Source organism: Marinomonas fungiae (assembly GCF_001418205.1).
GTDB lineage: Bacteria > Pseudomonadota > Gammaproteobacteria > Pseudomonadales > Marinomonadaceae > Marinomonas > Marinomonas fungiae.
In genome coordinates, this window is record NZ_LIQF01000003.1 from 1 (window position 1) to 57671 (window position 57671).

Sequence of the window (57671 nt, forward strand, 5' to 3'; positions counted from 1 at the left end):
TGATAAGCCTGCAAACAGCCGCATTGAGGTTATCTCGTAGAGAGCATCTTCCATCGCAGGATCACTCATGTTGTACCAGTTCTGCATAAAGTGAATACGCAGCATGGTAGCGAGAGGATATGGACGTCGACCATTGCCAGCTTTGGGGTAGAAGGGTTCAATTTGAGCTTCAAGCTGCTGCCATGGAATCAGTCCATTCATTCGAGCAAGGAAAAGCTCTTTGCGGGTTTTGCGGCGTTTGCTGGTAAATTCGGTATCGGCGAAGGAGAGCTGGTTCATGCAGGGTAGGAGTCACAGTTAATTTAAGTCGGCAAGATTGTCTCATGTTGCCAACTTAATCGCATGTTCCTTAATCTTGGCGCAACATTATGGTGTTCCTACTAGATTACTTGATTGGACAACTAATCCACTGGTATCTCTTTATTTCGCATCCCTAAAAACAGATTCAAATCTAAGTTTTTTTTCAACAGATGATAAAGATGGCTATATTTTTATATTAAAAGATATTTCTGTATTTGATGATTTTGAAAAGCTAGATTTTTATGAAGGCGGTTATAATCGTGAGCACTTTGAGTCGGTTACTGATTTTTACACTAAGCCACTTAAAGAATTTAGGTTTTACGAAAATGCACTATTCATAAGACCTGAGTATGTGGATCAACGATATAGAAACCAATCTACTATTCTAATGTATGAAGTAAGGCCCGGTGACCGTTTTCTTCATCTACCTGATCAGGTTAGGGTGCTCAAAGTGCCTGCTATGATAAAACATCAGGTTAGGGTTTATCTAAGGCAATTAGGAATATCAAATGATTTCATCTATCCGAGCTTGGAAGGAGCTGCTCGCAAAGCAGTACTAGACGTTTTTGACTCACCAACTCCCACTTAGTGGAATGGATTAGTCTCTAATGACTTTCAGGTAGCGATAGTAGAGTTCTATCTCACCTGATTCCAAGTTTACTTCAAGGGTTCCTTGGTCTAAGCAGTCCCTTGCTTTATCAACTACGGTGAATGCTAGATCAATAATTTTTTCTGGGTTAACAATTGTTGTTTGCTGGTACGAAAATGTTTCGATATTTCCGTCCCAAGGATGTTGAGGGTACATAGCTATAGTCTCAATATCACGATCAAACTGGAAAAAATAATTGGGTTGGTTTTTAAATTGAGCTTTGGCCATCAGGCTTGCATTGTGAAGGAACGAGTTTCTAAGAGCATAAAGTGCTTTGATGTCTTCACTGTTTTCTGGGTAGGACGCAAAGTAATAAAGTGCTTTTTTAATACAGCTCGCATCTTTATTTTTAAAAGCTTCCATATCGCTTCGTTTATAAGCGAAGCCTATTTGCTCAATGATGCCGAATGCCCCTACTATAGGAACAAAATTTTTAGAATATTCTAAATGTCGGGAGTGGTTAACTTCTCTAAGAACGGTAGGTAGTACAGATCTGAGTAGTCCGTCCTTTAGTCTGTAAACTCCTTGATGCCCTAAGTGAGCGTATGCCAGCTCATGTAAGCTGAGTTCTTCAACAGTCTTGTTTTGCCAATGAGTTGTATCCATTATCATCCTGAAAGAGTTAGTGGTACTACATAAAAGATCTGGAGAGCTATTTTTTATTTCCATTATGATATATCAATTGTTCAAACACTGAACCCCATCTAACTTCCCCCAATTCCATACCGCCTTACTCTTGGTGGTATGGAAACGAAACGTACACATTCACCCCTTGCTGCTTTAAGCAGCGCTAAACCAACTTCCGAGATTGGCTTTGCGGCTTTGTCCCTAGAGTCTGCTACAGATGGTTGGTATCAGCTTTTGCCTGCGGGGCATTTCAAAGCTGTTGATGGCCGCCCATATGATGTGGTCGGTGGTCAATGGTTCTTGGATGAATCCACAGCACTGTCATTGATCGCGGATCTTAAATCACGCGTCAATCCCACCGTGATCGACTACGAGCATCAAACGCTTTTGGCCGATCAAAATGGCCAACCAGCACCTGCATCCGGTTGGATCAAGGACACCCAGTGGCGCGAATCCGGTTTATGGATCAAAGCCGATTGGACGTCCCGTGCCGCTGACTACATCAAGGGCGGTGAATACTGCTATCTGTCTGCTGTGTTCCCCTACGACAAACAGACAGGCAAGCCCCTGTCTTTGCACTCCGCTGCATTGGTCAACCGTCCAGGTCTCGACGGGCTGAATGCTGTCGCGCTTCGTTCCCTCCATATTTCCACTCCTGCCAGCCAACAAGAGGACACTCTGATGGATCGTGCCAAGCTCATTGCCGCCCTAGGTCTAACCGACGCGGCCACCGATGACGACATCCTTGCCAGCTTAAAGCAGCTACAAGATGACAAACAAACTGCTACCAGCGAGTTAGCCACTTTAAAAGCCAACCCGCCAACAGCTCAGGTCGATCCGGCCCAGTATGTACCCGTTCAGGTGGTCACCGATCTGCAAGTCGAGATCGCCGCCTTGTCCGCACAGCTGCAAACAGGTGGCCTAGACAAGCTAATCGACGACGCTAAAAACGATGGTCGTTTACTGCCTGCCATGGAGTCTTGGGCCCGTGAATTAGGTCAGTCGAACTTTGCCGCGTTGAAAACCTTCCTTGATCACGCTAAGCCAGTTGCCGCCTTAAAAGCCATGCAAGCAGGGCAGGAGGCACCGCCAGCACAGACGGATGCTCATGGTCTTAACGAAGACGAGCTGACGGCTGCCAAGCTCACAGGCAAAACGCCAGATGAGTTTGCCGCGCTGAAGGCTAAGTAAGCCTAGCCCTTTAACGATTCATTTAGATAGGAGCCGCAATATGGCCATCATTACTCCCGCTCTGATCACCGCGCTGTTTACCTCTTGGAAGGGGGACTTTAAAAACGGTGTGGAATCCGCCAAGCCACAATGGTCCAAGATCGCCACGGAAGTGCAGTCCAACAGCAAGTCGAACACTTACGGCTGGCTGGGCAAGTTCCCGAAAATGCGTGAATGGATTGGTGATCGTGTTATCAATTCCATGCAAGCCCATGGCTACACCATCACCAACAAAACCTTTGAAAGCACCGTAGGCGTGGACCGTGACGACATCGAAGATGACAACGTCGGCATCTACGCGCCTATCTTCTCGGAAATGGGCCGCACCTCCGAGATCCAGCCAGATGAGCTGATCTTTGGTCTGCTCAGTGCTGGTACTAGCACCTTGTGTTACGACGGTCAGAACTTCTTTGACACCGACCATCCCGTTTACCCGAATGCTGATGGCACAGGCACCGCCGTGTCCGTTGCCAACTGGGACGATAACGCTGGCTCAGGGACACCTTGGTACGTGCTAGACAACTCCCGTGCCATCAAACCACTGATCCTGCAAAACCGTCGTGCGCCAGCTTTCCTGTCTATGACCAAGCTCGATGACGAGCATGTCTTCACCGCTAATGAGTTCCGTTTTGGGGTGGACTGTCGTCGCAACGTGGGCTTCTCGTTCTGGCAGTTGGCGTATGGCTCACGCAAAGAGCTAAACGCCGACAATCTCTGGGCAGCGATCTCTGCCATGCGTGAGTTCACCGCCGATGGTGGTCAGAAGCTAGGCATCAAACCCACCACATTGGTGGTGCCACCTTCATTGGAAAAACAAGCTACACGCATGCTAGAGCGCGAGCTAGACAGCAACAGCTCCAACGAACTCAAAGGCAAGCTAGAGCTAGTGGTGGCGGACTACCTATAAGTCCGCTTTCGCCGAACATACGCAATCCTTAAAACGGAGAGGTCAATGACATGCCGATCACCATTAAGTCCCAAATCGAAGGCTATCGCCGTGCGGGTGTGGCGCACTCTAAAACGCCTGTTACACACCCTGATGGCACTTTTTCAGAAACGCAGCTGGCCCAGCTCGAAGCGGACCCGCGCATTACGCTCACGTTGGACGCCGCGACCGATTCGTCAGATTCAAATGCGACGAATTCTGGGGCCATGGACCCGCAGCGCCTGGCTGAGCTGGTAGCCCATATCAACCAGCTCGACAAAGACAACCCATCCCTATGGATGGACAGCGGTGCGCCAAAAGCCTCGTCCATGCCAAATGGCACCAGCGCTGCTGAGCGCGATGCTGCATGGGATGCGTTGGTCGCTCAACTGGACGCTGAGGGCTAACCATGTACTGCACCCGCGACGATCTGCTCGACAGTTTTGGCACAAACGTCATTGAGGACTTGGAATACGGGCGACCTAATGCCGTGACCGAAGCCATCGAAGACGCTAATGGTTTGATCGACGGCTATCTCGCCGCTCGTTATCCATTGCCCTTGGTAACCGTGCCTGCTGTGTTGAAGCGGATCGCCCGCGATCTGGTGCGCTACGGCTTAGATATCGCCCCATCAGATGTGGTTAGCAAGCGCCGTGATGAGGCGGTGAAGTTCCTGATGTCGCTCTCTAAAGGGGAAGTGACATTAGGCATGCCCGCCGCCTCCGAACCAGAGAGCCTAGACACCGCAGAGATCCAATCGGATGGCCATGTGTTTCGCCGCACGGATAACTCATTCCTATGATCGAGTCTATCGAAAGCCGCCTAAACGGTGCCGTGGAATACGTTGCCAGTGTGGTAGATCTATCCCTCGCCATGGAGCGACATTCTAACCACCGAGTAGCGGCCTACGTGGTGCCCATCGCCGAGCGTCCACAGCCTGTGCCACCCAGCGCGAGCCGCAAAGCCGCTCAGCAAGTGGACATGATGTTTGGCGTGGTGATTCGCGTGTCCGTGCTCAATGACAAAGACGGCCAGCGTAGCCGTTCGGTTTTACAAGAGGCCCGCGACGCTATCCGCGAACGCTTATTCGCCTGGATGCCAGAGGGCGCAACCGTAGGCTTTCAGCTGGGGGCGGGCGATTTAATGAAGATGGAAAAAGGCACCATTTGGTGGCTCGACCGTTACCTCACTCAATGCCAACGAACCGCCATTGCTCAATAGGAGACGATCATGAGTAACAGTTCCAAACGCCGATTAGTCCTGATCGGCCTAGAAGACAACACCGGAGCCGTATCTGGCCCCATGCAAGTCATTGAAACGCTCTCGGGTTTTGATATGAAGCCAGTCGGCGAGACCATCACTCGTGATGTGGTGCGCCCATCCATGTCTAAAACAGGCAGCATGGTCGGCGCTAAGAATTTCGACATCACACTGCCGATGGAACTAAAGGCCGGTGGCCTAGATGGCGGCACCGTCCAACAGCCAGAGCTGCACGCTGCACTGCTGGCTTGTGGTCTAGTGCTACAAGCTGCAAAAGTGATCCATGTAAGCGGACTAACCGCTGGTTACTCATTCCAGGACACCATCGACAATACGACTGCTTCTAATACGGCTGGTGAACTGATCCATGCCGTGATGGGCACAGAGTCGGAGCTGTATGTCATTGTCGAAAACGAGCCTGCTATCGGTGATGAACTGTCTATTGGTACGGCAACGGCGACGGTAACAAGTATCGAAGACGCCTTGGTATGTCGCCCAACGTCCAACCGAACAGATTTTAAAAAGGTCACAGTACACGGTCACTATGACGGCCAACGCCGCATTGCCACCCATGCGGTGGCGGATTTGTCCTTTGATTGGTCAGCGGGTCAGTCTGTTACCGCTAACTTCACGTTAAAAGGTAACTACGATTCCCCAGCAGACACGCCAATGCCAGATGCAGAATACAGTGATGCCTTTCCTGCGATTGTTGAGAGCGCAGGCATGACGCTGGACGACTACCCAACCGACCAAGGCACGATTGAAAAGCTCAGTTTTTCATTGAGCAATGAAATCACCGCTGTACCAGACGTAAACAGCCCAAGCGGTCGTGACAGTTACCGTATCTCAGACCGTGCTCCGACAGGCTCCATTGATCCAGAGTCTTTGGCTCTTAACGATTTCAACCCATTCGAGTATTGGGAAAACGGCAACAAGGCCGCGATCTTCGCAACCCTTGGCAAAGAGCTGGGCCAGCGTGTCTCCATCGTGCTGCCTGCCACTCAGTTCACATCGATCAGTGACAAAGAGCGTGCAGGCAGTGATGCCTATGATCTGCCCTTCGATGTGACGGGTAAATCCGACAACGAATTCTTTTTGTTCTTCCACTAATCCGGCGCTGACCACAGCCCACTATTAAAGGTACTAACCATGACATTACGCCTAAACACACACCGTACTTTTGCGAAGTCAGTAAACATCGAATATCTCGACGATAACGGCAAAACCCAAAAAGGCGCTTTTGGTGCGACCTTCAAGATCTTGCCTAACACCGAGTTAATGGACGACAGCAACTCAGGTAAGCGTGTCTTGGATATGGTGCTGGTCAGCATCAAAGAAGATGAGCTAGAGCTCATTGGTGCAGATGGCCAACCGCTAAAAGGTGCTGAACTTCTGGAAGCTGCCAAGGCGGATCCAACTATCGCTAATGCTCTGATGGATACCTACAACGAAGGTGTCGCAAAAAAGGCCCGCAACCGAATTTAGTTGAAGTTGCTAAGTATCTGGCTGGGTCATCTAAAAAAGGTGCCCCAGCAGATAACGATGAGCTAGATGCACTGCTTCCCGAAGAGGTTGCGGCATCCATCAAAGCCAAACGCACCCAAGAGTGTGAATCCGATGACTGTTGGGTGCTCCCTGAAAACTGGACTGCGACCATGCTGTTTCTACAGTGCAAATCCTGCTGGCAATACAGTGCCATGGGGCAGCTACTGGGTATGAATTACAGCGCGGTCGATGTGGTGATCAACCGAGCGTTTGAAGAGCCGGTTGAAAGTGAAGACTTTCGACGCTTTCAAGCACTGGAACACCATTTCATAAACGAGATTAACGAGTCGTAACCTATGTCTGATATGAAAGTTCGCCTAAGACTGCAAGCTAAGGACGATGGTCTCAAAGCCACCGTGAAGGATGCTGCGCAGTCTGTAGATGAGCTTTCTCAGTCATCGGAAAAACTCGATAAAGAAACCAAGCAAGCCACCGACTCACAGGATAAGTTTGGCGACAGTGCCAAAAAATCCGGTAAGAAAGTCAAAGATGCCAGCGATTCTAATGCTCAAGCGTCTAAATCTACTGCGGACTTCTCCAGTAAGCTAAAAGGTGGTGCTGTCACTGCTGGTGTTTGGGCTGCTGCCACAGTTGCTGCAGGTGTGGCCGCCGCTGGCATGGTGGCGATTGTTCGCACCGATGCCATCCGTGAGATCAATAACCTTTCTGATACTCTAAATGTTTCCACAGCCTCCCTAACCGAGTGGCAATACGCGGCTGGCCAAATGGGCTTAGAGAGCGACAAAGTCGGTGATATTTTCAAAGACGTCAGTGACAAAGTGGGTGATTTTGTCACGACCGGCGGTGGTGAAGCGGCTGACATTTTTGAAAATCTCAACGTCCAGGTCAAAGACCTCCAAAGCCTTTCCCCCGACGAACAATTTCTCAAGATCGCGGACGCCTTAGACGATGTAAACCGCAACCAGCAGATCTTCTTTTTAGAGTCCATCGCTGACGATGCCAGCCGTTTGTTGCCATTACTGGATAACGGTGCCCAGCGCTTGATTGCCATGCGCCGTGAGGCTCAAGTCTTAGGGGTGTCCATCTCGGATATTGACGCTGATATCGTTAGCCAAGCTGCTGGTGAAATGAGCCGATTAAAGGCGCTAGGCGAAGGCACTGCCAATTCTCTTGCTATCGAGTTTGCGCCAATCCTATCTGCTGTATCTGGTGGAATCGTTGATTGGGTGGTTCAGGCTGGGGGCTTTCGTAATGCCATTGGCTGGGCGGTTGATGGCTCGGTATCCGCTATTGGTTTCTTGCTCGACTACGGTCGTATGGTGGAAATCTGGCTAACCGGTATCACCAGCTACGCGCTCCAATTTGCTACCTATGCGACTGAAGGCATGGACGCTTATGCGGATGCGATCAGTAGTGTCATTAACACAGCGCTTTATCCCTTTCAGCAAGCGTACAGCTATGTCTTTGACGGTTTAGCAACGGCTATGCGTCGCGTGTCTGGTTTGGTTGGTCCTTTCTCGGATGAGTTTGAGGCCGCTGCCGATATGCTAGATGCCGCCAGTATTAAGGTGCGTGATTTTCGCGTCGAAGCGGAGGATGTTGCTCAGGTAAATGATGCGATCGCAGCATCATATCAAACCGTTAGCGATCGCCTTGCTGAGCTGCTGGAAAGTGAAGATCCGAGCGTTCTACTAAAAGAGAACTTGGCGGATCTCCGTGCTGAAATGGAAGAAACCGCCAAAGCTAACCAGGCATTACAGGCAAGCCAAACCTCCGATACGGCCAGCAAAGCTACGATCGATGCTAATCAAAAGATCATTGACAGTCTTCGCGAAGAATTACAGCTGCTTGGTATGACCGAGCGTGAACGTGCGATCGCTCGCCAAACGAACCAACTGGATATCAATGACAAAATTGCGCTGACGGAGACCGTTAAGGCTCAGATCGTTGAAGTTGAGGTATTGGCGGGCAAGATCTACGACCTGGGCGAAGCGCAAAAAGCCGCCGCCAAAGAACAGGAAGATTTCAAGAAACAGTTAGACGATGCCAATACGGCCGCACAGCGATTCCTGCAAGATGGCAACCTGGGGGAGATTGAAGGCCTCGAAAGTATCCAGGAGCAACTGCGGGATGCCATGAGCGTCAAAGGCATCACTTCCGATATGGAAGCAGATTTCTCTGAAGCGATCGATAAGATCCAAAGCCGTATTGGTGAGCTGAAGTTTAACAATATGGTTGATGGCCTAAGCTCTGGCATTTCGGCGCTGCAAGGGCTGACTGAACAAGGAACGGACAGCTACCAAAAAATGCAGATTGCTTTGACCGCGTTTAACGTGGTTCAAGGTGTGGCAGCCGTTCTGCATCAATTGAAAGATGGTGATCCATACACGGCATTTGCCCGTGCCGGTGCAACCTTAGCGGCTGTGGCTCAGTTAGGCGTGGCGATTAATGGTGGTGGCGGTTTGGATGTCAGTGCTCAACGCCAAGCTAGCCAAGGCACTGGCACCGTTTTAGGTGATGCGTCTGCTAAATCCGAATCCATTCTTAAGTCCAATGAGCTGATTGCCGAAGCAGTTGAAGAGATCGTGGGTATCAACCGCTCAATGTTGGATGCGCTATTAAATCTTGAGGTATCCATTAATGGTGCTGCACTACAGATTACCCGTCGCTGGGATGATACCGTTTTGGCTCCACAGGCCGTTGAGCTGGGCGGGATTTCGTCCGTCTCCGGCTTGTTTAGCTCGATCTCTGAATCGCTCAACATCCTAGACCTTGGTGGTTTGATTGCGGATATTGCGGGTGCCAGTGTGAAAGGCAAAGATTCTGGTCTAGTCCTAGAAGCACCGAATCTAACCAATATCTCAGCGCAGTCTTACGCAACCTGGGAAGAGCGTAAAAACTGGTTGGATGATTACGATACCAAGTGGCAGTTCACCGATCTTGATCCTCAAATCACTCAACAATTACGTCTAGTGATTGGTGGCATTTCCGACAGTGTGCGTGCAGGTGCTGAGCAGTTAAACATGTCTGGCGATGCTATCGACCAGGCTATCCAGTCGTTTGCGCTAGAACGCACCTTAATTAGCTTAAAGGGCCTTACTGCTGACGAACAGCAAGAGGAACTGCAGGCTGTCTTTAGTGCCATGTTTGACGATATGTCGATGCATGTCATGCCATGGTTGGTGGAATTTCAACAAGCGGGCGAAGGTCTTGGCGAGACACTATCCCGCTTAGCGACGGAGGCTTCGGCGGTAGATAATGTCGTTGGTATGCTGGGTCTGACTTTTGGCACAGTAGACGACCAACTACGTGCGAAAACTAATCTGGTTTCAGCGATGGGCGGATTGGAGGAATTCGTCAGTGCTTACAGTTCCTTCTCCGATAAGTTCCTAAGCGAAGAACAGCAGTTCGCCAATGCCCGTGATCAACTACAAAGCGCCTTTGCTCAATACGATGCCATCCTTCCTGCAAGCCGTGAAGACTACTTAGCGCTGGTCCAGGCTCAAGATGCGGCCACCGATGCGGGTGCAAAAAATATCGCTAAACTGTTCGAGTTAAGCACCGCCGCCGATGAATATTACTCAATGCTCGAAGATCGTGAAGATGAGCGACAGCAGGAAGAAGAGAGACGCTTGAGCGCTATCCAGCAGGCGGAAGAGCAACGTTTAAATGTCATAGAGCAAACCAATCAATCTGTAAATAATTTGGTCGAGAGATGGTCTAGCCAAGAAGATGTACTAGCAGATGCGAATCTGAGAATTGAAGAGTTTAATCGCTCATTGAGCCGTAGTGGTGATCAATTTATAGATGCTAAGCAAGAGCTACTAGATTATATCGATTCACAGGATAGTGCTTCAGAAAGTGGCCGGATTCTCATCGCAAACGCCTTAGGGCTTGCTGATGCAATTGAACAGTTGGATGCGTCAGCAATGCGTGCGACTCAGTCTTTGGACTCTGCTAGGGTTGCCCTTATTGGGGCATTAAACACCGAACTAAGTGATCTAGAGTCTGAACAGCAAGCTCTTGAAAACCAGTTATTAACTGCGAAACAAGACTACAGCCAAGTGTTACTGAAAGATATTTCCGATTTGCAGCGTATGTATGACGGATTATCAGAGACCTTAGAAACAGCTCGAAGCAATCTAATCAACAGTTACAGGCATGAACTGGATTTAGCGAATCAAGCGTACGATCAACTCGAACAGAACTTATTAAACGCCAAAGAAGCATTGCAACAAGCAAGAGAAGACCGTATTTCTGCACTAAATAATGAAATTCAACAGCAGAAAAACGTTCAAAATGAAGCCGAGAAAATGGCCAGCACTTGGCTAAGTTTGTCAGACCAATTAGCAAATACTAGACGAACGCTTCAGAAAGATGATGCTCTTCGGGTGGGCAATGTTCAAACTCAGTATTATAGCGGCGTTCTGTCTGATGCTTTAACCGGCAATCAGTCAGCTATCTCGGACCTACCTCGGGCAGCCACTGACTATGTGTATGAGTTAAAACAAGGGGCTGCTTCTGGCGCTGAATACCGTGAACAAATGGCTATCCTTGAGTCTCAAATTCTTTCAGTAGAAGCCCTGACATTAGATAGAAAGACGACTCAAGAAAAGATTGCGGATGCTGCTGAACTTCAAGCCAAGCAGCTGGCTTCTACTGTTTCCGCTCTTGAGGATCAGGTGGAGCTAACTAATGGAATTCAACGCACACTCTTAACCCTAAACGCAGCAAATGATGCCTATATTACTGCACAAACAGAGTTATCAGAGTTTCAACATCTAGACAGTATTGAATATTACCAAACTGAAATTGAGCGATTGGAGGCTGGAAACAAAAGCCTCATCAGCATAGATGAAGCTCAATTAGCCTATAATAAGGCATCGTTGGCATTGGTTGACTCACATCACAAAGAGCAAATTGAGGCGCTAGAAGACGAGAGAGATGCTCTAGAAGGGATCGATGACTCGGTTGTGTCATTAGATAATGCACGATCGCAATATGAGCGAGCCAATTTGAGTTTGGTGGCATCAAATCATGCAACGCAAATGGATATGCTACGCAATCAGTTGAACTACTTACAGCAAATTAATAGTGGACAAACCACATTGGCTGAGGCGCTTGCAGCGTATTCGTCTCTTGGGGGAGGTGCTCTACCAAAATTTGCCAATGGTGGCATTGCGTCTGGGCCAGTGAGTGGTTACCCAGTTGAATTGCACGGAGTAGAAGCAGTCGTACCTCTTCGAAATGGGGCCATCCCCGTCAATATCTCTAGCACTAAATCTAATGATGTATTGCTAACTCAAGTCTTAAATGAGTTAGCCAGTCTTCGCAAAGACCATAACAATGCAGGCCATGAGCAGAAGAAGGCTATCGATAAACTGAATGCGATGACCAGCAAATGGGATCAATTAGGGCTTAAGGTGAAAAGCGCATGAGAATTATAAAGCCGATAAAGCCCCAAAATATTGAAACGAATGTTGCGAGCGAATATGAACTTTGGGCACCAGAAGAAGCGATTCCAGCTGGTCAATATCGACGTGCTTTGGATAGGAATGGTATCGAGCGGGTTTATTACGCGAAAGCTAACAATACTAACAAGAATCCCGTGGACAACGTTGCCATTTGGTCAGAGGTAAAACCGACTGTCTCCTATGCTATGTTTGATGGCTATGTGGACACCTTAACTCAGAATGAAGAACTAATACACGTTAAGTTCTTAGTATCTAAAGCGTCGTATTTATGTCTATTCGGCTTAGAAGCCGAAGATGTTCAGATCATCACACGTAAAGATGGGGTCATTATTGGTAATGATGCCCTTAGCCTTTTAATCAAAGGTGAACGTGATAGCCCTTTGGCGTTTTGCTTTGGTGAAAATGAGTTTCGTCGCACCTTAATTCATCCTATCCCAGGCCTGTACAAAAGCGTTGAGTTAGAAATCTTTATTAAAACGTCACCAGGATACACAGCAAAATGTGGTTTTTGTACGCCAGGATGGGCAATTCCTATTGGAATAACTGAATGGGGGTTCAACGTTTCGATTGATGATTACTCCGGAAACTATGTGAATGACTTTGGCGAAAATGCGTTTGAGAGACGGCCTTGGTCTAAGCCTATGGATCTCGACATCATCATACCTACGTTGCCAGATGGCCGAGAAGCCGATCGAGTTTATCGACAGTTGACTGATTTGCGATCAACACCATTGGTCATTGATGCAAATAACGAGAGCACAGATCGAGAGTTGCTCATTACTCTTGGATATTACGCAAAGGTAGCCATGTCATCGGTTTACGTAGGTGAGACACGACTAAGCTTAGAGATTAAGGGGATCATTTAATGTCAGAAATTAATGACGAAAACTATCAGATCGAAACCCGTCTACAGGAAATGGGGCCATCGCCATCACCTAGCCGTCCTAGGCTATTTGAAGATGAGATGTATAACATGCTGGAGCAATTTGAGGCGCTTCCAGAAAATTATAATGCTCTCATATCTGAACTAAATAATGGTTTTTCTTGGGTGAGTAGCCAGCTTACGAAGGTCTCACAAGAGCGTGATACTGTTGAGAACATCAAGTCTCAAACAACTCAAGAGCGCGAAAGTGCGCAAAACGCCAGATCTGCAGCACAAGAGTATGCCAACAGTCCGACTGAAATAGAAAGTGGTGTCTGGTCGTCCATGATGTGGGCGATAGGCTCCATAGTGAACGGTTCATCTAAAGCGTGGGCAACACAGCTAGATACACCTGTTAAAGACGATTTATGGAGCTCTGCTGCATACGCACATGGAAGTATTCCAAATGGGTCCTCAAAATTCTGGCGAGATCAAACTGTTCTAGAGTTTGAAAAGACGAAAAGTGAACGAGAAGCCACCGAAGTCGTTGCTGCGGCGTACGGTGCTGCAGTCGGTTTACCATCGACTCTAAATAATGATGGCAAAGTTTTAGGTCTTAAAAATGGTTTGCCAGCTTGGGTTGATGGGGGCCTAAGAGTTATATTTTCGACACAAGTGAGACCATTCAAGCTGCAGAGAGTGCGCTTGAGTTGCCGATCACATTGATGAGCGCAGGTGCTGGCTTCTTTTATTCCTTTGACAGCGAGCACTGGGAATTTTCCACGGGGCATGCATTTAAGTTGAGTGGTAATTTATATCTAGGCGGAGCAATCGGTTTTGGTGCGATTAGAAAACTAGATGTACCGATTCCAGCAACCTCATCTAGTTTATTTGCTGGGTTACGCAGCAATGGCGATCTCTACTATTCGAGTGGGAATATTTTTTACAGAGATAGCCCTGATGGTCCGGTGTCTTCTGTTAGTTTTGGCTCATCAAAAGCAAAGCAAATGCACTCTGCATTTATTTTCAACGATGAACCATTCTCTATTCATAACGATGGTCGAGTAATGCGTTATCTGGAGGGAGATTTATCCAACCCTGAAGAGTCATTTCACCGTTACCCATTTGCTGGTATTGCTGGCGCAACTCGGATTGATGCAAGCATTTATAACATTATTCCAAGGGATGGAATTGGTAGCGGAAATGCGTGTTGCTATAAAGATAATGGCTTTACTCGTTATAGTGTTGGTGCAGAAGGACTATTGGAGAAAATGTCTCTTACACAGCCGTATCAGCCTGAAAGTGGTCTAGTCGTTGCTCGGATCTATCTTGAAACCGATGTCGGTACTAGCTTAGGTATTCTAAGGGGAATTGATGTATCGCTAGATGGTCTGCGTTTTTACATCTTAGATGGTGGTAATGATCGAGTTTACCGATATGAGACGACAACTTCAGGCGATATTTTTCAGCTTGCATACCACTCCCATGCAGTAACTAGTGGATCATTAACTCCCTATGGCCCCTTGCTGGTCGCTAATGATGAGTCGTCATATATCTTCAATGCTTATGATGATGGTGATGTTCGAAAGATCTTGCTGTCTGTTCCTGGGGATTTAAGTGCCTACCTTACGCAGCAGAATTTAGACATATCCGGTTACTTTGATTATTTACCCAGTGTTTGTGTTGCAGGAAATGGTCTTTATATCTTCGGGCGAAGTGATGTCAATCATTTATCAAGGTACACACTCGATGAACTGGGGGATGTCCGGTCGGCTAACCTTAATTCCAAGCAATCCATTGATTTATCATCTTATGCTGGGGTGTCACCCTCTAACCTGGTGAGCATTTCTGACGATGGCACAAGATTGTATTTTAACAATGGCTGGATTATGCAGCTTTCAGCTGCTTGGGACTTGGAGTCCACCATCACGGTATACAATTCAGCAGATGGCACTAAGCCCTACGTGCTGACAAAATGGAATGCCAGTACTGGTGAAGTGCAAAATACTTATCCGATAGATGAGAATATTCGCTACTTAAATAGGATTGATGACACAACAGTGTTTGGGGTAATTGGCAAAGATTTTGTTTCTTATGACTATGTGAATAATCAAAGGCTATCGACATATGAAGCTAATGCCTACAGCCCCAGCAGTACGCCCACTGTTAAAGGTATTTTTCTTAATGACGAGAGCCAGATAGTGTCAGCGATTTCAGGTATAGAAGGTGCTCAAAATACTCTCTATGCATTTGATGGGGCGTTTAGCGTGACTATGTTTGGAGGTAACGTATGACGACGTTAGTGCAAATTCACTACACAGAACAGCCCGCCTCAGAAGGTATTAGGCGAGAATATGAACATCCACTTGGCAACTACATCGCTTTACATCAGGGTGTTGGTTTCGTAGTGGCTGAATATGAGCGTCAGCCATCAAACGCGGCTAAAATAGTGGACAATTTAGATGTTCTTCTTCCTTTAAGTGAACGCAAAAAGAGATTGTTACAAAGAGTTTCAGAACGCTATGCTGAGCTAATTTCGGAAGCGAATTGTGATACAGGGTTAGGTTTTCGAGTTAATAGCGGATACACAAACCTGACTGACTTTAGGGAATGTGCGTTGCTGTATGATGACTTTTCGTCTGATCCAGATACGTTTAGACAGAGCAAGAGAAAGGAGCTGGTTGATCAGGCAGAGTCGTACTTCGTGATCACAAACAGCGACATCTTTATCAAACTGCGAGACTTCAATAATAACTTCCTACAGCTCACGCGCTCTGAGTTATCGCATGTAATTGACTCAATTGTGGCTTGGGGCTTCGCAATGAAAGCCCATAAGTGGATGCTAGAAGCCGCCATAACATCAGCCGATATTGTTACGATTGATAATATTCAAGTTTCACATGGATGGCCTCAGTAATGCTGAATCTATATGTATTGGAGCAAGACTTTGAACTGGAGCACCCTAAACTTGAAGGGATTAGTTTTCATAACGAATGGTGCAGTCTTTCAAATGGTAAGTTGACCATCAAGAAAGGCTATTCCCACGATGGTTGCAGTCCGAAGTTTAGTGTATTGGGATTGATCGTAATCGGAGTGCCGGATGGGCATCTAATAAATAACAAGCCAATTACATACAACGCAAGCTTAGTTCATGACTGCTTCTGTCAATTTCGTGATGTGATACCAATAACCAAATCGATAGTAGTCGAAATTTTCAGCGACATGCTTAAGGAGGCTAAATTTGCTTTGAGAAAGATATATGTTAAAGCCGTCGACTTGTATGGCCCGCAGGAGTTCTATGGGGATCGGATTGCTCATGGCTGAATGACTTGGGTAAAATGAAATTCCGTTTCAAGTTGTCTAAGATAAAACGGCATAAAACAAAGGATTGTATATGTACAAGACATTTAACGACCGACCACAGAAAGGCAACCCACATCAGCTTAAGACCAATCAACATGTATTCCCTGTTGCCAGTATTAATCGGTTCTACAACGACAAGGAACAGGTGCAAGTGTGGCGAACTGGTTCAAAGGCACCGTTCCCTGCAAAGAGTAAGAACCCGATTTTTTGTGCCGATTATGTGTGGGATGAGCGCTCTGAGTCAGGCTTCATGAAAGCTTTAGAAGACAAATACCAAGCATTAATTGAAAGCTTTCTAAAACAACCTGCAGCATATCAATTTACTGCAGAAGAAAATGAGATTCTAACTGAACTATTTGGTCTTTGGTTTTTCCGTAAGCAAGCTAAGGATCGCCCGTATCCTGCTCAGAAAGTAAATGGCGTAGTAGGTTTAACACAGTACCCAACTGTTGATGAATCAGAACAACTTGAGAAAAATTTTGTTACACAGATTTATCCAGAAAGGGTTGATGACACTTATCCTAACTTTGATCCATCAAATCCACCGAACTTTTACATGACCAGTCAGCATAATACTGGTTCTATGATTCAAGTAAGGCTGATGGAATTTCAGGAAGAAAATGAAGGGGCCATTTGGGGTGTGGTAATTGCTAAAGAAGGCGAGTTTATTGTGCCGGACCTCTATAAATGGCACGCAATACTGCCTATATCTCCAACGATATGTTTAGTGAAGGATCGAGTAGGGGTTGAATTTCTATCGTACAGTGAAGTAGCAATCTTTAACTATCATACGCGGGAAGCCAGCGATGACTTTGTTTTTGCTAGAGACTTCACTAAGTCACCCATATTGAACACGCTTTACTTCGCAATGAAAGAAGCTATAAGTACCACATTCAACTAGGACAGAATACGCGCCAACTGATGCCAAAATTCGCGGCGCGTTACAACTTTTCTCTGCCTAAGGCACATTCCTTGTCACAAGATCAACTTTTAATAAGTTATTTCAATTAAGCTTGGCTTTAAAATCTGTGCTTAAGCGTTAGTGTTATAAAACTCTTCCCTCAAAATTTTCTCTTCAAAATTGCTCGTCGTATATTTCGATCTCCCCTTAAAAAGCATGTGGCGAATCTGTGGCCGAATTGTGCCAAAATCGAAAATTATCAATGGATTTAAGGATAAGATTCAGGCTTACAAAGCATCCTTAATTTACCTAAAATGTGGAAGTTTTGGCTTTGGGCATTTTGGTCTGTATGCATTGAATTCTGTAGAGCTTGGACTCAACTCTGACTAAAACTGATCTCTTGTGCCTTAAGATCGATTTCTTTTTTTCTGTGCTATTTGATTGGGCATGCCTTTCATCCTAAGTCGTATTGCTAGTTCGGCCGATTGTGACTGTGGCAAGAAGCTACTGGGAGAGGAGGAATGTTGCTGTCAGCATGATAGCTCATCATGCGTAATCTCAAATTTTCTGTATATTTAACCAGATTTATGTTGGCATGATTTATAATCTATATATAGATTAATGGCTTAGGGTGTTTTTTATACGGATGATGAGGGTCGGCATTTGGATAGAGAATTTTGTACTTTTTCGATGACGAGTGATCAGATGCTCCCACAAGTTCATGGTGAATCGACCAGCCTTTACTAGACCATCTTTTGCTTTTAATTCTCTAGTTTCTCGTATGCCAGCAGTGGCATATTAGCAGCATGACTGTTCTCGCTGTAGCGTTATAAAACATCTCTATGTAATCGAAGATATCAGCCCTTGCTTTATCTCGCGATACGTAAATTTTTCGTTTTCCCCTTTCACGTTTAAGTAGCTGGAAAAAGCTTTCAGCAACAGCATTGTCATGGCAGCTTCTCTGCCGACTCATACTCGGCCTCAAATTGTACTTTTCTAAAAAACTTTGCCATTCGTATCCTGTGAACTGGCCGCCCTAATCTGAATGAATCAGTACAGTGCTTTTAGGTTTGCGTCGCCAGACAGCTGAGAGCAGCGTTAATTGTATATCAATAAAGTGTCTAGAGAAGGCTAGTCGATCCAGTTATGTATTGTTTTACATGACTTTTATGTTTAGGTTGTTAGCTAGGTTAAAACAAAAAAGAGAGCAAAGTGAAGCGACTTCCTTCGATAATGTCATTACGCGCATTGGAAGCGGTATCTCGGCTAGGGAGTATATCGTCTGCGGCGCAAGAGCTAAGCCTGACTCGCAGTGCTGTCAGTCATCAAATCCAAATGTTGGAAGAGGTAGTGGGCTTTGCTCTTACGCAAAAAAGCGGTCGAGGCATCATGCTAACCCAGAAAGGGGAGCGCTATGCAGTCGAATCAAAGCGTGCTTTATCTATTCTCACTGAAGCAGCCCGTGAGAATAATGGCCATGAAGTAACAGGACGATTAACGGTCAGCTGTGCCCCTGGTCTTGCCAATTATTGGCTGTGTCATCATTTAGCCGAATTTACATCGATTTACCCGAAATTGACCTTGCATATATCGTCGCCAACAGTTCCTGATGATACCTCGAATGACGACGTGGACTTATATATTGCTTACGGTAATGGCAACTGGCCTGATAAATACGTTAGACAATTAATTACAATACGTTTGTTTCCGGTTTGCAGCCCAAGCTTTTTAAAGAAAAATGGTGGTGTGGGGCATCCTGCCAACTTAGTTAATCTGCCATTGTTGCATCTCGTGAATCAGACTGATTGGCGTGTTTGGTTGGCGGCTAATGGCGTAAGCAACACTCAGCTTGAAGGCGGTATTATTTTTTCAGATGCAAATTTTGCTCAGTCTGCCGCCATTTCAGGGCAAGGCATTGCGATCGGCGATAATATGGTCAGTGGCGATGCTCTGGATAAGGGCTTACTCATTAGGCCTTTTGAAAAAAGTATTGAATCCCCAAGAGCATACTATTTAGTTAGTTCACCTGAAAAAGTAGAGCGGCCCGAAGTTTCTGCCTTCATCGAATGGCTTGAAAGTCTGATCTCCGATGTGCAGGCAAGATATGATCGGCGCTGAAGCACTTAACGGTAATATTTTGGTGCAAGTTCAGCCGCTAGTATTGGGTTATGCATTTTTTTATGGCGCTTTCCAGCTTAATGCTCAATGATTTGAGTAGTTCTTTGGCATGTAGATTGCTAAAGTTTTAAATGAGTTAGTTTTAGATTTTTTGATAAAAAAATTCACTTATCAGCTTTTTTTTACATCTATTGTCAAAAAATATTTAACAGTTGTGCAAAATTAATTCGATTGTGCTCGCCTATTTTTTCAACAAGAATCTAATTAAGGTCATTTGAGATGTGGATCTGGATGATCAAAATCAAAAAGATGAAAAATGTAGGACACAAAAGGGCAGAGCAATGAGCAGTCAAACTGATTACGATTTTGTAAGAGATACCTATCCAAATTTATCGGAACAAGAGCGTGTGCGGGTGGACTTAGCCGCGGCCTATCATTTGATAGAACATTTCCAAATGAGTGACAGTATTTACACTCATATCTCTGCTCGTGTGCCGGGGGATAAAGAGTATTTTTTGATCAACCCATACGGAACACGCTTCGGTGAAGTAAAAGCCAGTGAGTTGGTTACGATTGATCTGGATGGTACTATCATTGATGACCCATGTGATATGGGAGCTAACCCAGCAGGCTTTACCATTCATTCAGCGATTCATGGTGCCCGCCATGATGTGAAATGTGCGCTTCATACACACACAGTTGCAGGTGTGGCTGTGTCATCAATGCAAACAGGCATCTTGCCACTCAACCAATGGTCACTTCAGTTTTATCATGGTGTGTCGCGCCACAAATACGAAGGTATTGCGTTAAATCTCGAAGAACGCGAGCGTTTAGTCAAAGACGTGGGTCCAGAAAATAAGACTCTTATTCTTGATAACCATGGCTTGATGACTATGGGTGAAAACGTCGGTGAAGCCTTTACTCTGATGTATAACCTAGAACGTGTTTGTAAGGTGCAAATGTCGGTGTTGGCTAGCGGTCAGCCAGTACAGCCGATTGATAGTGAAGTCTGTGAGCTCACGTATCAGCAATACAAACATTTTGCAGAAATCAGTCAGCGCGGTGGTTTTCACGCAGAATGGCTGGCTTATCTTCGCCTACTAGAAAAAGTCTCTCCCACTTATAAAGAGTAGCCTCGTGCTACTCGCCCTACTGTTGCTCAACAGATCACAAAAGAACACTTAAATAACCATTAAAAATCTTCGAACCGAGGAGAATGACATGAAAAAGATCTTCATGGGGGCTCTTGTTGCCTGCGTTCCGCTAATGACACCTATTTATGCTGCTGAAGATGGTGGCACGATCAATGTTGTTGTACAGCCTGAACCACCAAGCTTGATGATAGGCATGTATTCAAACGCTACGACGCAGCAGGTTGGTGGTAATATTTTTGAAGGATTAATGCGCTATGACCAGGATTTGAATCCTCATCCCATGTTAGCGAGTTCTTGGGACAGTTCAGAAGACGGTAAAACTTGGACATTTCATCTAAAAGAAGGTGTCACTTGGCATGATGGTCAGCCATTTACGTCTGCAGACGTTGTATTTTCTATAGATAAGTTACTGCGTGAAACCAATGCTCGTTTACGAACTTCTCTTGCTCATGTGGAAAGCATTGAAGCTACTGATGACTACACTGTAGTTTTTAAACTAAAAGAGCCATTTGGTCCTTTTATTCGTTTGTTTGAAGTTGGCACAACACCAATGTTGCCAAAACATATTTACGAAGGCACAGATTACAAAACTAACCCTGCAAATCATCACCCAATCGGTACAGGACCGTTCAAATTTTCTGAATGGAAAAAAGGTTCCTACATTCATCTTGAAAAGAACGAAAACTACCATGTTCAAGGACTTCCACATTTGGATGATGTGTATTGGTATGTGATCCCAGATGCGGCCTCACGAGCAGTGGCCTTTGAAACTGGCAAAATTGATGTGCTTCCTGGCGGCTCGGTAGAAAATTTTGATGTCCCTCGTTTAACTGAGCTAGACAATACCTGCGTTACTACGGATGGTTGGGAGTTCTTCTCACCACACGCTTGGCTATGGCTGAACAACCGACAGGGGCCAACCTCCGACGTTCGTTTCCGACAAGCGGTGATGTATGCCATGGATCGTGAATTTGCCAAAGATGTGCTTTGGAATGGTTACGGGAAAGTAGCAAATGGTCCAGTGGGTTCGAAAACTAAGTTCTTTGATGAGAATCTACCTGAGTATGAATACAACCCCGATAAAGCTCGAGCTCTATTAGATGAAATGGGTTATGACGGTGAGCCTGTTCGCATCTTACCGATGCCATACGGTGAAACATGGCAGCGTTGGACTGAAGTGATCAAACAAAACCTCGAAGAAGTTGGCATCAATGCCAAGATCGAGTCTACCGATGTCGCTGGATGGAATCAAAAAGTCTCTGACTGGGACTACGACATTTCTTTCACATACCTCTACCAATATGGCGATCCTGCTTTAGGTGTGGCGCGAAACTACATCTCTAGCAATATTGCAAAAGGCTCCCCTTGGAACAATGCCGAAGGTTACATAAATGCTGAAATCGATCAGTGGTTTGATGAAGCGGCGACTGCGTTTCCAGATGAGAAGCGTCAAGAACTGTACAGCAAGATTCAAAACAAGCTGGTCGAAGACGTGCCTGTAGCGTGGTTAATGGAGCTTGAATTTCCAACGATCTATAACTGCAAAGTACAAAACCTGATCGACTCAGGTATTGGAATCAATGATGCGTTTGGTACGGCTTGGATTAAACAGTAAAACAAACGAGAGGGAAGCCGTAGCTTCCCTCAGTTTTTATGGCGGGATGGAACAATGAGCATACAAACACTCATGTATATTGGTGGGCGATTGATAAAGGGCGCAATCGTTCTTTTGGTTATCGCAGTCTTCAACTTTTTCTTAATTAGAGCAGCACCAGGTGATCCAGCCAAAGTTATGGCGGGTGAAGCAGGGGCTACCGATGAGCTTTTTTTACAGCAGTTGCGTGAGCAATTCGGTTTAGATCAGCCTTTGTATTATCAACTGTGGGTCTATATCAGTAACTTAGTTCAGTTCGATATGGGTATTACTTATCGTCAACAGATGCCCGTATTTGATCTGATTATGGATCGTATGCCAGCAACGCTTTTACTCACTGGGGCGGCATTCCTGATGTCATTGCTGATAGGTGTATTAGCGGGTGTGGTCGCGGCACAAAAGCACAAGCAATGGGCTGACTCGTTTATTACCGTGGCTGCTTTGATCTTTTACGCAACGCCTTTGTTTTGGCTTGCCATGATGGCTGCGCTGTTCTTCTCGGTTTATCTGAATTGGCTTCCAAGCTTTGGTATGGAAACCGTAGGTGCCAATCTGACAGGGTTCGATCGATTCGTCGATATTATGACCCACTTAATCCTTCCCGCGACCACGCTAGGCTTATTTTTTACCGCGGTTTACGCACGTATGACCCGTACGTCCATGATTGAAACCACGCGTATGGATTTTGTGAAAACCGCCATTGCGAAAGGTATGACACCGAATCGTGTGACTTATCGCCATGTATTACGCAATGCCTTACTGCCAGTGGTGACACTAGCAGGGCTTCAAGCTGGCCAATTAATTGGTGGCGCGGTGCTCACTGAGACCGTGTTCGCTTGGCCTGGCATCGGTCGCTTGATGTTCGAGGCTTTATTCCAGCGTGATTACAACTTGCTACTGGGCGTGTTTTTTATTTCCTCTGCCATGGTGGTTCTCTTTAACCTGATCACTGACGTTATCTACTGCGTAGTTGATCCACGAATCGAGCTATCAAAATGAACGTAATTAGAGCATTAACTCAAAATAAAGTAGCTATGTTTGGTTTTGCTGTGCTGTTGTTACTGAGCCTCATCGCGATTTTTGGCCCAATGTTATACGACGGCAGTCCGTGGAAGATGGTACAGCGTCCGTTTATTCCTCCGTTTGCTAACGATCGTTTCTTACTCGGTACCGATACTCTAGGGCGTGATGTACTGGCGGGGCTGATTTACGGTGCGCGTATTTCTCTGTTAGTGGGCTTAGTGTCGACCGTTATTGCTTTGCTTATCGGCATTCCACTAGGTGCTTATGCGGGGTATTTCGGTGGTTGGGTCGATGAAATCCTAATGCGTTTTACCGAAGTGTTTCAAACGGTACCAAGTTTTGCGTTGGCAATTGTCTTAGTCGCTATCTTTGAACCAAGTGTTTATTCGATCACAGGTGCCATAGCCATCGTGAGTTGGCCGCCAGTGGCTCGATTGGTGCGTGGTGAGTTCTTAGCACTTCGAAATCAAGAGTATGTGCTAGCAGCGAAACTCAATGGTCAATCCCATCGTAATATCATTTTAAAAGAAATCCTTCCAAACAGTCTGTCGCCAATTATTGTGCTGGCTTCTTTAATGGTGGCGACAGCGATTCTTCTAGAGTCATCTCTGTCCTTTTTAGGGCTGGGAGACCCAGAAATCATGTCGTGGGGTTACATGATTGGTGCAGCGAAAACAGTGATTCGCCAAGCATGGTGGTTGAGCTTTATCCCCGGTGTAGCAATTGCTGTCACGGTATTAGCGCTGAACCTTTTAGGTGAAGGCTTAAATGAGGCCTTAAACCCAAAACTCTCCGGTAAACGGGAGCATTAATATGAAGCCACTACTAAAAGTTGAAAATTTAAGTATTCGTTTACCCAAAGGTGCAGATCGTGAGTTTGCTATCACAAATGTGAATTACGAGTTAATGCCAGGTGAGATTCTATGTGTGGTCGGTGAGTCTGGTTCGGGTAAGTCCATGACTGCCAATGCCATCATGGGTCTACTCCCAAAAGCCATTCAAGTGGAAACAGGGGCGATCACTTTTGATGGTTACAATTTGGCGTCATTAGAAGAGCATCGTGCTCGGAAAATTCGTGGGAATCGCATCAGTATGATTTTTCAAGAACCAATGACCGCGTTGAACCCATTGATGCGAGTGGCGGATCAGATTGGTGAAGTTTTTTTAATTCATACTGAGTTAAGTAAAAAGCAGCGTCACGAGCGTACCTTATCACTCTTAAAAGACGTTGGCTTACCGGATCCAGAGAAAATGATGAGCGCTTACCCGCACCAGTTATCGGGTGGTCAGCGTCAGCGTGTCATGATTGCAATGGCTTTGGCATTAGAGCCTTCAATCTTAATCGCAGATGAGCCGACAACGGCTTTGGATGTCACCACCCAAGCACAAATTTTAAAACTGATCAAAGAGCTGCAAGAAAAGCATAACACTGCGGTGATGTTTATTACCCACGATTTTGGTGTTGTTGCAGAGATTGCGGATCGTGTTGTGGTGATGGAAAAAGGACAAATGGTCGAGTTGGGAGAACGTGAAGCGGTTTTAAACAATCCACAACATAGCTATACCAAGAAATTGATCTCCGCAGTGCCACCGCTTGTTGCTCCTGAGCGCCCATTGTTAGCTGAATCTGCTCCGGTATTAACGGTCAATCAGTTATGTAAGACCTATAGTACTGGTGGCGGTTGGTTTTCTAAACCAAGGATTGTAAAAGCGGCAGATGACGTTTCATTCGAACTTCATCGTGGCGAAACACTTGGATTAGTTGGTGAATCAGGATCGGGAAAATCGACTGTAAGTCGTTGCGTCGTTCGATTATTGGAATCGGACAGTGGTGAGATTTTATTAGGTGATGATCCTATTCAAGCACTTGATGCAAAAGCACTAGCGCCCTTTAGAAAGCGTATTCAAATGGTGTTTCAAGATCCATTTGCGTCGCTGAATCCTCGTAAGACCATAGGTCAAATCATTGCTGATGGCCCTATTGCTCAAGGTATGCCTGTGGCCCAAGCCATGCAAAAGGCAGCAGAGCTCTTGGCCTTGGTTGAACTGCCTGCTACGGCACTTGACCGTTATCCGCACGAGTTTTCAGGCGGTCAGCGTCAACGTGTCGGTATTGCCCGAGCGTTAGCCCATGACCCAGAGATCTTGGTAGCTGATGAGGCGATTTCCGCCCTGGATGTATCAGTACAAGCGCAGATCTTGGATCTTATTGAGCAGTTAAAGCAGCGCCTCAATCTCGCTGTTCTCTTTGTGGTCCACGACCTTCGTGTAGCGGCGCAAGTGTGTGATCGCGTGATTGTGATGCAAAAAGGCCGCATTGTTGAAGCGGGAGTCACCAAACAAGTATTTGAACAACCGCGTCACGATTACACCAAAAGCCTAATAGCTTCAATTCCAGGGGCTGACTGGCGCTCAGGCAAAACTACTGGGCATGCTAAAACATTAGAAAAGGCGTATGCGTAATGGAGTGTGGCATTTTACACAGTAGTTACCTCGATATGACGCCCTATGCAGAGTGTTTTGCAGCGCAGCAAAATGAACTTAAGGTATTTCTAAGTCATGAAGTTCATGATCCGCTTAGCATCACTTTCGCTTTATTGTGGTTCCCTGAAGATGATTTCTTTGAGCGATACCCAAATATCAAAGTCGTGGCTTCTGTCGCTGCTGGGGTTGACAGTATTTTGGCCTGCCCAAGTCTACCTGAACATGTCAAAGTCTGCCGCAACCGAGATGATCAACAGGCTGCTATCATGAGCACATTCGCCATATGGCATGTGCTCAATCATCAACGTAATTTCCCTTTGTATCGCGAGCAGCAGGCAAACAAAGTCTGGCAACGTCAACCTATGCGAGCTCCATCTGAAGTGTCAGTTGGTGTTTTGGGGATGGGTTTTATGGGCGAACGAATCGCCAAAGACCTAGATCACTTAGGTTTTTCTGTAGCAGGATGGCGGAAAACTAATAAGCCTTTGAAAGACTCTAATATCTCTGTGTTTTGTGGCTCAGAGGAGTTGTCAGCATTTTTATCTAGAACCGAAGTACTGATTTGCGTGTTGCCATTGACCGACGAAACACACGGAATTCTTAACCTACAAACTTTTCAGCAGTTAAAACCTAATGCTTACCTCGTTCATCTTGGTCGAGGTGGGCATTTAGTTGAATCAGATTTAATGCATGCACTACAGACAGGTGTACTGAAAGGGGCTTCATTGGATGTGTTTGCTCAAGAGCCGTTACCAAGCACCAGCCCCCTTTGGGAGCACCCTGATCTAATTATTACACCCCATGATGCTAGCGATGTTCGCCCCAGTGCGGCTGTGAAAAACCTGATTGATGAATATCTGCGTTATCTAGACGGGCAGTGTTTGCAGAATGAAGTGCCAAGAAGTACGGGATATTAGGGAGAATCAATATGAAAGTAGAACAATGTAACGGGAGTCGACTGTGGGACTCCATTATGGAAATCGGTCAGATTGGACATGTGGATTCAAAAGACAGCAAAGTCGGTGGATGCCATCGTCTGGCGTTAACCGATAAAGACAAAGCCGCACGGGATTTGTTTATCAAATGGGCCAAAGAAGTAGGCGCAACATCACGTATTGATCCTGCGGGAAATTTATTTCTTCGCGTTGATGGGCAAGATAATCAATTAGCACCGATCGTAACTGGTAGCCACTTAGATACTCAACCAACAGGTGGCAAGTTTGATGGCATTTATGGATGTCTTGCAGGGCTTGAAGTTCTGCGCTGCTTATACGAGCAGAAAATCAAAACGCTGCGACCAATAGAAGTGGCTGTTTGGACCAACGAAGAGGGCGCTCGTTTTAAACCGGCTATGTTGGGCTCTGGTGCCTACGCTGGCATATTTAAACTTGCTGATGTGCTGAACACAAAAGATGCAGAAGGCATTCGTTTTGGGGATGAATTAGAGCGCTTAGGCTATAGCAAAATAATGAGCGAAGGCTTTTTCCCTATTCATCAATATTACGAACTGCATATTGAACAAGGGCCTGTTCTTGAAGCGAAAGACGTCGATTTAGGAATTGTGACGGGCGTATTGGGAATGAAGTGGTTTCAAGTGCAAGTGAAGGGCACCTCTTGCCATGCCGGACCAAGTCCAATGAGTTTGCGTAACGATGCCTTGGTCGGTGCAGCCAAAATGATTACACGCCTTACGGAAGTTACTGAACAAAATGGTATCAATAGTCGATGTACTATTGGCGAAGTCACGATTCCTAATGCTTCAACGAATGTCTCCCCAGGGGAAGTATATTTCAGTTTAGATTTGCGCGAAGCTAGCAGTGAAGCACTTCAAGAACTTCAGACCAAAGCCTTTGAAAATATTCATCAAATGGCGTTTCAGCTGAATTTAGAGGTCACTATTAAAGAAACTTGGTCATTACCACCTTGCCCTTTTGATAAGGATTGTTTGGCCAATATTCAGATCGCATGCGAAGTCTCTTATCCTGAGATATCTCCTTGTCCAATAGTCAGCGGTGCAGGACACGACGCAGTTTACGTCAGTCGAGTGGCGCCTACCGCCATGATTTTTGTGCCATCAGAAAAGGGCCTTAGCCATAATGAATGTGAGTACACCAGCCCTGAGCAATTAGAAAAAGGCTGCAATGTATTACTCAACACGATTTTACGCGCCGCTAATTAAGGTGCCGTTTCCATCAAGGAGTACGAGATGAAAGCATTTTATCACTCAGACCAAAGCCAGCATTTTCCAAAGTTTTACATGAAAAATGGCAAGCCGATCGCTGCCCGTGAAGTACCAGAACGTGGCGATATTTTTCTGAATGTGTTGCATGAATTACAAGTAGATATAGCGCCAGTTAAAGATCACGGCTTCTCATTAATCAGTAAAGTTCACTCACCTGATTACCTCACTTTTTTGCAAACGGTATACCCTAATTGGGAAAAGTTGCCAGATTCAAGTGAAGAGATCATTCCTAAGAGTCATCCAGTTCGTTACAGCGCCAGTTACCCTAGTGACATTATTGGTCAAGTTGGATGGCATTTAATGGATACCTCTTGCCCTGTTGGGCCAGGAACTTGGGCTGGGGTTTATGCTTCGGCACAAACTGCTATCAGTGCGGCGGACAGCATTGCAACGGGAGCAACTAATACTGCCTATGCTGCATGTCGTCCGCCAGGTCATCATGCTTATCCAGATGGCGGTGCTGGTTTCTGTTTTCTAAATAATTCTGCCATTGCTGCCGAGCGTTTACTGGAAGCCTATCAACGTGTAGCCATATTAGATGTGGATTTACATCATGGAAATGGCACTCAGGCGGTTTTCTGGAATCGTCGTGATGTTTTAACTGTGTCAATTCACGCGGATCCCGCTTATTGCTATCCCCACTATTGGGGCTATGCACATGAACGTGGAGAAGGTGATGGGTATGGTTTTAATATCAATTACCCTGTTTCTGAAGGCACTTCAGATAAAGATTATTTACCGGTTTTAGATAAAGCTCTTGAGCAAATAGTCTCGTATGCACCTGATGTTGTGATCTTAGCGTTGGGACTTGATGCATCAGAAAAAGATCCATTTGCTGTATTAGGAATCACTACAGAAGGTTTTTCAGAAATAGGCAAACGAGTGAACAGTTTGGGGCTGCCAACGCTCATCGTCCAAGAGGGCGGCTATATCTCTCCAATTTTAGGCGATAACTTACGTGAAACTTTAAAAGCATTCTCTAATCGCTAAATAAGTAAGTGTTTTGTTCGTCCCTTACTGATTTTTAGTGCAGATTTCACAAACGGAAATTTGTTTTTCTCAACTCAAATGGGCTTGAGTAACCGCCCAGCTTCCTCCCCGAATAATGAGTGGGAAAAAGGGATGAACACCCTTTTTTGATTCAATCTTGTAAGGAAACCCTGTTAAACACCTTGCCAATTGCCGCCGCGGTGGTTTCAGCGGGGGTAGTGATTGGGGGCCTTTACTTGACGGGGATGGACTATTGATTGTGCTGGATGTCTATCTAGGGGCTCAGTGTAAAAAACTTCGCGTAATACCTACGTAGTATTTAGTTGCAGGAAGGTACAAAAATCCCCCAAGTGATTTCTCACTTGGGGGATTTTTCACTTTAGTAGCCTCATTAAACTCGATAGCGTTAAGTATTTTATTGAGCTTGATCCTTAACAAAGGTTTTGTCTTTCTCGCCTTTGAAGAAATCACGTCCGTATACCAAAATACAAAGCACAACACCCACAGCAAAGGCCCAAGTTGCGCCACGTGTTGCTAGGACGGCAGCGACGATACCCGCAATACCTAGATCACGTTGAGAACGAGCTTCCATTACACCAATTCGGACTGAGACATAACCTTGAATCAGAAGTGTTAGTGCTAAAGCTACACCTAAGATAGGTTGCACAAGTGTAACGATTGGCATGAAAAGCAAGCCAGTGTTTGTTCCCCAGCGGAATGAGCCTGCGCCACCAAAGATTGACTTCATGGCTTTCTTACCTTGGCTAAAGCGCTCAACTATGACAACGTGCATTGCCGCCCAAAGTGGGCCACACATTGCAACATCTGGCCCTAGAATCGACATTGCTGAGTTACGAGCACCGAAGATCATGTGAGCACGATCAGGATCATAGTCGATTTTTTCATCTTTACGGATGTGGTCGGCTTCTTCAAGAATTGCACGGCTTTGTAATACATCACCAAATAGAACGATGTAAGCAGCTAATACAGTTGGGATAGCGCTAAGAAACATTGTAAGTGGTGGCATACCCAGACCGAACACAGTGTATTCATTCCAAAGTGTTACAAAGTCTGGTGATGAGAATCCCCATTTGATATCTGGCCATGAAGTCTCACCCACTGTTGGGGCAATAATAATGGCCAGAACAATGATTGGAAATACGCCAAGTTTGCCGATCATATTGAACAAGGCATTACTTTGTTTCAACTGTGCAAAATGGCGGGAAAAGATCACGTAGAAAGCAATACCCACCGCTACAGTAATAGTGATTGGGTAGGTATCGAATCGACCGTCAACTTTGAAAACTGCCATGACTGCAGCAATACCAGCACCAATAATGACACCAGACTTAATTGCCTGTGGTATCAACGAGACTACTCTGTGTGCTAATCCTGAAGCACCTATAAAGATAGAAAATATACCTAGTAAGAGCTGGAAGGAAATTAATGCATGTATTCGTTCAGGGCCCTCTGGGAAAGTCACACAGTACGCCATTAATAGAGGAATAGCTGGAGTGATCCAACCAGGTACAACTGGGTCACCTAGTAAATGATGAAGTAAGTAGAATAAGCCATTTAACATAACAACCGCTAAGGCGACTTCAAATGGCATACCTAGTAACTCGGTCATTAATGGAATGGCAGCAAGGTCGACGGCACACATAAGCAGGCCTTGGAAGTAATCAGGCCATTCTATGCGGTAGTGGACAAACGGGAGGCGGACCTTAAAAGGACCCATGGACCAAAAGGGGGTTTCTTGGCCATCAATACGTTCTTTACTCATGATGATTTCCTATTATTTTTGTAATAATTCAAGTTCCCTGCAACCAAAGGTTACAGGGGAGTAGCTACAGGTTTTTATTGCAGAAACGAACATTGTTTCAGTGAATTAGAAAGCTTCTTGATACAGTTTTAGGGCATCGCTTTCAGTCACTTGAACAGGGTTATTGCCAAGCAAACGGGTTTGGATCATTGCGTCCTTAGCAAGAGTTGGTAGGCTTTCTTCAGTGACACCTACATCACGAAGCCGTTGTGGTGCTCCTGATTCATTCATCAAGTTTTGCATATACTCAACGAATTGCTCCGCACGACTAAGCTCCTCACCTTCAACATCACCAAGTACAACTTCAGCTAATTCTGCGTAAAGTGGAGCGGCTGCTTTCATATTGAAGCGCAATACAGGGCCAAGCATTAATGCATTGGTTAAACCATGGGGAAGGTGATAGTGACCACCTAACGGATAGGCTAAGGCATGTACCGCTGCAACAGGGCTGTTTGAGAATGCTTGACCGGCTAAATTTGCACCTAATAACATGGCTTCACGTGCTGCACGGTTTTTACCGTCTTTACATGCTGTTAAAAGGTTCTTGCTCAGCAATCGTAGTGCTTCTTTTCCTAGTGCATCTGAAAGCGGATTTTTAAGATGAGCTGATGTGTATGCTTCAATCGCGTGTACCATGGCATCAATGCCCGTTGCAGCGGTAGGTAGGGAAGGTAAACCAATGGTTAACTCAGCATCTAGCAAGACATAATCTGCGTACAACTGCTTAGAAACCACACCCATCTTGGTCGTTTCACCTGTTGTTAAAATGGTGATGTTGGTAACTTCAGAACCAGTTCCTGCTGTGGTTGGGATTTGAAGTAACGGTGCGCGCTTGCCTTTAACATTTCCAATGCCATATAGATCGGATAGTTTTTGATCTGACGTAAGCATTACTGCTACCAATTTAGCGATATCCATTGGTGAGCCGCCGCCTAGGCCAATAACTAGGTTTGCATTGTTCGCTTTACCAAATTCAACACATTCCATTAGTACGTGTTCTGGTGGGTCTGCTACCACATCATCGTAGATCGAAATGCTGAAACCGTTAGCTTCCATTGATGCTTTTGTTTCTTCTAAAAGGCCACTTTCGCTAAGAAACTTATCGGTAACTAATAGAACATTACGTTCTTCAAACCAGCTTGCTGCTAGTTCGCCTAAACGCTTAGCGCCACCCCATTCAACGTGCATTGAGCCTGGAGTATTGAAAGAAAATGCTTTGAAACCTTGAGACATAATTAAATTCCTTTTGACCTTTAAAGAGCGCTACAGATGTATTTCAGTTCTAGGTATTCTTCGATGCCATACTTAGAACCTTCGCGACCAAGACCGGATTGTTTGACGCCGCCAAATGGTGCTACTTCATTGGAAATTAAGCCTGTGTTATGTCCTACCATGCCGTACTCTAAGGCTTCTGAGACACGAACGCTTCGGGCGTGATCATTAGTAAAGAAGTATGCCGCTAGACCAAAAATAGTGTCGTTAGCCATTGAAATGGCTTCTTCTTCGGTATCGAACGGGAAGATTGGTGCCATAGGACCAAAAGTCTCTTCTTGAGCCACTTTCATTTCGCTGGTGACGTTGATCAAAATAGAAGGTTGGATAAATAGTCCACCTAGACGCTCCCCACCTTGGATAAGCTTGGCGCCTTTAGCGACAGCGTCTTGGATATGTTCTTCAACTTTGGTGATGGCTTTTTCTTCGATCATAGGTCCAATTTGGACGCCGTCTTCGATACCGTTACCAATTTTCATCGCAGAAACCTTTTCTTGAAGTTTTGCAATGAAAGCATCGTAAACGCCACGCTGGACTAAAATGCGGTTTGCACAAACACATGTCTGGCCAGCGTTACGATATTTAGAGGCCATCGCACCTTCGACTGCTTTATCAAGGTCAGCATCATCAAAAACGATAAACGGTGCGTTACCACCAAGCTCTAATGACACTTTTTTAATAGTGTCCGCACATTGAGCCATTAATAATCGGCCGACTTCTGTTGAGCCTGTGAACGATAGTTTGGTCACCACTGTACTATCTGTAAGCACTTTACCTATCTTGCTTGCTGAGCCTGTGATTACCTGAAATACGCCATTAGGGATACCTGCACGTTGAGCTAATTCGCCAAGAGCCAAAGCCGTAAGTGGTGTTAGGTCTGCTGGACGTACAATCATAGAACAACCAGCAGCAAGAGCTGGCGCTGCTTTTCGAGTGATCATGGCTGCAGGGAAGTTCCAAGGAGTAATCGCGGCGGTTACCCCGATTGGCTGGCGGATAACAGTTAAGCGCTGATTGGAAAGCGGCGCTGGAATTGTATCGCCGTAAACTCGCTTCGCTTCTTCAGCAAACCATTCTACAAATGAAGCTGCATAAGCAATTTCCCCTTTAGCTTCGGCTAAAGGTTTGCCTTGCTCCGATGTCATAATCATTGCAAGGTCGTTGGCGCTTTCAGTGATTAAATCAAACCATTTGCGAAGGATTCTTGAGCGCTCTTTTGCTGTTAAGGCGGCCCATTTTTTTTGAGCTTCTTGAGATGCTTCAATAACAGCGGGGATTTCAGTTTCGCTTAGATGAGGGATATTTGCGATCACTTCACCCGTAGCTGGGTTTGTAACAGGAATAGTTTTATTGTCCGTTGCTGTAACCCATTGTCCATTTACTAAGCAACTTTCTCTCAGTAGGGACGCATCATTTAGATACATAGTTGACACCTTTATTTTTATGATTCGTAGGCTCAAGCAACAGCTTGTTGCTCAATAAGCCAAACGGCTGCAACCCATTCCCGAGTCTGAGCTTTGTATCTCAAACGAAAATTCGGTTTAGTTGGGAGCAGTGCTAAACCATAAATTGCAAAGGTAGTGCCAGTTTTGTAACTTTAGTTAACTAATTGAATTATAAGTTTTTTTATATGTTTAGGACTTGAGGTGATATTTTCTTGAGCGGTATCCGATCACAATGCGCGGATCGGTTGAGCGGTATCCGCTCAACCTGAGAGTCGCTATAGGTAGAAGGTTTTTACTGAAAATGGCTAGGGTAATAAACAGACCAATTACTCAGTAGTTTTTGAGCGGGAGGCTGCTCAGCATTTTGAGTTGTTATTCCAATAGCGATTACCTGCTGTATTTGATGCGTGCTACCGTCCATAAAAGACGAAAAGCCAATGGGATCTTCTGGTAGATGTAGGACAAGCGTTTCAAGAGCTTTCTTTATGTCTTCTTTTGACGAATAGGTTTCTGTATTAGCCAGAGCTTCAGCGATTGCCAAAATACCTGAATAAGCACCTTCAGCTGCGTAGGAAGGGTAACGACCACTTATTTCTTTAAAACGAGAAACAAACCAATTGTTGAGTTCTGTATCAGGCCAATTATTGTGATGTCTAGACGATAAGATGAGGCCATCCGGTAGCTCATTCCCCAATACAGCTAATACTTCGTAATTACCGCCAGTGTCAAAGTTAGCAAACTTGGCATGATCAAATAGTTTCGTACTGTTCGCTTGTTTAATAAAAGCGACTAAATCACCGCCCCACATTGAGTTAATGATTAGGTCAGTAGGCTTATCAAGTAATGCATTAATGAATGGGGTGTAATTGGACTCAAACAGCCTAGGCCATAATGTTGTAATGATTTCATAGGGTATTTGTTGTGTTTCAAGTGCTTTAGTCAAGTCTTGCCATACGGAGTAGCCGTATTCGTAATCCGGAGCAATGTACGAAATACGAAGAGGGCGGTTACCAATCTGGGGTATTAGGTTTTCTTTTATGTATTTTGCTCCAGCTATCATGCTTTGCTGTGTGTTGTTACTCAATCGAAAGTAATACGGATTAGTTAGAGGTGTTGTTAGCCTAGAGGACGCATGGTCCGTTCCGATAAAAAATACTTTTTCTTCTTCAGCAACTTGGGCCACTTGCAAAGCAACAGACGAGTTCACAACGCCACAAAGAAATGATGCGCCATGAACTTGAACAAAGTCTTTAGCTATCCGAGTAGCGCGAGATGCTTTAGAGCGAGAATCTTCGATCATTACTTGAAGCTTTGGATAACGATCATAGGCAGCAATGTGCTCAAGTGCGATTTGGATACCGATCTGGCTGTCATGACCATATAACCCACCTCGGCCTGTCATTGGAAATAGGCAACCAACCTTTACAGCATCTTCACTGATGGAACCGAGCTGGGTGTAAGCGAATGAAGGCTGTCCCAGCAGTAGTGCAGATAATGTCGCGAGAGTTTTTAATTTCTTTCTAAGCATTGTTATTATTTTTCAGTGAGCAAGTTTTTAAACATCTAATTGAAGTCGTTGAATTCTTCTTTTTAGTGCGTGTCGTGAAATACCGAGCTTATCTGCTGCCATCCCTTTGTGCCCATTGCTATCTTGCAGTGCAGTTAAGATAAGTTCCTTTTCTTTGTCTTCGACCTTTTGGGTATAGCTAGTCTCTAGATCGCTTGGCTTAACTGACATCTGCGTAATTTCAGCAGGCAATACAGATAATTTCACGAGCTGACCTGGGTAAAGGATCGTTAAGCGCTCAACTAGATTCTTTAGTTCTCGGATGTTACCTGGCCAGTGGTAATCTTGAAGTGTTTTAAGTACTGACGGTTCGAAAAGAATAGGCTCGCAGGCCTCATTTTTTGCCATCAGAACTGAGAAATGCTTTATGAGCGTTGGTATGTCAGCTTTTCTCTCAGATAGAGCGGGAATCTCGATAGGAAGTACATTTAAACGATAAAAAAGATCTTGTCTAAAGAGCCCTTCGGATACTTTTTGAATCAAGTTTTGGTTTGTTGCAGCGATAATTGTTGCATCAGATTTTTTTTCTTTACCCGATCCAATCGGGCGATATGTCCTTTGTTCTAGGAAGGTTAGCAACTTAGCTTGGATATTTAGCGGCATTTCTCCAATTTCATCCATGAACAGACTGCCACCATTCGCTAAAGCGATAAGACCTTCCCTGGATGCAGTCGCACCAGTGTAGGCTCCTTTTTCTGCACCAAAAAGTTCTGCTTCTATTAAATGCTCTGGAAGCGCTGCGCAGTTCACTTCAATGAATGGGGCGTCGTCATATCGTTGACCATGAATACTTTTGGCTACCATGCTTTTGCCGGTACCTGATGGTCCAGTTATTAAAATAGTTTTTGCTGCGCTACGAGCGACTTGAGCAATCATCCCTCTTAGTTGAGAAGCATTTGCTGAGTCTCCAATAATTTCATGGTCAATGCTTTCTTTTGAACGCAAGAAAGCTAGCTCTTTAGAGGCTCTATGTTGTTCGGAGGAGCGAATAATTAAAAGCTCTAGCTCATCAATATCAAATGGTTTAGTGATGTAGTCGATTGCGCCATTTTTTACGGCCTGGACCGCAGCTCTAGTATCTCCGTGGGCAGAGATCATGATCACAGGCGTATTAGGAGAAATTTTCTTTAGATGATTGAGAACATCCAGTCCAGACATATCCGGTAGGCCAAGATCAAGGAGTACAACATCTGGATAGGACGCTTCAAATTCACTGATGCCTTCCCGACCAGTAAAGGCTGCGGAAATCTCAATATCTGGATTGTTTAAAGAGAACTTGATGCTTCGAACTAAATTCTGCTCATCATCAATGATCAATACATTTAAGTTACTCATAGGTATCATCTAGATTGGGTTGGTGTGGAAATTGTAGTTCGACGACAGTGCCAGTATCACAAGAATCGATATGTATGCGGCCATGATTAGCTTGAACGAGAGATTGGCAAATAGCTAATCCCAGGCCAGTTCCTGTTTCTTTTGTCGTGAAAAATGGTTCTAAAATTCGACTTCTAATCTCGTTAGGAATGCCGGGACCGTCATCTATCACAGCGATACAAAGATACTCTTTTTTTATAAAAGACTTCAAAAGGATTGTGCCACCATTGCCATTAAAGGACTGAATGGAGTTGAGGACTAAATTTATAAGAGCTTGATGTAAATGTCCTGAGTCAGTTGAGAGTTCAAATGATTCATCACACACTATTCTAATGTCTACTTTTTGAGCTTTTGCTGTGGTCTGCAAAAAATTAAGAATGAGATTCAACTCATAACTAACATTTAGCAATTCTTGTTTCGGTTGAGAAGGTCTAGCGAAGTTTAGTAAATTATCGAGTACTCGATTCGCACGATCGAGTTCATCAACCATCATAGTTAGCATCTCTTTGTTTTCAGGCTTGCTTTCTCTTTTTATTAAGGCTTTTGTTGTCATCCGAATGATATTCAGCGGGTTACGAATGTCATGAGCAAGACCTGCAGATAAGTTTCCAAGCGATGCGCGTCTATCCATTTCGATGTTGGATTGAATTACATTGCTTAACTGGAAACGCATTTTTTCAATTGCGTCAGTTAGGCGTTCTATTTCGGTGCCACGCTGTTGTGGGACAGGAGACATCAAATCTCCCGAGGCAACTCTTTCAATTCCTTCTATCAGGCTGCTCACTTGCGTATTAAGTCTTCGCGAAATATACCAATGAACAATAAGTAAACAGGCTGCCGTAAATAGCACTAACACAATTAACCAGTAGCGCAAAGCTGCGCTGGGAGGTTCCGCTAAAACGCCATTTTGGTTAAGTGAAATGCTCCAATTTGATATGAGGTCGAATGATTGTGAGATGCCCAAAAGTTCTGCAGGTTGACCAACGATATCAAAATAACGATCACCTGGAGTGGAAAGGTAAGGGGTGAATATTCCGTCTGTACTTAATGATTTTAAAATTGAGGTAATAGAGTTAAAACGAATTATCAGACCAATATAAAAAGGCTCGTTATCAAGCTTTGAGCTACTTAACTGCTTCATTAATAAAACTGAAGCGGGATGGTTAAAACTGTATGGCTCTGGACCAAGTAGCTCAGCATCTTCAAAGGGAGTATTAAACGGTAAAATGGATGCGTAACGTCCAACTGATAGCGAATTCTCTGGAAAACTCCAGAGAAGCTGTTTATTCGAATTAAAAAAGGCCACACCATAAACGTTATTTAAGTCTGTTTGAAGTCGCAGCAAGGCCTCAAGCTCATTGGATAAGTTTGACTTTCCCTTTGGGCTAAATATCTCTGGGGAATCAAGTTCATCAGCTAGAACATCTAGCTGATAAAGTCTTTCACGCAGATACACTTTGAATTCATTTTGAACGGCGGCAACTTGAGTGTTTACTCTACCATCTGTGATCTTTGAGACTAGCTGCTCAAAGTATCTGTCATATAAACCTGCAAAGATGAACAGCGGTATCAATGCCACTACTAATGATAAAAGTAGGTATCTACTCGATAGGCGCTTGTGTTGGAATCTCGATGACAAAAGGTAATGCTCTTTAAAAATGCTGTCGATTTAGAGAATTTTGGTTAATCCTGTGGCTTCAACCTTGGTTACATTCAATCTTGCTTAGGTTAAGTATATAGACATCAGCGTCTATCTAATAGCTGCTATTGTTAAGGCAAATAAAGCGGTAGCACAGCGTTAAAAGTTGAACAAACTGTAGTCACAGTCCGGCCACATGCGAATGTCAAAGAACCATAGCTGCAAATCTATCAGATTCCAAGGAGTGCACTAGGGCCAAAAAATAATGACTGAATTCCCAGCTTTTCGGTACGATTTATGTGACAAAAAAGCTCCAGTGAATGTGATGTCCTGAAACATATGTCATAGGCCCATTAAAGCGGGATTAGATGGTTTTAAGTGGGATATAGCGGGTAAGAATCGCTGAACACCAGATAAATAGAAGGCTAGAGCATCGACTCTGGCTTTTTTGCGTTTTGGGGAGTGGAAAGTTGCGTCCTACCTATTTTGCGCTTAAAGGCTACTTTAACCGCATCATTTGGCACAATGCTTAAAAGCTCTAACGCCCTAGGTAATAGATTTCTAACGTTAAACGCGTCCAATTCAATTTAAGTGAATCGGACGCTCTGGATTAAACGTCTTGACCGATACAAACAACCTTACCAATCACAGCTAGAGCTAGGGCTTTGTTTTATTGTCCCATTGCGTAGTCTTTGATCGCATTGAAACGCAGTTTCGCTTGTTTCGGTAATGTCTTGGGGATTGAAAATTCGGCAATATCACCATCTCCAGCTTGGATGATCATCACCATGCCCATGGTGATGTGCGGGGCGCATTCGATGCCGTAAAAGCCTTGTTCGGTGATTTCCATGGTGATGGGTTTGCCGATGTCCCCCCAGTAGCGGTTGGCTCGCCATGGCATCATGTAGTTGATGGTAGCGGCGTTGTGGCCAGGGTCGGTGGGCTCAAATGTTACTGTGTCGCCTACTTCAACTTTTAGAAAGCTGGGTTCAAAGGCCATGGTTCCCCATTCGTTTTGGTTGACCAGTTTTACGGTGTGTTCAGCACAGAGCGCGGCCGTTGTAAAAAATGTAAATGTTATGGTCATTATTAGTCTGTGTAGCATGCATCGCCTCATTTCAGTAGATCTAATACTATGTTGTACCTTGCTTATTAAACCCTCTTTCTTTTGAGTAATACTTGCTAAAACTCAAAAACGATCAATAGATCATGGTTGGTCAGTCTAATTATCCCCTATAAAGACAACCAACTGTTTACCAATCGGGGTACTATATCGCTGGCGTTTCCTCTTAAGTGATCAAATTTCTTCGGTGGCGTCATAGGGCTTGGGTCGATGATGTAACGATCTTGTGCACTGTGAGCGAATAGTATCAAGCTGGCGGCAGGTTGTACCTGTAGTGAGGTGCCTACCACTAGGATCTTATCAGCTTCGGCAAAAAGTTGGATGGATTCCTCCATAAAGAATGGCTCTTCAGCAAACCAGACAATGTGTGGCCGAAGTTGCAGGCCTGATTCACATCGCTGGCCGATGTTTACGGCGTCATAGCCAATATCATATAGATGGTAATCACTGGGTAAATCGCTTCGTACCTTGGTGACTTCTCCGTGGAGGTGGAGGATTTTGCTTGAACCTGCTCGCTCGTGTAGATCATCCACGTTTTGTGTAATCACAGTAACATCGTATTGGGACTCAAGTTGTGCGATAGCTAGATGTGCTGCGTTGGGACTGGCCTTTGCTACTTCCTTGCGTCGTTGATTATAGAATTCGAGCACTTTTTGCGGATCTTTGTGCCAGCCTTCGGGGTGGCAAACGTCGCGGATATCATGTTGATGCCATAGGCCAGTATCCCCACGGTAGGTTTCGATGCCGCTCTCAACGCTAATACCGGCCCCAGTAAATACGACGATCTTTTGTTTGTTCATCTATATTTTCTCTTTTTTGAGCTCATTTTTATCCTTAGCTACTAAATCTCTTGGTGCGAGTTTAAACTGGATTCATGTCGCACTTGTGAGTGGCTTGTTTCAATGGAGCATGTAATTTAATTCAATTTTTAATAATAAATAACTTTCGGTGCCAGATATGTCCCAATCGCAATCTTATTGTGTCGCTTTGCAGCCCATTTGTAATGCTGAAATGATTCATGTGGCGGATGAGCTTTTGTATCGTTCAACATCTTTGATGTCGAGTGCTGTCATTGATGATGAACTGATGGCAACAGCTCGGGCGATTAATGCTGCGTTTTATGAAACTGGGTTAGAGAATCTATGTGGTTCAGGAAAGTTGTTTTTTAACGCGCCTCGAGAGTGGTTGTTTAAGCCTGAATTGCTGCCGCCTTACCCAAATCAGGTGGTAGTGGAAGTGCTAGAAAGTGTCAAAGGCGATCCGGAGGTAATCAAAGCCATAAAGCACGTTAAGTCCTTAGGTTATCAGATTGCACTGGATGATTTTGAATTGTCCGAAGACACTAAGCCGCTACTTGAGGTCGCAGATATTATCAAGCTCGACATGCTGACTCAGCACCAGCCTGAAGCCATTGAGTTATACCTTGAAAGGGGCATTCAACTGTTGGCAGAAAAAGTTGAAGACTTAACTGAGTTTGAGCGCTGTAAAGCCATGGGGTTCAGTTTGTTTCAGGGATATTTTTATGCCAAGCCTTCGATCAGAAGTGCCACAGATGTTGAGCGTAGCGGTAATACGCATGCCCGTTTAGAAATACTACAAGAGCTCTATCAAGATGATGTAGATCTCGCTAAGGTTGAGCAGCTTGTAATGCTTGAGCCGCAACTTGTTTTACGACTACTTCGAATGATCAACTCAGCGCAATATAAGCGGGCTAATACCATCAGCCATTTACATCAAGCCGTTACCCTGTTGGGGATTGAAAAGTTGCGTACGTTAGTCAGTACCTTGGTGCTGGCTAATGATAACCCTTGCAAGATGTTGTTGTTACCGAAAGTGCTGACTCGGGCAGCAATGTGCCAAGCTTTAGCAAAAAATGAGTTTAGGGCGAACCCAGATGAGGCCTTTATGGTTGGCTTGTTGTCTATGGCGGACTTAATGCTAGGTCAAAGTTTTAAGCAAATTTGTCAACAGCTCCCTTTAAGTGAAGATACGTGCCATGCATTAGTTGATCGCACGGGGAAACTTGGCAACATCCTGACATTGGTCATCACCTTTGAAAAAGCAGAGTTGCGCTCGGCGAGTCATAAAACAGTGGATAAACTGAATAGTTACTACCTTGAAAGCCGAAGTTGGGCGATGAACATGTTGGCTGGGCTGAATGCTTAATATCAATTGCGCCTGTACGCTGATACCATCGCTCGGGTCAATCAGCAGAATTAGTTTGTATCATGATCCGATTACATTGTAGTAATAAGTTACGTCCAAAGTTGCCAACCAATGCTCAGGGGCGTTTACCAGGCGTTAATTCGGGTGTTATCCAAGGTTTAGAGGCCTTGAACCCCATAAGTGGTTGGCATGCGAGTTTGTTTTTAATTAAAGGTCGTAACTGTGTTATTTGTGTTCATGAAGCAACACGTTTTGTGATTTACATTCCCTGTGTTCACAAAACAGATTTTGCTAAGTTGGATGGCCTTTTTGCTGAAGCACTGTTGCAAGCATTAACGGCTTGTCAGGCAACAGAAGCGCATTTGGAAACGGTCAAGAATCTCTTGCAACCCCTCGTGATGGATGGGGAATGTAAGGATGCTATGTTGGTCTGCTTAAATCAGGCCAAAGCCTGTATCGAACAGATGCTTTGGGACGAGAATACCCCGTTTGAAAAACTGCCGTTCTCTAAGGCGAGTTTTTTATTAGCTGAAATGCCGTTTAACTTGCAGGCGAAAAAAGAAGTCGTCTGGCCGAAAAAGCTAATGTTGAGACTCTTAGATGAAGCGTCGAGTTGCTATCAGCGGGCGACCAGTCATCGAACGCAGCAAGCGAATGTCACTAATACTGATACAAATGTCGTATCTTTCGCAGACTTTAAAAAAACGCGTAAGCCTTAGTGATGCCGATGCCTAGCTGGCAATGCTTAACGTTTACTGTCCAACATTATTTCAAATCTTCGATGCTGAGGCCTTTCTGCTCCATAATGGCCAAGATTTTTTGTGCTTCATTAGATCGTGCGTCCATAGCAGATAAGGCCGCCTCAATAAGATCCAGTAAAGCAGATCGCTCGAGACTCGTTAATAGGCTGCAGTACTTCTGAAGATCTGTGATTTTTGGCTGTTGCATTTGAATACGATCTAGCAACATAAGAACAGTGCTCTCAATGGGCACATTCTTGGCTTCCCAGTCATAGCCAGAGGATTTATGGCGTTTCAATCCCTTCTGTAATTTCTCCAATTCAGGACGTAATTCGTGACGTCTTGCCAAATTAGCAATGCATTTAGAAGAGGTAGGAACAACCGTCAAACTGTAAGCAAGGGATTTAATAAGGTTCGATAATTCGTTCATTTATTTGGTGTGAAATCTCATTGGTAACAAAGAAGTCAGCCGGTGAAAGATACGCCGGTTTGATTCAACAGTTAACTGATTTGAAATGCTACATTACATCCTTATACGTTTATATCATAGGCTTTATGGCGGTAAATGGTCTAACTATTTTGGGCATTAGTAGCGAATTATCACTAATTTTTGAATAATTGGTAATAGCTTTTGCATTGTGTCCTACCTGACCTCAACCTAGCTTACGTTTTAGAATGAATTTAGTGATTGATAAGTAGTGGGAAAGTGTGAGTTTGAGTACACTGTGTTGGCATTTTGCACTGTATTAACGTGTCTAAAAGGAGACGGTCATGGACACGCTGGTGGCGTTTTTTTCAACATATGAAGCTCAAATTTTTACCATTGTTAAAAATATATTACTTGCTTGCCTGATTATTTTTGCAGCGTCCTTTACCTCTAAGCTGGTTCGTAAAGCGGTGTTTGCTGGTGTATCAAGACTAAGTAATAACGATGAGATAATCTCTAATCTGTTATCAAAAGTCGCTTCTTATGCAGTTTACTTAATCGGCTTGGTCATCATTCTAGATTTGTTTGGCGTCAACACCGCGAGTTTGGTTGCACTAGTGGGTGCGGCGGGTTTAGCGATTGGTCTAGCTTTGAAAGATACACTAAGCAATATCGCGGCGGGCATCATGATCCTGTTTCTAAAGCCTATTAAAAAAGGCGAGTATGTAGAATTTTCAGGCAACATGGGCACAGTCACGGACATTGGGTTGTTTACTTCCGTGTTTGAAACTGCGGATGGATTGTACATTTCTAGCCCGAATAGTGTCGTCTGGAACGCAACCATAAAGAACTTTAGCCGCAACAGTAAGCGTCGCTTGGAAGTGACCGTCGGTATTTCTTACAAAGACTCGATTGATGTTGGAATGAAGGTTCTGCTTGATCTGGCTGCCGAATACGATGTGATCATGAAAGATCCTGCGCCGCAGGTAATTGTACACATGCTGGCGGACAGTTCGGTCAATCTCCAGCTACGCGCATGGGTGGCGCCTGATAAGTTCTGGGATACCCATTGGGCGATTCAAAAACAGGTGAAGCCACGCATCGAAGCAGCGGGTCTTACTATTCCATTTCCTCAGCGCGACTTGCATATCGTTAAGCAAGATTAAGCGGGTTGCTTACAAACAAGCTGGTCATTCTCTCAGTCACACAGCGATAACTTCTACAAGAACGCCTTCAGCAATGAAGGCGTTTTTTTTGCGCTGTAAGAAGATGCTGAGGCTCCGGTGATAATGAAAAACTATTGAAGTACATTGAAAAACAATATTTCTATAATTGGATAAGGTCCCCTAAGCTGTAAAGAAATCACATTGCACTGAAAAATGTGATCTTGAATAAGCAGTTATGCGTATGCCCTAGAATAATCTACCTTTAACTAGTTAGCTGTTAAACGTGGACATACCACTTTAAATGAGAATAAGGAGCCTAGTCGTGAGTCAGAATAACAACACATCAGAAGGTAAATGCCCTGTCATGCATGGAAGCCATACTGAATCGGGCGATTCCGTAATGGCATGGTGGCCAAAGGCACTTAATCTAGATATTTTGCATCAGCATGACACCAAGACAAATCCATTTGGTGACAGTTTTAATTACGCTGAAGAGTTCAAAAAGCTTGATCTTGAAAAAGTTAAAAACGACTTAAAAGATTTAATGACAAATAGCCAGTCATGGTGGCCTGCCGATTGGGGTCATTACGGTGGTTTGATGATTCGTATGGCTTGGCACTCAGCAGGTAGTTACCGTGAAGCAGATGGTCGAGGTGGTTCTAATACCGGTAATCAGCGTTTTGCACCCTTAAACAGCTGGCCCGACAACGCTAACTTGGATAAAGCGCGACGTTTGCTTTGGCCGATTAAGCAGAAGTACGGTAACAAATTGTCTTGGGCAGATTTGATGATTCTCGCTGGTAATATGGCGTATGAGTCCATGGGTTTCAAAACGTTTGGTTTTGGCGGTGGCCGTGAAGACATTTGGCACCCAGAAAAAGATGTGTACTGGGGCTCGGAAAAAGAATGGTTAGCAACGAGTGACAACGAAAATAGCCGTTACTCAGGTGAGCGCGATCTACAAAACCCATTGGCAGCTGTCATGATGGGCTTGATCTATGTAAACCCAGAAGGGGTGGATGGACAGCCTGATCCGTTGAAAACAGCGCAAGATATCCGCGTTACCTTTGCCCGTATGGCAATGAATGATGAAGAAACGGTTGCGTTGACCGCGGGTGGCCACACGGTGGGTAAAGCTCACGGTAATGGTGATGCGGCAGATCTTGGTCGTGAACCAGAAGCGGCGGAAATTGAAGAACAGGGTTTAGGCTGGAATAATCACAAGTCACGTGGTGTGGGTCGCAATACTGTCACCAGTGGTATTGAAGGGGCTTGGACTACCAATCCAACGCAATTTGATATGGGCTACTTTGATATGTTGCTCGATCATGAATGGGAGAATGTCAAAAGCCCTGCGGGTGCTTGGCAGTGGCAACCAATCGACATCAAAGAAGAAGATAAGCCAGTGGACGTGGAAGACCCAAGTATTCGCCACATGCCAATGATGACAGATGCGGATATGGCCATGAAAATGGACCCTGAGTACCGCAGAATCATGGATAACTTCCGTGCAAACCCTGATTACTTCAAAGATGTCTTTGCACGTGCTTGGTTTAAATTGACGCACCGCGATATGGGGCCTAAGTGTCGCTACCTTGGACCAGATGTTCCGCAAGAAGATTTGATTTGGCAAGATCCTGTTCCAACGGTGGATTACACACTGAGTGATGCAGAAATTGCTGACTTAAAAGCCAAAATTTTAGCATCGGGATTAACCATTGCTGAGTTGGTGGCAACGGCTTGGGATAGCGCTCGTACTTTCCGTGGTTCTGATTACCGCGGTGGTGCAAATGGCGCTCGTATTCGTTTGGCACCGCAGAAAGATTGGCAAGGCAACGAGCCTGAGCGTTTACAGAAAGTGTTGTCTGTTTTGGAAGGTATTCAGAAGACATTGAGTAAGCCAGTGAGTATGGCTGACCTAATCGTCTTGGCGGGTAGTGCTGCGGTTGAAAAAGCGGCTTACGATGCCGATGTACACATCAAGGTGCCGTTCACTCCAGGTCGTGGTGATGCCACCGATGAACAAACCGATGTAGATTCTTTTGCGGTATTGGAGCCACTACACGATGGTTTCCGTAACTGGCAAAAACAACATTACGTGGTGCAACCTGAAGAAATGCTTTTAGATCGTGCGCAATTAATGGGCTTAACGGCTCCAGAGATGACAGTATTGATCGGCGGGATGCGTGTACTTGGCACTAACCATGGTGGTACAAAACATGGTGTTTTGACCTACCGAGAGGGGGTTCTGAGTAATGACTTCTTTGTTAACTTGACCGACATGAGAAACACTTGGAAACCGACAGGCCGTAACTCTTACGAGATCTGTAACCGAGAAACTGGGGATGTGAAATGGACAGCAACTCGTGTGGACTTGGTGTTTGGTTCAAACTCCATTCTGCGGGCTTACTCTGAATTCTACGCACAGGACGACAACCAAGAAAAGTTTGTGCAAGACTTCGTGAAAGCGTGGGTGAAAGTCATGAATGCGGACCGTTTTGATTTAAAATAGCCCCCACACATTAAGTGCTATCGAGTAATGTTGGGTGATACCAACAGTAGAAACGCCTTAGTCTTCGGCTAAGGCGTTTTTTTTGCGGCTTGTGGCGTTGAAGCCTCCGTCTAAATCGTTAACACTTGTTGATCAAATAATGAAATCATATTCGGACAAACACCATGACTGTAAAACGGACCCCGCTGCACACCCGCAATATTAATATTCAAGGCTATAAACGTGAAGATGGGTTATGGGAAGTGGAGGGGGTTCTGGAAGATACGAAAGGATACCCGTTTTCATTAGAAGATCGCGGTTTGATCGAAATTGGTGATTTTTTACATCGTATGACATTAACACTGGTGTTTGATGACAGTTTCACCATCCGTGACGTGCATGCGCAAATGCATAACACTCCTTATTTAGACTGTTCTGGTGCAGCACCTCAATATCGAGAGTTGATTGGCTTGCGTATCCAAAAAGGTTGGATAACTGACGCAAAGACGGCTCTGGGGCGAACCACGAGTTGTACCCATTTAACGGAAATGTTGCCACCATTAGCGACGGCTGCCTTACAGACTGTACGTGGCTATAAATTAAACTATGATCCAGATTACGCTACCGGATCCGAAGAGCGTAAGACTGTACGTAATACCTGTTATGGATTCCGAGATGGCGGCCGCGCGCAGCAGCGTTTATGGCCAAATGCAACAGATGAGCAGAGCGAAGCCTAGAGGCTTCGCTTGAATTGTTCGACCGCATTGACGACCTCCTGCGCGCCGATCTGAATATCGTTAATGACTACTCCTGCATCACTGGATAGCTGATGAGCTTCATTCACCTTATCAAGGCTTTGTCTAATTAAGCCAACGGCTTGCTCAGTCAGTTTTTTGTTTTCCGTCACGACCTCAATGATCTGCTCAGTGGCTGAGCTGGTTCGACACAATAAGCAGTTAAGCACTTGCTGTTTTTAACAGGTACGGGCTGCATAATCACTCGATACCAATGATCCTCACCATCTTTGCCAATAAATTGCATCGCTCCGTGCCAATGTTCGCCGTTACGAATGGCATCTAGCATTGCTTGGGTGTGCTGGCTATTTTGGGCTTTTTTCGAAATATGGTGGCTAATTTGCCCTAGTTCATGCAATTGAAAACCGCAGGATGACAAGAAGTGAGCGTTGGCTTCAATAATGCTGCCTTGTCTATCGACAGCAAAATACAGCATCTCCTCCATTAGGTCTTGGCGGATACTTTGGAAGACGGCTAGTTCATGCTCCAATTCTGCAATACGTTGTGTTGTTTTCCTCGATTGAAAAAAACATACAGATATTTTCCTCTTATCACCTTTACCACATTGACTACTCGACTTCTTGCTGAGTAGATAAATGGCATAAATGAAATGTAAAAACGTATCCAGTGAAATTTGAACGTTAATTCCATTAAAACTCAAAAGATCGGAAACGATAAAATGTATCTAGTTAACTTGCTTAGAGAAACGAAATGGGTTCGACATTTAAACTCGTGTTTTACGCATTAGCTTAGACATTTAGATGACTTAAGTTTGCGCATTAATTGTGGTTATTAGTCGAATCCTAATTCTCGATGTCACTTCCGTAAATGTTTTAATGATGTCTTGTTGCAATGTTAAGAAATGCCAACGTTTGAAAGTAAAAAATCCCCTTGTAGGCTGCACTGCAAGGGGATTATGGTGGCATATTGAGTGGGCGGCGTTAGCCAGCGTAGGAGCGCTTTTTTTAGCTGATCCTCGTAAACAGCGCTACCGTTCTGGTTGGGGTGTCATGATTTTGTAACCTTATCCGTCCCAAGATGTTGTAAGGTAATAACTTTTTACATTCAGGGGCGGCATGGCGTTAATACATCCTCTTAATATGGTTCAGGAAGATCTCACGTTTTTGCTTAGGGAAATTGTTAAGCACGGGGATTTCGCGCTGTTGTTTTTCAAAACGGGTTCACCTGATGTTTTGAGCAGAATAAAGTCGCGTGCTGGCTATGTACAAACCTTGCGTGAGAAGATCGAGCTAAGTTGTGCTCGGCTGGTAGAGCGTCGAAAACTAGGTACTTCCTATTATAATCGCGTGCTTGCTGTACGCGGTTTTGCCAATGCGCTAGCCGATCTAGGTGGCGGTTTAATTGAGTGTGTCGAAGCCGCTACGTTGGCATCTGCCTTTCGTCATCCAGCAGCGGATAAATGCATCAAGTTTATCAAGCATTTAAAGCGCTCTATCTTATTAACGCAATTTGGTTTTAAGGAAGAAGTGCGTCGAACCAGTATTAAAGTGGCTCGCAGAGCGGACAAATTGGCCCACCTCTTTACCGATATTCAAACTCAAACACTGGCTCAAAAAGACACCCTAAGCGACAGTGAATTGAATGCCGCTTTTCTTTGTAATGCCCATTTAAAACGATTGATTAAGCTCTTGGCCAACGCCGCCGATGCACTGATTAAAGTCGATCTGGGGCATGTGGCAACGCTACAAAACTACCAACACCTCAAGCGTGCGTCTAATTCACTGAACCATGCGTTGGGTGATCTCAAAGTAAAGCGTTTAGCTCTGACTCGTTCTGGCAGTGCGATCGCATCTCTGAGTCGTGAAAATGAAGCCGGCCAGCGTGTGTTAGCGGTCTATAAAGAAGGCCAGAAAAGCAAGATTGAAGAAGAAGTCCAAGGTGTGGAGAACTGGCGCAAATTTAACCCAAGATTGGCTCCTGATGTGCTGATGCAAACCGACGGGCAAGATGACACCTCTGCTTTGCTGATCGAGCATATTCCAGGTAAGACATTTGAATCCTTATTACGGGAAGGGAAGGAAAAACCATTGCAGCAGGCCTTGGCGGCTTTGTTTAAAGTATTGAGTGGCGCATGGCAAAGTACCTTGAGTAAAGAGCCTGCTAAGGCACAGTTTATGCGGCAGTTACAGAAGCGTATCAATGATTGCATGGCGGTCCATCCTGACTTCTTTCAGGATCAACACAATCTTTGTGGTTTGGTCAAACCTAGCTTTCTAGAACTAGTGTCTATGGTAGAACAACGGGAAAGTCGTTGGGCCACTACCTTTTCGGTGCTCATTCATGGGGATTTTAACGTCGATAACCTGATGTTCGATGGGGTGGAAAAGCGCATTTATTTTATCGATCTGCATCGCTCTAGTTATTTTGATTATGCGCAAGATCTCTCAGTGCTAATGGTATCGATCTATCGTATGCAAATTTTAGAGCCAAAACAGCGTGAGCTGATGATGGATTGTGCCAAACAGATTTACTTATTCGGTCTTCGCTTTGCGAAACGCCAACAAGACCAGACCTATGAACTGCGCATGGCCGCAGGGCTTGCTCGCTCTTTTGCTAGCTCCACACGTTTTGTGTTGGATAAGACGTTATCAACACGTATGCACCTTCGTGCACGATATTTATTAGAAAAGCTGGCGTATCTGCCAGCTGAAAAAGAGGCGAATTTTAAGCTTCCACTAAAGGAGTTATATGGTGAATAAACCCAAAATTGGGGTGGTTGGAATCCCTGGGAAATGGTCTACAGAAGTGTTGGCAGATCGTTTGGAAGCATTAACAGGATTTCGTGCTGTCATTGATATGGCTAAGGTGGAGCTACGCTTAGATACTAACCAGTTGATGTTTGGCGATCTGGATCTCGCCCAATTGGACGGCATCATTGTTAAGAAAATCAGTGAAGTCTATGCCCCGAGCACCGAAGATCGCATACATGTGCTGTCCCATATTGAAAAATTAGGCGTGCCGATTTTTAGCTCTGCACAAGCGATTGGTAACTTGATTAACCGTTTAAGCGGAACCTTGGCATTGCAGCAGGGTGGGGTGCCGATGCCAAAGACACGCATCACCGAAGATGTAGAACAGGCGTTGCAAACGGTACACGATTTTGGCTCAGTAATTTTGAAGCCGCTTTATTCTACGAAAGCTCGTGGCATGGTGATGCTGACTGCGACACAAGGTGAAGCGGACTTGCGCCAAGCGTTGCAAGAGTATCGTCAGTGCAATAGCCTGTTTTACATACAGCAAACGGTTAATTTGGATGGCAGAGACTTAGGCATGGTATTTCTGGGGGGACAATACCTGTGTACCTATGCGCGAGTGGGGAATACAGACTCGTGGAACACCACTATTCACAGTGGTGGTCATTATGAGTTATTTGAAGCCGATGAAGCATTGATTGAACTGGGGCGCAAAGCTCAGGCGTGTTTCGATTTAAGCTTTACCACGGTTGATATCGCACTGACAGATCAAGGCCCCGTAGTATTTGAAGTGTCGGCTTTTGGTGGTTTTAAAGGCGCCTTAGAAGGTTGTCAGATCGATGCGGCAGAAGCCTATGCTCAGTATGTAATTGAGCAGGTTCAACAAAGAGGAGTGCTCTAATGCTGTCAGATCTGTTTGACCAAACTCAGTTACAAATGGCACAGAGCGAGTGTGTTTATCAGCGAACTTATGACTTTGCCGATTTAGGTATCCAGGTCTTTAGTAATCATGAGTCTTTGCTCATGGCGTTAGACCAGTATTACAAAAGTTATATCGATCAAGCACAGGCTAGCCAGTATCTTGAGCTTTATGTGATTGAGCAAGCGGTGCTTGGAGAGGAGCTGGGTTGGCTAGAAGTGCCAAGAGAAGCAGGCAAAACGGGCCGCAAAGAAGGTTATTTGGATGCTTGGTCTGGGGCACGTTGGATCAAGAAATTTAAGACGGGCCTAACCTTATTACAGTCCTGTCAGACGCCAACCGTAGTGGGACCTTGTATGGCCAACTTGGCACAAGTCGTTAACTTTATTAATAACCAATGTCTGAACCATTATCTGAGCCAAAGCTATGAATTGGGGCACGCCTCAGCGTTTACTCGAAACGGCAAGGTGACAGCGATTGCCGCCGGCTCAGGTGGCGGTAAGTCTACGCTAATGCTACGGTGTTTAGAAAATACCGCGCGCGATTTTATTACCAATGACCGTTTGTTATTTAAGCGGGCAGGCGAGCGTGTTCATGCTGTAGGAATCGCCAAACTGCCGCGTGTGAATCCTGGTACTTTGCTGAATTCCGAGCGATTGCAGCACATTTTGCCACCAGAGCGTCAACAGGCATTGCGCGAGTTGAGTAAAGCCGAATTGTGGTCTTTAGAAGAAAAGTACGACGTACAGATTGAAGACGAATACGGTATTGGTCGTGTAGCGACGGATGGCGCGTTAGCGCATTTGGTGATGCTCGACTGGTCTTTAGACAGCACTGAGCCGACGCAATTACTGCCAGTAGACTTAAGCGCTGAAGCGGAAGAGATAGATGGCTTGCGAAAGCGTCCAGGGCCGTTTTATCAGAATCAATCCGGTGAATTTTGTACCGATTTGAATGAATTGGCTCCTTTATCGCAATATTGCCAAACACTTGCGCCGGTTAAGGTCTATCGTTTAATCGGTCAGATTGATTTCGATCGGGCTTTTGAATTGCTGGAGAGTTTGTAATGGCCATTTGTGCTCTGATTCGCCATGGGGCGTACCAACAGCTGGAAAATACCCCCAGTGCATTACAGCCTTATCCATTAACCCCAGAGGGGGAGCAAGAGGTGCGCCGCCAAGCGGGGCTGTTTCGCGAGTGGTTGCTGGCGTCGGGGCACAAGGTCGATCCGATTATCGACGCATCGAGTTTGTTGCGCGCCTGGCAAACGGCCAAAATCTATCAAGAAGAATTGTTCGGTCTGTTTGACGGTGAGCCTCAGGTGCAAAGCTTTGCTTGTCTATGTGAGCGCAGTGTCGGTAGCGTAGCAAATCTTTCGGTGGCTGAAATTGAGCGTATTTTAACGTTAGACCCTAGGTTTGAGTCCGCTCCCGATGGCTGGAAATCAGACAGTTATTATTGTTTGCCATTTGACGGCGCCGAATCCTTGTTACAAGCTGGAGAGAGAGTGGCGCAGCATATTCAAGCATGGCAACAGCAAACTGACTCGAGCTGTTCGTTAATTAAGTTATTTGTTGGGCATGGGGCTTCGATTAGGCATGCGGCATGTTATATGGATGTCATGAAGTTGTGTGATATTAAACAATTTAGTATGCACTATGGACATCCAGTGGTTTTGGAATTTGTTGGCAATAAGACAACCCGGCTGTATGGGGATTGGAAGCAGCGAACGCTGCAAGATGTTCCAGATTAATGGCCTCAGAATGACGAAGGTGTCGCATTGATTAAGCAGAATAGACTTCCTACGATTGTAAACTCTCCTCTTCATGAGGAAATCCTTTCTCGTATTCCGAGTAATTTGGTTCTGTGGCCCCGTGAAAGTTGCTCGTTTAATCACAAAGCCCTAGATACGCATCAGTTACCAAACAAATATTGGCAAAAGAAAGTGCGCTGGCCGAGCCGACCAGTGGTATTCATTTCGGATCCGCACGCCGATGCGGAAGCCTTTGAGAATTCCTTGATTGCAGCGGGTGTTGCTGAGCGGACTAAACCAGGCTTGAGGCAGTTGAAACTGACTAAGTTCGGTAAAACCGCTGAGATTATGGTGGGGGGAGATTGCTTAGATAAAGGCCCTAGTAACTTAGAGTTACTGCGTAGTTTAAAGCAATTATATAAGTTAAAGGCCAAGGTAACCTTGCTGGCGGGAAATCATGATCTACGCTTGCGGATGGGCTTGTTGGCCATTTCGCGTAAAAAAGATGCGGGTAATCAACACTTTTTTGTGCGTATGGGGAAGAAGATCGTACCACTCTTCAAAGAAGTCTTTGAGCAATACCTTGATGGCACCAAGTGGGAAAAAACTGTGCCCGACGAAGCCACTTGTCGCAAGATCCTATTTCCAAATGAAGATTGGTTCAATGAGTTTCCCTTTCACGCGGCGGGCTTTTTGACTGCCGAAGGCATTGAACGAGAAGTGCGAAAGATGCATACCAAGGTCGATAAGTTTGAACGCCATTGCTTGGAAGCGGGTTTGACCTTACGACATGTCTACGCAGCGTCTATGCAATGTCAAAAGATGTTTCTCGACAAAAAAGGCGAATTTAGCTGGTTTTTTCGTAAGATGAAGCTGGTTGAAAAGCGTGGCTCTTTCTTATATTTGCATGCAGGGTTGGATGATGTCATGGGGCAAATGCTGTTAAAAAATGGCACGCGTTATGCTAATCGCGCCTTTCATCGGAATTTACAGCGTCGAGATTTATTTGGTTTTTACTATAGCCCTTTGGCGAATACCTTTAGAACTAAATATCGAGATGCTGACTTGCCGTTGACGCAGCGTGGGGTGAAGGCGATTCATAAGGCGGGCATTAAAGTCGTCGTCCAGGGCCATGTGAACCAAACGCACGGCCAACGAATTGCCATTAAAAAGGGATTAGTACACATAGAAGGTGATATTACTCTAGACGAGAACTCTCGTCGTCTAGAAGCCTTGACCGGTAAAGGCATGGGAGCAACCATTATAAGCAAGCAATTGGGCATCGTCGGCATCAGTTGTGATTACCCTGTGATTAAGCATTTACCCGCTACATCACTTAAGCATATTTATTCTTAAAAGATTATGAAGTCGAAAACAGAGTTTAAACATGAAGCCCTAGTTGAAGCGGACGATATTCAAGAGGTGCTTCTGGCGCTTGCCACGAATTTCTGCCGCATCCACACCATTGACCCGAACAGGGATGTTCTTGCCGACGATATCTGGCCAATCGTTGATATCGACTCGGAAAGTATCTGCATCATAAACCGAGTTAATGCGTGCAACGGTCGCATTTGTTTCTGCAAAGAGTGGTAAAGCGAATACCAAACTGCCTAGTATCAGCGCTATACGAAACACTGTAAATCTCCACCAAAAAACATCACTGCCCTGTGAAGAAAGGTTTCATCCATAAGCTAGCATAATAATAAGCAATCTTTATAACGCAAATGATTTTACTTTTAGAGGGTACTAAAATGCACTTTATTGGTGTTTTTTAATCGTTGTCTGAGTGGGTTTCATTCAACCAAAACTTTGCTTGTGTTAGAGTAGCCGCCGCTAGAGGTTGCCGATACCACTCGGCATGAAAAGGGAAGTCAGTGAGAATCTGACGCTGCCCCCGCAACGGTATTTAAAGTAAAGCTTTGTCATACGCCACTGTGGGCAACCATGGGAAGGCGACAAGGTGAGAAATGTCTGCTTTATCAGTCCGGAGACCTGCCTTTAGTAGGGGGCCTATCATAAAAAGGCCAAACATTGACCACTGTACGGGCGTGTGCAGTGTACATGAAGACACATACATGACAACTCAATCTTATTTTGCTCCAGTGTTTGCAAAAACGGCAACGGCACTGGCGATTCTTGCTGCGACCTCTGCTCAAATGGCTGCAGCGCAAGAAACAACCAACCTATCAAAATTAGTGGTGACTGCTACTACGACCGAAGTAACCGAAGCTCAGTCATTGACCTCCGTGACGGTGATCAGTAAAGACGATATTAAGAAGCAGCAACCACACGAAATCACTGAGTTATTAGCGGCTCAACCGGGTATCGATATCGTAACTAATGGTGGTTACGGTAAGAGCACCAGCATATTTACTCGGGGTTCTAATAGTACAGGCACCAAGCTTCTAATCGATGGCGTACCGATTCAATCTCATTCATTAGGCTCTGCGTCTTGGCAGTATTTGCCTATTTCACAAGTTGAGCGTATTGAAATTGTCCGCGGCCCTAAATCGTCGTTATACGGTTCAAGTGCAGCAGGTGGTGTCGTTCAGGTCTTTTTACCGGAAGGACAGCAAGGTGACCAAGCGGAGATTACGCTAGGCGCGGGCTCTTTTGGTACGACACAAACTGATGCCTCGGTTTCTGGCTCTGATGGTAAAACAAGTTACTTGTTGGCGGTCGGAACCTTTGATACGGATGGTGAAGAGGTAAAAGAAGGCGCAGGTGATATGGGGTATTCCAATGATCACGTCATGGCGCGCTTGGGCTATGAATTTGACTCAGGGGCCTACATCAAAGCTTTGCTGATGCATGCTGAAGGGGATTCTGAATACACCACATCCAGCGGTTCTGTGCGCAACAATGACTACCAGAACCAAGTACTCGCATTGACTGGTGGAATCGATGTGACCGACAGCTGGCAATCAGAAGTTCAGTTGCGCCAATCTCGTGATGACTACGATGTATTGAATGATGCGGGTATTAAAACGGGTACCTACTATGATAGTGAATCGCAAGGAGTACGTTGGAATAACACTCTATGGCTCGGTGATCATGAGTTTGTCGTGGGGGCTGAGCATGTAAAAGATAGCTTTGATGGTTCCTATGCGAAGGAGCGCACTAATAATAGTGTTTTCGCACAATCATTGTCTGAGTTCGGGCCATTGAGCGTACAGTTAAACATTCGTGCTGACCATTACGATGAGTACGATACGCAAACAACAGGTGGTGTGGCGTTTGGCTATCAATTAGATCCTGTGCACACCTTACGAGTGAGTGGCCGCACCTCTTTTACGGCGCCAACGTTTAACTCTATGAATGCGGAAAACTGGGGTTATACGCTGGTGAATGAGATTCGACCAGAAACCTCAGAATCCTATGAAGTTGGGATCCGTGGTGATTACCAAAACAGTTACTGGGATGCTGCTGTTTATCAAGCTGATTACGATGACTTGATTGCTTGGACATACCCAACGGTTGGTAACATTGAAGCTGCTCGTGTGCAAGGTTTAGAGCTTGCCGCAGGAACGAGTATTGAACAGTGGTCATTTGCAGTTGCTGCAACGCTAATGGATACAGAAAACCTTAGTGAAGGTGCTGTACACGGCAATCGACTGGTTCGTCGTGCAAACAAGAGTGCTCGCATCGATGTGGATCGCCATTTCGAAGAGTTTTCATTAGGCATGACGCTGGCAAGTTACGGTGAGCGTTTTGATGATGAAGAAAATGAAACCTTGCTACCGGGCTACGGCGTGTTGAATCTTCGTGCGAGCTATGACTTCGCACAGAATTGGAACGCCAAATTCGTTGTCAAAAACGCTTTGGACAAATCCTATCAAACGGCTCAGGGGTATAACAACCCTGGTGTTGGCGCCTTCTTAACGGTTAATTATTCGGCCTTTTAATGACTTTCAAAACTTGCTGCAAACGGTCTTTAGCAGTTTGTTTGCTAGGACTAGCCTCCGCGACTATGTTCGCGGAGACTGCTTCTGCACAGCCATTGTGCGTCGTGGATGATAAGCAAAGGGAAGTGTGTATGGCTCATCCTGCCACTAGGATTGCGGCGTTATCTCCAGGTGCCACCGAGCTGATTTACGCTGCCGGTGCGGGGGACAAAGTCGTCGCGGTGGTGTCGTTCAGTGATTACCCGCCAGAAGCGAAACAAGTCACTTCTGTGGGGAGTCATACGCGCTTGGATCTTGAGCGAGTCCTGAGCCTCAAGCCAGACCTTGTTTTGGCTTGGGGAACTGGCAACCCAAGTGAACAAATTGCTACCCTCGAACGTGTGGGTATGACGGTGTATTACGTTGAACCCCATAATTTTGAGGACATCGTTGATAACATCAAAGATATGGCACGGCTTTCGGGAACCGAAAACATAGGTTATAAGGCAGCGGATGACTTCATCGCAGGCATTCATGCCTTGGCGACGCGTTATCAGAATGCTTCGCCAGTATCGACTTTTTATCAAGTCTGGGACGAGCCATTAATGTCCATGAACCGTGATCATTATATTAGCAAGGTTGTGACTTTGTGTGGTGGTGTGAATGTGTTCGCCGACTCGCCGCGTTTGATTCCTCGTCTGAATCAAGAGGCGGTTTTGATAAAAAATCCTGAAGCGATTCTAGCGGGAGGCATGGGCGAGCGTAATGCGAAATGGTTGGAAAAATGGCGTGCTTTCCCTGAATTGTTGGCGACGCAATGGGATAATCTATTTTTTATTCCACCTTCATTAATCCAACGTCCGACACCGCGCTTGCTTGATGGGGCACGCATTTTGTGCGAAAAGCTCGACATCGCTCGCCAACACCGGCGTGAGCGGACTCTATGATTGCGCCGCGCTACCTATTTTGGCCATTATTTAGCTTAAGCCTGCTCTCATTGCTGTGTCTCTTAGTGGCCATTACTCAGGGCAGTGTCGCCTTGTCCCTTGGACAGCTTTGGCAAGCGTTACAAGGGCAAGGCTCGTTATTGAATCAAACCTTAGTGTGGGAACTAAGAGTGCCCCGAGTATTAGCAGCTTTTGCCACTGGCGGTTTGCTGGCCGTGGCAGGAGCGCTGATGCAAATTTTGCTTCGCAATCCGTTGGCTGACCCCTATGTTTTAGGGATATCTGGTGGTGCTTCGGTCGCGGCGTTGTTGGCAATTTTGACTGGTTTAACGGGTATCTTGATGTCTGGCGCGGCATTTATCGGCGCGGTGCTATCTACTGTGTTGGTGTTTGGCTTAGCACAGGGTATAGGGCGTGTTTCATCTATGCGTTTGCTACTGACGGGGGTGGTAATCGCCGCTGGTTGGGGGGCTTGTATTACCTTAATGCTAGCCCTAGCGCCTCCCCAGAAAATACCTGGCATGTTATTTTGGCTTATGGGTGATTTGTCTTATGCCCACACTCCTTGGCTAGCTTGGCTTATTCTGGTGCCGGTATGTTTTATCTTGATTCCTTTAGGGCGCAGTCTGAACGTGTTAGCGAGGGGCCCTTTGCAAGCAGCTGCTC

General features: G+C 45.3%; 51 protein-coding genes, 1 pseudogene and 1 riboswitch (1 of these 53 running past the window's edge). Of the genes and pseudogenes, 37 read left to right on the forward strand and 15 right to left on the reverse strand.

What is annotated here, in order from left to right; all coding sequences use genetic code 11:
• On the reverse strand, nucleotides 1-279 hold a 279-nt coding region (locus tag ASC49_RS04970; protein WP_141656801.1), incomplete at its 3' end, for a transposase.
• Nucleotides 280-316: 37 nt separating this feature from the next.
• On the opposite strand from ASC49_RS04970, the gene ASC49_RS04975 reads away from it, so the two are divergent.
• Nucleotides 317-889 (forward strand): FRG domain-containing protein, encoded by a 573-nt coding sequence (locus tag ASC49_RS04975; RefSeq protein ID WP_055462130.1) that lies wholly within the window; start codon nucleotides 317-319, stop codon nucleotides 887-889.
• Between the two features lie 9 nt (nucleotides 890-898).
• Here ASC49_RS04975 and ASC49_RS04980 read toward each other — a convergent pair whose 3' ends face one another.
• Nucleotides 899-1555 (reverse strand): hypothetical protein, encoded by a 657-nt coding sequence (locus ASC49_RS04980; RefSeq protein ID WP_055462131.1) that lies wholly within the window; start codon nucleotides 1553-1555, stop codon nucleotides 899-901.
• 138 nt (nucleotides 1556-1693) lie between these two features.
• Between ASC49_RS04980 and ASC49_RS04985 the strand changes: the two genes are divergently transcribed.
• The 14 genes from ASC49_RS04985 to ASC49_RS05055 all read left to right on the forward strand — a co-directional run bounded on the left by ASC49_RS04985 (nucleotide 1694) and on the right by ASC49_RS05055 (nucleotide 17097).
• On the forward strand, nucleotides 1694-2767 hold the full coding sequence (locus ASC49_RS04985; RefSeq protein ID WP_082443716.1) for a phage protease: 1074 nt from the start codon (nucleotides 1694-1696) through the stop codon (nucleotides 2765-2767).
• A 40-nt stretch (nucleotides 2768-2807) separates the two neighbouring features.
• Nucleotides 2808-3713: a Mu-like prophage major head subunit gpT family protein gene (locus tag ASC49_RS04990; protein ID WP_055462132.1), complete on the forward strand. Its 906-nt coding sequence runs from the start codon at nucleotides 2808-2810 to the stop codon at nucleotides 3711-3713.
• Between the two features lie 50 nt (nucleotides 3714-3763).
• Nucleotides 3764-4138 (forward strand): HI1506-related protein, encoded by a 375-nt coding sequence (locus tag ASC49_RS04995; protein WP_055462133.1) that lies wholly within the window; start codon nucleotides 3764-3766, stop codon nucleotides 4136-4138.
• A gap of 2 nt (nucleotides 4139-4140) precedes the next feature.
• Nucleotides 4141-4533 (forward strand): gp436 family protein, encoded by a 393-nt coding sequence (locus ASC49_RS05000; protein ID WP_055462134.1) that lies wholly within the window; start codon nucleotides 4141-4143, stop codon nucleotides 4531-4533.
• Complete coding sequence (locus ASC49_RS05005) at nucleotides 4530-4952, forward strand: phage tail terminator protein (RefSeq protein WP_055462135.1); 423 nt, start codon at nucleotides 4530-4532, stop codon at nucleotides 4950-4952. Before ASC49_RS05000 ends, ASC49_RS05005 begins: the two co-directional genes overlap by 4 nt.
• A gap of 9 nt (nucleotides 4953-4961) precedes the next feature.
• Nucleotides 4962-6101: a phage tail tube protein gene (locus ASC49_RS05010; protein WP_055462136.1), complete on the forward strand. Its 1140-nt coding sequence runs from the start codon at nucleotides 4962-4964 to the stop codon at nucleotides 6099-6101.
• Between the two features lie 39 nt (nucleotides 6102-6140).
• A complete protein-coding gene (locus ASC49_RS05015; RefSeq protein WP_055462137.1) occupies nucleotides 6141-6476 on the forward strand; it encodes a hypothetical protein in 336 nt (111 codons plus the stop codon).
• Between the two features lie 98 nt (nucleotides 6477-6574).
• A complete protein-coding gene (locus ASC49_RS05020; RefSeq protein ID WP_281175774.1) occupies nucleotides 6575-6829 on the forward strand; it encodes a DUF1799 domain-containing protein in 255 nt (84 codons plus the stop codon).
• A 3-nt stretch (nucleotides 6830-6832) separates the two neighbouring features.
• Nucleotides 6833-11935, forward strand: coding sequence for a coiled-coil domain-containing protein (locus ASC49_RS05025; RefSeq protein WP_055462139.1), 5103 nt, complete (start codon nucleotides 6833-6835; stop codon nucleotides 11933-11935).
• A complete protein-coding gene (locus ASC49_RS05030; RefSeq protein WP_055462140.1) occupies nucleotides 11932-12837 on the forward strand; it encodes a hypothetical protein in 906 nt (301 codons plus the stop codon). The genes ASC49_RS05025 and ASC49_RS05030 overlap by 4 nt, the downstream gene beginning before the upstream one ends.
• Nucleotides 12837-13559, forward strand: coding sequence for a hypothetical protein (locus tag ASC49_RS05035; RefSeq protein ID WP_055462141.1), 723 nt, complete (start codon nucleotides 12837-12839; stop codon nucleotides 13557-13559). The genes ASC49_RS05030 and ASC49_RS05035 overlap by 1 nt, the downstream gene beginning before the upstream one ends.
• Nucleotides 13559-15127, forward strand: coding sequence for a hypothetical protein (locus ASC49_RS05040; RefSeq protein ID WP_055462142.1), 1569 nt, complete (start codon nucleotides 13559-13561; stop codon nucleotides 15125-15127). Before ASC49_RS05035 ends, ASC49_RS05040 begins: the two co-directional genes overlap by 1 nt.
• Nucleotides 15124-15750 carry a hypothetical protein gene (locus ASC49_RS05045; RefSeq protein WP_055462143.1) on the forward strand — a complete coding sequence of 209 codons (627 nt, stop codon included), beginning with the start codon at nucleotides 15124-15126 and terminating at the stop codon, nucleotides 15748-15750. The genes ASC49_RS05040 and ASC49_RS05045 overlap by 4 nt, the downstream gene beginning before the upstream one ends.
• A 477-nt stretch (nucleotides 15751-16227) precedes the next feature.
• The gene (locus tag ASC49_RS05055; RefSeq protein WP_055462145.1) at nucleotides 16228-17097 is read left to right on the forward strand and encodes a DUF4238 domain-containing protein; all 870 of its coding nucleotides are present in this window, start codon (nucleotides 16228-16230) and stop codon (nucleotides 17095-17097) included.
• Nucleotides 17098-17911: 814 nt separating this feature from the next.
• On the opposite strand, the pseudogene ASC49_RS19565 reads toward ASC49_RS05055, so the two are convergent.
• A pseudogene (locus tag ASC49_RS19565) lies at nucleotides 17912-18193 on the reverse strand (DDE-type integrase/transposase/recombinase); the annotation flags it as partial.
• A 116-nt stretch (nucleotides 18194-18309) separates the two neighbouring features.
• On the opposite strand from ASC49_RS19565, the gene ASC49_RS05060 reads away from it, so the two are divergent.
• The 9 genes from ASC49_RS05060 (at nucleotide 18310) to ASC49_RS05100 (ending at nucleotide 28762) form a co-directional block, all read left to right on the forward strand.
• A complete protein-coding gene (locus ASC49_RS05060; protein WP_211262015.1) occupies nucleotides 18310-19215 on the forward strand; it encodes a LysR substrate-binding domain-containing protein in 906 nt (301 codons plus the stop codon).
• A 341-nt stretch (nucleotides 19216-19556) separates the two neighbouring features.
• Complete coding sequence (locus tag ASC49_RS05065) at nucleotides 19557-20348, forward strand: class II aldolase/adducin family protein (RefSeq protein WP_055462147.1); 792 nt, start codon at nucleotides 19557-19559, stop codon at nucleotides 20346-20348.
• A gap of 88 nt (nucleotides 20349-20436) precedes the next feature.
• On the forward strand, nucleotides 20437-21984 hold the full coding sequence (locus ASC49_RS05070; RefSeq protein WP_055462148.1) for an ABC transporter substrate-binding protein: 1548 nt from the start codon (nucleotides 20437-20439) through the stop codon (nucleotides 21982-21984).
• Nucleotides 21985-22038: 54 nt separating this feature from the next.
• On the forward strand, nucleotides 22039-23022 hold the full coding sequence (locus tag ASC49_RS05075; RefSeq protein ID WP_055462149.1) for an ABC transporter permease: 984 nt from the start codon (nucleotides 22039-22041) through the stop codon (nucleotides 23020-23022).
• Nucleotides 23019-23858 carry an ABC transporter permease gene (locus ASC49_RS05080; protein ID WP_055462150.1) on the forward strand — a complete coding sequence of 280 codons (840 nt, stop codon included), beginning with the start codon at nucleotides 23019-23021 and terminating at the stop codon, nucleotides 23856-23858. Before ASC49_RS05075 ends, ASC49_RS05080 begins: the two co-directional genes overlap by 4 nt.
• Before the next feature lies 1 nt (nucleotide 23859).
• Nucleotides 23860-25509: an ABC transporter ATP-binding protein gene (locus ASC49_RS05085; protein WP_055462151.1), complete on the forward strand. Its 1650-nt coding sequence runs from the start codon at nucleotides 23860-23862 to the stop codon at nucleotides 25507-25509.
• Nucleotides 25509-26447, forward strand: a complete 939-nt coding sequence (locus ASC49_RS05090; protein WP_055462152.1) for a 2-hydroxyacid dehydrogenase — start codon at nucleotides 25509-25511, stop codon at nucleotides 26445-26447. Before ASC49_RS05085 ends, ASC49_RS05090 begins: the two co-directional genes overlap by 1 nt.
• A gap of 11 nt (nucleotides 26448-26458) precedes the next feature.
• The gene (locus ASC49_RS05095) at nucleotides 26459-27709 is read left to right on the forward strand and encodes a M20 family metallo-hydrolase (protein WP_055462153.1); all 1251 of its coding nucleotides are present in this window, start codon (nucleotides 26459-26461) and stop codon (nucleotides 27707-27709) included.
• A gap of 27 nt (nucleotides 27710-27736) precedes the next feature.
• On the forward strand, nucleotides 27737-28762 hold the full coding sequence (locus ASC49_RS05100) for a histone deacetylase family protein (protein ID WP_055462154.1): 1026 nt from the start codon (nucleotides 27737-27739) through the stop codon (nucleotides 28760-28762).
• 415 nt (nucleotides 28763-29177) lie between these two features.
• Here the strand turns inward: ASC49_RS05100 and ASC49_RS05105 are convergent, their stop codons facing one another.
• The 8 genes from ASC49_RS05105 to ASC49_RS05140 form a co-directional block, all read right to left on the reverse strand.
• The gene (locus ASC49_RS05105; protein ID WP_055462155.1) at nucleotides 29178-30545 is read right to left on the reverse strand and encodes a hypothetical protein; all 1368 of its coding nucleotides are present in this window, start codon (nucleotides 30543-30545) and stop codon (nucleotides 29178-29180) included.
• Nucleotides 30546-30650: 105 nt separating this feature from the next.
• Complete coding sequence (locus ASC49_RS05110; RefSeq protein WP_055462156.1) at nucleotides 30651-31817, reverse strand: iron-containing alcohol dehydrogenase; 1167 nt, start codon at nucleotides 31815-31817, stop codon at nucleotides 30651-30653.
• A 20-nt stretch (nucleotides 31818-31837) separates the two neighbouring features.
• Nucleotides 31838-33280 (reverse strand): NAD-dependent succinate-semialdehyde dehydrogenase, encoded by a 1443-nt coding sequence (locus tag ASC49_RS05115; RefSeq protein ID WP_055462157.1) that lies wholly within the window; start codon nucleotides 33278-33280, stop codon nucleotides 31838-31840.
• Between the two features lie 313 nt (nucleotides 33281-33593).
• Nucleotides 33594-34829 carry an ABC transporter substrate-binding protein gene (locus ASC49_RS05120; protein WP_055462158.1) on the reverse strand — a complete coding sequence of 412 codons (1236 nt, stop codon included), beginning with the start codon at nucleotides 34827-34829 and terminating at the stop codon, nucleotides 33594-33596.
• A 27-nt stretch (nucleotides 34830-34856) separates the two neighbouring features.
• Nucleotides 34857-36203: a sigma-54-dependent transcriptional regulator gene (locus ASC49_RS05125; RefSeq protein ID WP_055462159.1), complete on the reverse strand. Its 1347-nt coding sequence runs from the start codon at nucleotides 36201-36203 to the stop codon at nucleotides 34857-34859.
• Complete coding sequence (locus ASC49_RS05130; RefSeq protein ID WP_055462160.1) at nucleotides 36196-37821, reverse strand: two-component system sensor histidine kinase NtrB; 1626 nt, start codon at nucleotides 37819-37821, stop codon at nucleotides 36196-36198. The genes ASC49_RS05125 and ASC49_RS05130 overlap by 8 nt, the downstream gene beginning before the upstream one ends.
• 730 nt (nucleotides 37822-38551) lie before the next feature.
• Nucleotides 38552-38968, reverse strand: coding sequence for a plastocyanin/azurin family copper-binding protein (locus ASC49_RS05135; protein WP_055462161.1), 417 nt, complete (start codon nucleotides 38966-38968; stop codon nucleotides 38552-38554).
• Between the two features lie 146 nt (nucleotides 38969-39114).
• On the reverse strand, nucleotides 39115-39804 hold the full coding sequence (locus tag ASC49_RS05140; protein ID WP_055462162.1) for an SIR2 family NAD-dependent protein deacylase: 690 nt from the start codon (nucleotides 39802-39804) through the stop codon (nucleotides 39115-39117).
• A gap of 157 nt (nucleotides 39805-39961) precedes the next feature.
• Between ASC49_RS05140 and ASC49_RS05145 the strand changes: the two genes are divergently transcribed.
• A complete protein-coding gene (locus ASC49_RS05145; protein WP_055462163.1) occupies nucleotides 39962-41170 on the forward strand; it encodes an EAL and HDOD domain-containing protein in 1209 nt (402 codons plus the stop codon).
• Between the two features lie 62 nt (nucleotides 41171-41232).
• Complete coding sequence (locus ASC49_RS05150) at nucleotides 41233-41889, forward strand: DUF6933 domain-containing protein (RefSeq protein ID WP_055462164.1); 657 nt, start codon at nucleotides 41233-41235, stop codon at nucleotides 41887-41889.
• 46 nt (nucleotides 41890-41935) lie between these two features.
• Here the strand turns inward: ASC49_RS05150 and ASC49_RS05155 are convergent, their stop codons facing one another.
• Nucleotides 41936-42340 carry a hypothetical protein gene (locus ASC49_RS05155; protein WP_055462165.1) on the reverse strand — a complete coding sequence of 135 codons (405 nt, stop codon included), beginning with the start codon at nucleotides 42338-42340 and terminating at the stop codon, nucleotides 41936-41938.
• 341 nt (nucleotides 42341-42681) lie between these two features.
• On the opposite strand from ASC49_RS05155, the gene ASC49_RS05160 reads away from it, so the two are divergent.
• The 3 genes from ASC49_RS05160 (at nucleotide 42682) to ASC49_RS05170 (ending at nucleotide 46731) form a co-directional block, all read left to right on the forward strand.
• Nucleotides 42682-43503, forward strand: a complete 822-nt coding sequence (locus tag ASC49_RS05160; RefSeq protein ID WP_055462166.1) for a mechanosensitive ion channel family protein — start codon at nucleotides 42682-42684, stop codon at nucleotides 43501-43503.
• A 301-nt stretch (nucleotides 43504-43804) separates the two neighbouring features.
• A complete protein-coding gene (katG, locus tag ASC49_RS05165) occupies nucleotides 43805-46015 on the forward strand; it encodes a catalase/peroxidase HPI (RefSeq protein ID WP_055462167.1) in 2211 nt (736 codons plus the stop codon).
• Nucleotides 46016-46179: 164 nt separating this feature from the next.
• Nucleotides 46180-46731, forward strand: coding sequence for a DUF2889 domain-containing protein (locus ASC49_RS05170; RefSeq protein WP_055462168.1), 552 nt, complete (start codon nucleotides 46180-46182; stop codon nucleotides 46729-46731).
• Here the strand turns inward: ASC49_RS05170 and ASC49_RS19770 are convergent.
• On the reverse strand, nucleotides 46728-46901 hold the full coding sequence (locus tag ASC49_RS19770) for a hypothetical protein (RefSeq protein WP_156085538.1): 174 nt from the start codon (nucleotides 46899-46901) through the stop codon (nucleotides 46728-46730). The two genes, ASC49_RS05170 and ASC49_RS19770, sit on opposite strands and share 4 nt — an antisense overlap.
• Nucleotides 46898-47278 (reverse strand): PAS domain-containing protein, encoded by a 381-nt coding sequence (locus tag ASC49_RS05175; RefSeq protein WP_072242050.1) that lies wholly within the window; start codon nucleotides 47276-47278, stop codon nucleotides 46898-46900. Before ASC49_RS05175 ends, ASC49_RS19770 begins: the two co-directional genes overlap by 4 nt.
• A 586-nt stretch (nucleotides 47279-47864) precedes the next feature.
• Here ASC49_RS05175 and ASC49_RS05180 point away from each other — a divergent pair.
• Genes ASC49_RS05180 through ASC49_RS05200 form a run of 5 tightly spaced genes read left to right on the forward strand, consistent with a single transcriptional unit; the run spans nucleotide 47865 to nucleotide 53530 of the window.
• The gene (locus ASC49_RS05180; protein ID WP_055462170.1) at nucleotides 47865-49508 is read left to right on the forward strand and encodes a phosphotransferase; all 1644 of its coding nucleotides are present in this window, start codon (nucleotides 47865-47867) and stop codon (nucleotides 49506-49508) included.
• On the forward strand, nucleotides 49498-50403 hold the full coding sequence (locus ASC49_RS05185; protein WP_055462171.1) for a GAK system ATP-grasp enzyme: 906 nt from the start codon (nucleotides 49498-49500) through the stop codon (nucleotides 50401-50403). The genes ASC49_RS05180 and ASC49_RS05185 overlap by 11 nt, the downstream gene beginning before the upstream one ends.
• Entirely contained in the window at nucleotides 50403-51488 is a 1086-nt protein-coding gene (locus ASC49_RS05190; protein ID WP_055462172.1) for an HprK-related kinase B, read from the forward strand. The genes ASC49_RS05185 and ASC49_RS05190 overlap by 1 nt, the downstream gene beginning before the upstream one ends.
• Complete coding sequence (locus ASC49_RS05195; RefSeq protein WP_055462173.1) at nucleotides 51488-52174, forward strand: histidine phosphatase family protein; 687 nt, start codon at nucleotides 51488-51490, stop codon at nucleotides 52172-52174. The genes ASC49_RS05190 and ASC49_RS05195 overlap by 1 nt, the downstream gene beginning before the upstream one ends.
• Nucleotides 52175-52201: 27 nt before the next feature.
• Nucleotides 52202-53530, forward strand: coding sequence for a metallophosphoesterase family protein (locus ASC49_RS05200; RefSeq protein ID WP_245624641.1), 1329 nt, complete (start codon nucleotides 52202-52204; stop codon nucleotides 53528-53530).
• A gap of 39 nt (nucleotides 53531-53569) precedes the next feature.
• Here ASC49_RS05200 and ASC49_RS19955 read toward each other — a convergent pair whose 3' ends face one another.
• Nucleotides 53570-53809, reverse strand: a complete 240-nt coding sequence (locus ASC49_RS19955) for a hypothetical protein (protein ID WP_055462174.1) — start codon at nucleotides 53807-53809, stop codon at nucleotides 53570-53572.
• A 185-nt stretch (nucleotides 53810-53994) separates the two neighbouring features.
• Nucleotides 53995-54188: riboswitch (cobalamin riboswitch) on the forward strand.
• A 61-nt stretch (nucleotides 54189-54249) separates the two neighbouring features.
• On the opposite strand from ASC49_RS19955, the gene ASC49_RS05210 reads away from it, so the two are divergent.
• The 3 genes from ASC49_RS05210 to ASC49_RS05220 all read left to right on the forward strand — a co-directional run.
• Nucleotides 54250-56079, forward strand: a complete 1830-nt coding sequence (locus ASC49_RS05210) for a TonB-dependent receptor domain-containing protein (protein WP_055462175.1) — start codon at nucleotides 54250-54252, stop codon at nucleotides 56077-56079.
• 131 nt (nucleotides 56080-56210) lie between these two features.
• On the forward strand, nucleotides 56211-57005 hold the full coding sequence (locus tag ASC49_RS05215) for a cobalamin-binding protein (RefSeq protein ID WP_342667523.1): 795 nt from the start codon (nucleotides 56211-56213) through the stop codon (nucleotides 57003-57005).
• Nucleotides 57002-57671, forward strand: the 5' portion of a protein-coding gene (locus ASC49_RS05220; protein WP_055462177.1) for a FecCD family ABC transporter permease. The gene runs 311 nt beyond the window's last position; only the first 670 of its 981 coding nucleotides appear in the window; it begins with the start codon at nucleotides 57002-57004; its stop codon lies off the right edge, out of view. The genes ASC49_RS05215 and ASC49_RS05220 overlap by 4 nt, the downstream gene beginning before the upstream one ends.

Coding starts and splice junctions, on each gene's coding strand:
- ASC49_RS04980 (WP_055462131.1), bottom strand. CDS start 1,555: ATGGATACAACTCATTGGCAAAACAAGACTGTTGAAGAACTCAGCTTA.
- ASC49_RS04985 (WP_082443716.1), top strand. CDS start 1,694: ATGGAAACGAAACGTACACATTCACCCCTTGCTGCTTTAAGCAGCGCT.
- ASC49_RS04990 (WP_055462132.1), top strand. CDS start 2,808: ATGGCCATCATTACTCCCGCTCTGATCACCGCGCTGTTTACCTCTTGG.
- ASC49_RS04995 (WP_055462133.1), top strand. CDS start 3,764: ATGCCGATCACCATTAAGTCCCAAATCGAAGGCTATCGCCGTGCGGGT.
- ASC49_RS05000 (WP_055462134.1), top strand. CDS start 4,141: ATGTACTGCACCCGCGACGATCTGCTCGACAGTTTTGGCACAAACGTC.
- ASC49_RS05005 (WP_055462135.1), top strand. CDS start 4,530: ATGATCGAGTCTATCGAAAGCCGCCTAAACGGTGCCGTGGAATACGTT.
- ASC49_RS05010 (WP_055462136.1), top strand. CDS start 4,962: ATGAGTAACAGTTCCAAACGCCGATTAGTCCTGATCGGCCTAGAAGAC.
- ASC49_RS05015 (WP_055462137.1), top strand. CDS start 6,141: ATGACATTACGCCTAAACACACACCGTACTTTTGCGAAGTCAGTAAAC.
- ASC49_RS05025 (WP_055462139.1), top strand. CDS start 6,833: ATGTCTGATATGAAAGTTCGCCTAAGACTGCAAGCTAAGGACGATGGT.
- ASC49_RS05030 (WP_055462140.1), top strand. CDS start 11,932: ATGAGAATTATAAAGCCGATAAAGCCCCAAAATATTGAAACGAATGTT.
- ASC49_RS05035 (WP_055462141.1), top strand. CDS start 12,837: ATGTCAGAAATTAATGACGAAAACTATCAGATCGAAACCCGTCTACAG.
- ASC49_RS05040 (WP_055462142.1), top strand. CDS start 13,559: ATGAGCGCAGGTGCTGGCTTCTTTTATTCCTTTGACAGCGAGCACTGG.
- ASC49_RS05045 (WP_055462143.1), top strand. CDS start 15,124: ATGACGACGTTAGTGCAAATTCACTACACAGAACAGCCCGCCTCAGAA.
- ASC49_RS05055 (WP_055462145.1), top strand. CDS start 16,228: ATGTACAAGACATTTAACGACCGACCACAGAAAGGCAACCCACATCAG.
- ASC49_RS05065 (WP_055462147.1), top strand. CDS start 19,557: ATGAGCAGTCAAACTGATTACGATTTTGTAAGAGATACCTATCCAAAT.
- ASC49_RS05070 (WP_055462148.1), top strand. CDS start 20,437: ATGAAAAAGATCTTCATGGGGGCTCTTGTTGCCTGCGTTCCGCTAATG.
- ASC49_RS05075 (WP_055462149.1), top strand. CDS start 22,039: ATGAGCATACAAACACTCATGTATATTGGTGGGCGATTGATAAAGGGC.
- ASC49_RS05080 (WP_055462150.1), top strand. CDS start 23,019: ATGAACGTAATTAGAGCATTAACTCAAAATAAAGTAGCTATGTTTGGT.
- ASC49_RS05085 (WP_055462151.1), top strand. CDS start 23,860: ATGAAGCCACTACTAAAAGTTGAAAATTTAAGTATTCGTTTACCCAAA.
- ASC49_RS05090 (WP_055462152.1), top strand. CDS start 25,509: ATGGAGTGTGGCATTTTACACAGTAGTTACCTCGATATGACGCCCTAT.
- ASC49_RS05095 (WP_055462153.1), top strand. CDS start 26,459: ATGAAAGTAGAACAATGTAACGGGAGTCGACTGTGGGACTCCATTATG.
- ASC49_RS05100 (WP_055462154.1), top strand. CDS start 27,737: ATGAAAGCATTTTATCACTCAGACCAAAGCCAGCATTTTCCAAAGTTT.
- ASC49_RS05105 (WP_055462155.1), bottom strand. CDS start 30,545: ATGAGTAAAGAACGTATTGATGGCCAAGAAACCCCCTTTTGGTCCATG.
- ASC49_RS05110 (WP_055462156.1), bottom strand. CDS start 31,817: ATGTCTCAAGGTTTCAAAGCATTTTCTTTCAATACTCCAGGCTCAATG.
- ASC49_RS05115 (WP_055462157.1), bottom strand. CDS start 33,280: ATGTATCTAAATGATGCGTCCCTACTGAGAGAAAGTTGCTTAGTAAAT.
- ASC49_RS05120 (WP_055462158.1), bottom strand. CDS start 34,829: ATGCTTAGAAAGAAATTAAAAACTCTCGCGACATTATCTGCACTACTG.
- ASC49_RS05125 (WP_055462159.1), bottom strand. CDS start 36,203: ATGAGTAACTTAAATGTATTGATCATTGATGATGAGCAGAATTTAGTT.
- ASC49_RS05135 (WP_055462161.1), bottom strand. CDS start 38,968: ATGACCATAACATTTACATTTTTTACAACGGCCGCGCTCTGTGCTGAA.
- ASC49_RS05140 (WP_055462162.1), bottom strand. CDS start 39,804: ATGAACAAACAAAAGATCGTCGTATTTACTGGGGCCGGTATTAGCGTT.
- ASC49_RS05145 (WP_055462163.1), top strand. CDS start 39,962: ATGTCCCAATCGCAATCTTATTGTGTCGCTTTGCAGCCCATTTGTAAT.
- ASC49_RS05150 (WP_055462164.1), top strand. CDS start 41,233: ATGATCCGATTACATTGTAGTAATAAGTTACGTCCAAAGTTGCCAACC.
- ASC49_RS05155 (WP_055462165.1), bottom strand. CDS start 42,340: ATGAACGAATTATCGAACCTTATTAAATCCCTTGCTTACAGTTTGACG.
- ASC49_RS05160 (WP_055462166.1), top strand. CDS start 42,682: ATGGACACGCTGGTGGCGTTTTTTTCAACATATGAAGCTCAAATTTTT.
- katG (WP_055462167.1), top strand. CDS start 43,805: ATGAGAATAAGGAGCCTAGTCGTGAGTCAGAATAACAACACATCAGAA.
- ASC49_RS05170 (WP_055462168.1), top strand. CDS start 46,180: ATGACTGTAAAACGGACCCCGCTGCACACCCGCAATATTAATATTCAA.
- ASC49_RS05180 (WP_055462170.1), top strand. CDS start 47,865: ATGGCGTTAATACATCCTCTTAATATGGTTCAGGAAGATCTCACGTTT.
- ASC49_RS05185 (WP_055462171.1), top strand. CDS start 49,498: ATGGTGAATAAACCCAAAATTGGGGTGGTTGGAATCCCTGGGAAATGG.
- ASC49_RS05190 (WP_055462172.1), top strand. CDS start 50,403: ATGCTGTCAGATCTGTTTGACCAAACTCAGTTACAAATGGCACAGAGC.
- ASC49_RS05195 (WP_055462173.1), top strand. CDS start 51,488: ATGGCCATTTGTGCTCTGATTCGCCATGGGGCGTACCAACAGCTGGAA.
- ASC49_RS05210 (WP_055462175.1), top strand. CDS start 54,250: ATGACAACTCAATCTTATTTTGCTCCAGTGTTTGCAAAAACGGCAACG.
- ASC49_RS05215 (WP_342667523.1), top strand. CDS start 56,211: ATGGCTCATCCTGCCACTAGGATTGCGGCGTTATCTCCAGGTGCCACC.